Below are 57671 nucleotides of genomic sequence, written 5' to 3' on the forward strand. Positions count from 1 at the left end.
GCCGCGCGCGTGAGCCGGCCTGTCGACCGGGCCCCGGCGGCGGCGCCGTGGCCTTCCCCTGCACCCCCCGCAGGTCTGCCTCCACTCAACGCCCCCGGCGGGCGTCTGTCCCCCGGCTCGGCCCGGAATCAGCCGTCCGGGCGAGGGCCATCGGCACGACGGGTCAACCGCGGATCGTACGAAACTACGTTCGTGAATCAATGCGTGGGGTGAACAACCGGCGACCGCTGGGTGGGTGGCGGCGTCGCCGCGTCGTAGGGTGAGGGTATGGGGATGCTCTGTGCGGTCAGCTTCAACCGGTACGGGCGCCTCTACTACCTCGACCCGGGCGAGTTCCGCCCGCAGGTGGGCGACCGGGTGCTGGTGCCCACCGACGACGGGCCCGAGGTGGCGGAGTGCGTGTGGGCCGCGCAGTGGGTCGGCGAGGACACCGACGGCTTCCCCAAGCTGGTCGGCCTCGCCCAGGAGGAGGACCTGCGCCGCGACGAGCTGCTGCGGCGGCGCAAGGCCGAGGCGAAGGTGGCCGCGAAGCGGCTGATCCGGGAGCACGGCCTGCCGATGAAGGTGGTGGCCGTCGACCACGTCCTCGGGGGCGCCGAGGGCGGCGGCGAGCGGACCATGGTCTACTTCACCGCGCCGCACCGGGTCGACTTCCGCTCCCTCGTCCGCGACCTGGGCGCGACCCTGCACTGCCGGGTCGAGCTGCGGCAGCTCTCCGCGCGGGACTCCGCCCGCGTGCAGGGCGGCATCGGCTCCTGCGGCCGGGATCTGTGCTGCGCCACGTTCCTCACCGACTTCGAGCCGGTGACCATCCGGATGGCCAAGGACCAGGACCTGCCGCTGAACCCGCTGCGCATCTCCGGCGCGTGCGGCCGGCTGATGTGCTGCCTCAAGTACGAGCATCCGCTATACACCCGATTCGCGGAATCTGCCCCACCTGTCGGCTCTCGAGTGACGACACCTGAAGGCGATGGTCGGGTGGTCGCACACAACGTCCCCAGAGATTCCGTGACCGTGCGGCTGGACGCCGACGGCTCCCGCTGCTCGTGCTCACGAGCTTCCGTCTGCGGCCCCCGTCAGGCACACGACGAGCACTACAACGCCTGACGTCGGCGCCCGGTGTCCTCGGCGGCAGGCGCTCCTGACCAGCCGTCAGCGGATCGTGATCGGGGGTTCCGCCAGGCGGGGGGTCAGCGGGGCGCTCGGGACCAGCCAGGAGGACTCCGGGGACTGGTCGGGGTTCAGCTTCCAGTCGCGGGCCACGCGGTCGACCGCGACCGGGTAGACGGTGAGAGTGCCGTCGGGGTCGATGCGCATCCGCAGGAACGCCTTGGAGTCCTCGATGCCCTGCCCGGCGAACAGCTCGTTGAGGTTGACCCCGAACGCCCCCGCCACCAGCAGGTACGCCGCCACCAGCTCGCTGGCCAGGAAACCGATCACCGGCCCGTAGAGCACGGCGGCGGCGACCGCCGGCCACGGCCAGGTCCAGTCGTGCAGGGGCAGCGACAGCCAGGCCCAGGTGCCTGCGGCGGCCAGCCCGACGTGGGCCAGGCCGTGCCCCACGCCGAGGATCCAGTGCCGCGCGTGCCGCTTTCCGGTCGCGCTGGGCGGCTTCGCGAAGAGGGCCGCCCCGAGCATCGTCACCAGCAGCATCGCCACCAGCGGGACGCTGAACAGCCGCTGCTCGGCGCCGCCCGCCCGGTCCGCGGTGACCCCGGCCATGGCCAGCATCAGCAGGGTGTGCACGATGCCCAGCAACGTGCCGAAGCCCGGGTTGCGCCACGGCAGCCGGGCGAAGACGCCCCAGCCGTAGCGGCGGGAGCGGGCCTTGTCCGGGAAGCGGGCCGCCAGGTCGTACGGGCGGCTGGGGCTCGCCCGGCGGGCCAGGGTGTCCCGCGGCGGTACCTCGATCCGCTCCGGCAGGTGGTGGGTCGGATACAGGTACGCCCCGCCGCTGCCGCAGGTGATGAGCTGCCGGTCCGGGCCGGCGTACCGGGCATAGTGGTGCAGGTCGCCGGAGATCAGCAGGCGTACCCGCGCCCCCGTGGGCGCGACGATCGTACGGATGAAGTAGTCGATCGAGTCGTACGCCGTGGGCTGGTCGACGGCCTTGACCCACGTCGGTGCCGCCACGGCCAGGATCACCCGGCTCTGCGGACCCAGCTTCCGGGCCACCCCGTCGAAGTAGGTGAGCTGCGGGTCGTCCAGGTACGAGCCGGACTGGTCGTCGAGGCCGAGCAGCCACCAGTCCGCGGGCAGTTCCACGGCGAAGTACGACCGGAACTGGCCGGTGGCCCAGCCGCCGAAGTGCCGGTCCCGGGTCCGGACGAACAGCCGCAGGAACGCGGTGAGACCGTCGTACCAGTCGTGGTTGCCCGGCACGGCGAACAGGGTGGGCCGCTCGGGCGGCGTGCCGGGCAGCGCCGCCTGGTACGGCCCCTTGCACCGGTCCTCGTACGCCCCGTACGACGCCGACGGGTAGACCTGGTCCCCGCCCATCACCAGCGTCTGGGCTCGGGGCAGCCGGTGCCCGTCGACCTCCAGTTCCCGCTGGGCGAGCAGGTACGCGATCGAGTACGTGGCATCGAAGCCGTCGCCCAGGTCGGCCACGTAGTCCAGCCACAGCCCGCCGTCCGGCCCGACCTGGCGCTCGATGCGGGCCTCCAGCGAGTTCTGCAGCTCCCGCTTGTCCAGGTACGCCCCGAACAGCAGCGCCAGCAGCGTACGCAGGCCGGTGCTGATCAGCAGGAGGGGCGCGAGCCACGGGACCGGCTTGCGCGGGGTGAAGCCCAGCTCCAGCGGGTCCGTGCTGCGCGGCCGGCGGGCGGGGCCGATGCCGTCTTCCGGTGCTTCGCCCTGCGGGCCGTCGACGGGGGCGCGGTCGTCGGTCACCCGCCGCAGCGTAGTCCCGTCCGGGCCGCCGCGCTGTCGGGTACGGGCGCGGGACAGGCGGGATGCCCGGGTTCCGCCGGTCTACCGGGTATCCGGTTGGGTGTGGGGGCGGGATGTGCCGTACACTTGGCGATCGTTGCCGCCTTAGCTCAGTCGGCAGAGCGACGCACTCGTAATGCGTAGGTCGACGGTTCGATTCCGTCAGGCGGCTCCGAGTGAGGCCCCGACCAGCATGCCTGCTGGCCGGGGCCTCATGTTCATCTATGCGGTGTGGAACCGCCTCCCGAAAACCCCCGGTAACGCCTGTGGGCGATCAGGTTCGGCCTGCCTGCGCCGTGGGTGCCTGGAGCTGCCTATGCGGGGCTACGCGGTCCGGCAGGGGTCCGTGCTCGGCGGCGCTTGGGTCCGGATGTGGCATCAGCTCAAGTCGTTGTCTTCGAGCCGGGTCAACGGCTCCTGGACCGGCCCGGCAAGCCGCGCCGCTATGACCGACGAGCCGTTTGAGCATCCGTCGCCACCGTCGGTCGCCATCCGGCCCTCACCCAAGCCCGCCAACTGGCCAGTAGCCTGCGCGCCGGGATGCTGCTGCTGGCCGACCGCAATTACGCCGCCGCCGACCTGATCACCGCGTTCGCGGCGACCGGGGCCCACCTACTGATCCGCTGCAAGAACGGCCGGACACTCCCACCGATCCACCGCTGCCACGACGGCTCCTGGCTGTCAGTCATCGGCAGCCAGCGCATCCGCGTGATGGCCCGGATCAGCATCACCACCACAAACGGCAGCTACACCGGCGACTACCGACTGATCACCACCCTTCTCGACGCCCACCGCTACCCGGCCGCCGACGGTCAGGTCGATGGGGGCATGGTGTCGGGTTCTTGTTTGATGGGTTTGCTGGGTTTGCTGGGTGCGAAATTCTGTCCCTTGCCGTAGTGAGGGCCGTAGTCGGCGATGACGATGCGATGGGGGTTGATTTTCAGGTCGAACAGGTTGCTCAGACCGAACAATACCTTGATCTCTTGTCGGCGGATTCCGTTTTTGTTGTCGGGGATCCTGAGGATGAATTGCAGGAACACCGCGTTGGTGCGATATCTGTCGATTTCCGTGGTGCCGGGTTTGAGTGCGGTGTTGGCGAAAACAATGGAGTTTGCGAAGCCTTCGGCGCTCATGACGATGGTGCCCTTGCGTTGTCGTGGAAGCACAAGTCGCCGACGGCGAGACCGACGATCAGGGTTCGCGAAAGGGCGGGAGATATCGAGGGTCACCGAATAGGCTGGGTACAGCCGGTGGTTTTGCGCCCAGACTGCTTCTTGTCGCGTATCTTCGAGCACGCCGCCGGGGTGCACGCCGAGCGGTTCCACGACGAACCCGGCGAGCAGTTCCACGAGGGACTGCTCGGCGTGTCCCCCGGCGAGCAGTTCCACGAGGGACTGCTGCACGAAGGCGTCGTCCAGGCCCAATCCCCACTTGCCTTCGAGTCTGTCGCGTCCGCGTTCGTGATCCATCAGGTGGTCTGCGGTCATGCGGATGACTTTGACTCGTGGGTTTTCCAATGATTCGCCGAGGACCAGTCGGCGCGTCTCCGCTGCGACCCTCTGCTCGAGCAGGGGCCACAGACGCTCCATCACCTTGCCTGGTAGGGGGGGTAGCCGGGGGTCTTCCGGGTCGTTGGCGATTTTCTTCAGGATCTGTCTGCCCCCGGTCATGCTGGCGGTGATGAGGTCGGCGTTGGCACGGACGACGGGGTGTAGCTGGCCGTTCTCGTCGGCGAAGGGCGCATAGACCCGTCCGCTCGGGTCGTCAGGGTCGCGCAGGGGAAAGGCATCGTCCATTGCCGGGTCTGGTTCGATGTTGTGTGTGATCTCTCGCATCAGCACGACGTCTTGTTCGGCTGATACCTCGTCGGGGTCGGCCCAGATGACCTCGGTCCGTCCCTGATCGAGGCGATGCCGCTCCAGTGGTGTGGTGCGTGGTTCCGGGTCCGGTTGGTCGGGGTTGGGCCGCGACCTGATGGTGGCCGTCAGTTGGGGAGGCGACGGGGTCTGCGCTGCCGGCTGTCCCTGACCGACCTGCGCCTGCCACGCCGGGGTGTCGACCGGCGCGGATATCGCAGGGGAAGCCCCGGCGCCCTGTCGACCGTCATTGACCGCGGCGGCGTTGTAGTGGTTGAGGATGGTCGGGTTGTGCGGGTCGGCCGCGACGTGGTACAGGTCGACCGGCCGGCCGGCGGCCGGACCGTACTCGTCGCTCATCTTCGGTGGCGTCCCCCGCCCGGATTCCCGCCAGATGGTGACCCGGCGGCCGGTCGCGTGGGCCAGCAGAGGGCCGAGAAACTCCCCGACCGGGCCGCCCCACTGCTGTTTCCAGTTGTCCACCGCCGCTCGGACCACCGCGAGCTCGTCGGGTTCGAGCTGACGGTCGGACTGGCTCAACACGACGACCAAGAAGTCACGGGCCGTGCCCGGTTCCAGGACGTCCACCGGGAAGCCCTGGCCGTGCTGCGTGAGGAAGTCCAGTTGCCGCTGCGGCGCGTCCGTCGGCGCGCCGAGGCCCAGCGGCCCGCCGGACAGCATCGCCTCGGCACGCACCGCCTGGTACCGGTGCGCGATCACGGCCGCAGGCAGCATGCTCGCTTCGGTGACGTAAGGGCTGTCAAGATAACGCAACCAATCCAGCACCTGCTGGTGGTCGTTCAGGGCCGCCACCTGCCGCACACGCTCTTCCCGGAAGTTGATCCGCTGCCTGGTCACATCCGCGGGCAACCGCCCGGCGTTACTGTCCAGGTACCCCCGGACGTGGGCCTGCAACAGCGCGCTCACCCGCGCGAGCGGGGACTCACGGGGCACCACCTCCGACCCGACCAGCCTCACCACGCTGGTACGCACCCGGCCGGGATCGGACAGGAACTGGTACAAGTCCACGGGCAGGTGCGGGTGCAGCACGTCACGGACCCAGATCGGATCGGTGGCGATGAAGGCGTACAGCATGCAGTACCCGTCAGCCGGCACCGGCAACATCGGATCCGGGCCGGCCACCGACGCGACGGCCGGCCGCTGGACAGACACCAACGACGACCTGTCCACCGCCACATCCCAGAACGCGTTGGCTGGTCTCTGCGTAGCGCCAGCCTGCCCGGCCGCCGCCTGCGGCCAACCCTCCAGCGGCTGCGGCGGCGGCTGCGGCGCGGGGGCGGCCATCGGAGTCCGCACTGCCGGTTGCCCCCGGTCGACCTGCGCGCTCGCCACCCCTGGCCGCTGTTGGCCCTGCGACGGAATCCCGACCGCCGGACGGGCCCACGACCCGGCGACCGGTGGGATCGCGTCGTCCGTGTTGGGTCCGGGGACATCTACCGCGTCGTCCCGCGCCGCCCGGTATGCCACGCCCACGGATCCGGTTGATGCGGGTGCCACCGCCGCGGCCTTGTCGCTGGACCCACCGGTCAGCAGCGGCGGGCCCCCCGCCGTCCCCCCGCCCGCATGCCCGGTCCGGGGCTCGTAGGTCCGCAGCCTCTTCAGGTCGTGCTCGGTGGGGGCCGGGTCCAGCCACCGCCAGAACGGGCCACCCTCCCGGTCGTCCAGGCTCTCGACCTTGATCCACGCAGCCGGCTCACCCTCAGGCGACCCGTCCGTGCGGCGGCGACCGAACCAGACCGTCGCCTCCCGGTCCGCAGCGACCACACCGACACCCGGCAGCTTGCCGCCCAGCGTGATCGTCAGCCGCCCTTGCCCGTTGAGCGGAGCCTTTTTGGTGTACCCGCCGGTCGGCTGCGGCGGGTCCCCCGCCGTCCACTCGCCCGCACGCTCGGTCGCGCTCTTGTAGTCTCTCAGCCTGTTCAGGTCGTTCTCGGTGGGGGCCGGGTCCAGCCACCGCCAGAACGGGCTGCCGTCCCGGTCGTTCAGGCTCTCGACCTTGATCCACGCGGCCGGCTCACCCTCATGCGACCCGTCCGTGCGACCGAACCAGACCGTCGCCATCTGGTCCGCAGCGGCCACACCGACATCCGGCTTCTTGCCGCGCAGCCTGATCGTCAGCCGCCCTCGCCCGTTGAGCCGAAGCTCTTTGGTGTACCCGCCGGTCATCTGCGGCGGGTCCCCCGCCGTCCACCCGCCCGCAAGCTTGGTCGGGCTCTTGTAGTTCTTCAGCCTGTTCAGGTCGTCCTCGGTGGGGGCCGGGTTCAGCCACTGCCAGAACGGGCCTCCCTTCCGGCCCTCCACGCTCTCGACCTTGATCCACGCGGCCGGCTCACCCTCAGGCGACCCGTCCGTGCGACCGAACCAGACCGTCGCCATCTGGCTCGCAGCGGCCACACCAGGAAACGGCTGCTTGCCGCCCACCTTGATCGTCAGCTGCCCTCGCCTGTCGAGCGGAACCTTTATGGTATCCCCGCCGGTCAGCTGCGGCGGGTCCCCCGCCGTCCACCCGGCCGCACGCTTGGTCGGGCTCTTGTAGTTCTTCAGCCTGTTCAGGTCGTCCTCGGTGGGGGCCGGGTTCAGCCACTGCCAGAACGGGCCTCCCTTCCGGTCGTTCAGGCTCTCGACCTTGATCCACGCGGCCGGCTCACCCTCATGCGACCCGTCCGTGCGACCGAACCAGACCGTCGCCATCTGGCCCGCAGCGGCCACACCAGCAACCGGCTTCTTGCCGCCCACCTTGATCGTCAGCCGCCCATCCCCGTTGAGCGGAACCTTTTTGGTGTACCCGCCGGTCAGCTGCGGCGGGTCCCCCGCCGTCCACCCGCCCGCCACATCAGCTGGAAGTCCCGCCCGATCGCCTGCATCCTGGACCATCGACTCGGAGCCGACCTCACCGGAGTCGGGCCCGCCGTGCGCTGCCGCCGGTCCCCGGCCAGCAGACCGGCGCAGGCGCCCCTGACCGGCGCCGGCACCAGCAGGACCAGCACCCTGATCGTGCCTGACGGTCTCGCTGCCGGACACCGCGAAATTGATCCCGAACGCCTCCAAGACCAGATGCGGCAAAACCTGCGTCAGGCCGGGCACAGACCTCCCCCTGGAATCCAACGCCTGCCGCAGCACCTCCAAGGAAGGACTGGACAACTGCAGACGCTGCCGGATATCCGTACGCTGAACGATCCGGTCAAGCTCGATGGCCAGATAGTGGCGGACATCATCAACCTCCACCGTCGGCAGACCGAGCGTCTCCGCCACCTGGCCCCCCGCCCTGTCCAGCACCTGCTGGAAGAAGCCATCCCACGCCGGGGATTTTACGATCTCGGGCGGGGCCAGGGCCGTCGTCGCCGGCGGTGGCACCGGCGTCCGCGGTTCGGCGTCCACCTCCATCACAACAACCCGCCCGGCGCCGGTCGGTGGCTCACCACCGCCGGGATTCAACGGCGCGTCAGAAACCCCCGACTCGTAACCGGGGAATCCTGGTGGCACGGCGTAACCATCGCCGTCCGACAGCTGCCCGCCTGCGTCAGAGCCGGCGTCCGCCGGGGGGTGCCACTCCATCGCCGCCGGCCGGCCCGGCAACGAATCAGAGACCGGGTCCGACGACCCCGAGACCGACTCGGGCAACCGAGCCGGCCGGGGCGCGACCGTGGGAGCGACGTACGAAGCGGCCGTCGCGCGGATCTGGTCGAGTTCCCACTTGGTGAACCCCGGCTCGTGGAGATGGTCGTCACCGACGGTCCTGGACGTCCTGAGCAGGTCGCCGGGCGAACCGTCGTGCGGGACCCCGGCGAAGTGCTTCAACTCGTGCCCGTAGGCGCGGGACGGAAGACCCGCAAGCCAGTGCAACTGGGTGATCTTTCCCGCCGAGCCGCCCTCGCTGACCCAGACATCATCACTGTCCCGCAGGTCACTGCCGTAGGGGCTGAGCCGAACCTCCGTCTCCGCGGCCGGGTCGAACACCACCGCCACCGCCTGTGGCCCACCCTCCGGCCGCACCCGCTCGTTGGTCTGCACCACCCACTGCTCAACCGCACCCAACGTGCCCAGAATCGACTTCCGATCCACGTTCGGGTCAGGATTCAACCGGAGACGGAACACCACCGTCCCCGACTCACCGTGCACCCAATGGTCGGCGTGGACCCGTACCCCTGCGATTTTCCCCGCCGTCTCCACCCGGAACGGATGCTGCTCCCCCGGCGTCGGCACAAACCGCAGCGGCTCCGTGCCCTGCCACGTGAACCGATCGGAGTGCACCCGCGTCATCTCACCCCACGAGGGCAAACCCTTTACGCTGCGATACGACACACGCCAACCACCGTCAACCTGCTCCACTGACGGCGCCACCCCAGCCGCCCACCCCGACGACGACACGGCCTCCACGCCCACAGCAGCCGAGAACGATCCCTCCCCAGGACCCCACCGGAACGCCGCCGGCCCCCCAGGCAACCCGTCCCCGGTACGCGGACGCTTCGCGAGTGGCCCCGCCGGCCATTCCGGCCCGGCTGGACGTTTGCCACTGCCGGTCGTCTCCCACTGCGTCTTGAACCCGTCGAACCACTCGTTCGGCAGGTTCGTGTAGATGAGCCGGTAGGCGTTTCCGGATCGGTCGGCCAACGGCGCCTTGACGGCGGCGAAGATGCTCGTGACGATGTTCGACTCCTCCAGCCGGAGAAATCGGCCGACCCGCAGGGCGACTTCCGTCCCAGGGGAGAGATCCACCTCCTGCCCGTCCAGCGTCCGGCCCGAGTTGTCATCGCCGAGCGTGAGCGGCAACGGGTATGGCGTGCGCATGTCCTCTTGCATGACGAGATCGATGGATACTTCGTCGAGAAGCGCCCCTGGCTCGGCTGATTCCCACAGCGCCATCGAACGCAGCCGCTCGATGTCGTAGGCGGTGGGGGCCGGCGAGGACAACTCCAGGTACAGGGGAGCTCCGGTGCCGTTCCTTCCGGCCGGTACTTCCAGGACCGCCAGGGGGCGACTATCCATGCCGTACCCGAGCCGGAAACGCGCCTCCTTCAGTTCGGCGGCGATGACCGGCGGAAGTCCGTCGGCCACCTCGACCGGTGGGATCGTGACTCGCTGGCCGCCGAAGGTGATGTCAAATATTCCGCTTTCGCTCACCGGCGCCGTGATGTGGTAGAGAGTGCCGAACGTCCACCGGTCGACGGTCTCCCACACCGGGCCGGCTGCCGTGCTCCACAGTTCGGCCAGCTCGCTGTCGGTCAACCTGCGGGCGATCTCCTTGTAGACGAACCTCTCGGTGCCGTCCGGCGCGGTGTACGGGATTCTGACGATACCGACACCTTCGCCGTCAACCTCTCCGAAATCGACAGCGACCCTGTCGCCCGGGACGGCGACTCGATCGACAACTCCGAGGAGCATGTCGTCGCCGTCACGCCGGGCGCGAAGACGTAGAAGAGATGGCCAACCCGGGGTGTCCTCGGCGCGGCCGGGGACGGTGAATGGGTCCTGCAGGTTCCAACGGTTCTCGTCTTCCCACGTGCTCTCCTCGCGCAGGGCGTCGGCGTATCGGCGGTGTTCTTCGAGTACGTCGATGTGCCTGCGGGGGGAGCTGGGGCGTTGGCGGATGGCCGCGAGGTTCCGGTGGAATGTGTCCTGCAGGAGCGGCCAGTGGCGGATCGCCGTGTTCTGTTCCGCCGTGTCGACTTCAGCTTTCAGCAGGTCGAGCGCCTCGTCGAACACGACATCCAGTCGGCGCAGTTCGGTATAGGCTGCCGGTGACGGGAAACCCTCGGCGATGCGGGCATCGTGTGGGTCACGGGGCTGGCCGAGGTGGTAGGCGCCGTCCAACCAGACGACTGGTTGCGGAATCTCACCGTCACCGGACGGCGGACCGATGATGTACGGGGCACCGAACGGGTGGTGGATCGCCATCGGCAGACCCAACCCCCAGGCCACGATGTGGGGAACCACGTGCACGACGTCGGGGTAGCCGGGCTGGCGGTGTACGAGTTTGTTGAGCAGGTGCTGGTGCAGGGCCTCCCGTCGCTGCTCGGACATGTTCTCCGGATACGGAAGCAACTTCCTGAACTCCGACGCGTCACCCCGGCCGAGGTCGGCGGCCAGGTGGCGGGCCACCAGCACGCCCAGTTCAGCCACGGTGGTGACGCCCGCCTGCGCCAACCGCTCCCCATGGATCTTCAACACCGTCCCGTAGAAGACGTCGAGCGGCCCCGCGTCGCCCTCCGCGCGATCGAGGTGAAAAACCGCATCAGCCCACTGCTCGAATGCCGCCAACTCCCTGCCGGTTTCCCGGGCCGACAGCTGCCTGATCGTCGATTGCACTTTCCGCCATAGGGCCTCCGCCGCCCTACGCCTCACAACTTCCAGATCCGCCGCAGTGAGTCTGGTAGAGAATTCCCGGTAGATGAATTTCTCGGTTCCGTCGGTCGCGGTGTACGGGACTCTGGCAACAGCGAAGCCCTCTTGGCCGTCCATCCCGAAATCGACAGCGATCCGGTCGCGCACGACGGAGATCGTTTGCAGGTTGTGGAGACGCAGGCGCTTGCGACTTAAATCGACCGAAAGTGTTGTTTGCGCGGCATCGGAGATGACGTTGAAGTACTGGGTGAACCTACCTCCCTGGGGCCTTGGGTCCTCGTCTTTCCAAAGGCTGGGCCTGAGGATGTAATTGAGGTACGTGCGGATTTGCGTCAGGATGTCGACCTGTTGTAGGGGCGATTCGGGGCGTCGAAGGATGACCGCGAGCCTACGCTCGACTGTTTCCCGCAGGGCGGGCCAGTGTCTGGTGGCCGGATGAGGGTTCCGTTCCGCCTTCTCAACTTGATCCAGCAGCAGATCGTGTGCCTGGCCCAACAGTCGATCCAGTCGCTGCTCCTCGTCGTTCGGTATTGACGTCCGCTCGGGACCCCTGGCGATGCTGGCGGCGAGGTCCGCATCGTTTGGATCAGGAGGCTGGCCGAGGTAGTAGGCGCCCTTGTAAAAGACGACTGGAAGCTTGGTGGCATCGGACTGCGGGTTGACGTCTACCGGGTCGCCGAACGGTTGGTAGATGCGAATCGGTCGGGATATCATCCGGGCCAGGATGTGGACAACCACATGCGCGACTTCGTGACCGTTGCTGCGGCTGTTCGCGATCTTGGCGATCCAGTTCTGGTGCAGCTCCTTTCGTCGCTGCGCGGACATGACCTGCGGATACGGAAGCAACTTCCTGAACTCCGACGCGTCACCCAGGCGGAGGTCGGCGGCCAGGCTGCTGGCCATCCACTCGCGCAGTTCGGCGGGGGCGATCTTCAAATCCGCCAACCGGTGCCCGAAGGTGCGGGAAATTGAGTCGTAGAAGTTGCCCCCCCACCCTTTGTGAGATCGATTCCGAACACCTCGCGCGTCCACCGCACGAAATTCTGCTCGTCGGGGTTGCCCGCGGCCGACAACTGTTCGATCGCCGAGGCCGCTACCTGCGGCCAGTTCTTCGCTGCATCCTTGGACCCCCTGGCCGACAAGGGTCGGCCGGTCCACAAAGTGCGCCCCGGTTCTTGCCGCCGGAGCCCTTGGGGGTGCCCGCCGGCGGGGGACAGGGAGGAGCGGGATGAGTTCGACGGCTGACCCGCACGCGGCCGCGGCAAGGAACGCCGCGCCTCCGGCATCGTCGCAGGCGACCTCGCCAGCGCCTCGGTGATATGGCGTTTCAGGTTGTCGAAGCGCTCCTTGTCCACACCCGTGTCAAAGAGCCGGTAGACGTGTCCGTCCCCGCCGACCAACGGCGCACGGACCACGACAGGAATGGTGCCGGCGACATCCTCCCCGACCTGCCCCTGCTCCGGCCACTTCCCTACCGACAGGGTGACCGACGTCCCCGGGGAGAGATTCACCTCTTGGCGAGCGTAGATTTCGGTGCCGTCGGCCGCGGTGTACGGGATTTCAGCAATACCGGTGCCCACCCCGTTGACCTCTCCGAAATGGACGGCGACCATATCGCCCGGCACAGCCATCCGACCGACATCAGCTTCGAACTGTTGTTGGTTGGCCCGCACCTGCAAGCCCCATTTCCCCGCGTCCCTCCCGCCCCCCCCGAGGACGACGACCGGCACGTGGAGGGTGAACTGGTTCTCCAGGTTGCGCCGGTTCCCGGACTCCCATTTGCCGACCCCGAGGAGTACGCGAACGTAGCGGAGGTGTTCAACGAGTTCCCTGGCCTTGTTATGGTAGGGAGAGTCGGGGCGTTCACGGATGACCGCGAGTTGGCGGTGGAAGGTTTCCCGCAGGATGGGCCAGTGCGTGGAGTTGGTCGGATTGGGATTGTTCTCCGCCCCCGCGATCCTCGCCCGCAGCAGAACGCGTGCGTCGTGGAACAGTCGATCGAGTCGCTGCTTCTCGTAATCGGATACCGCTGCCCAAAGGAAGCCCTCAGCGATTCGGTCAGCGCGTCCGGTATCGGTTGGGTCAGGTAGCTGTCCCAGGTGGTAAACGCCCCTGTAGAAGACGACCGGATACGGGGTGAAACCATCACTGGGCTTCGGGCCGATGTCGTACGGAGCACCGAACGGACGGTGGATCCGCATCGACAGGGACAACCTCGAAGCGATGATGCGGGGAACAACATGCGCAACGTCGTAATCGCCGTTACTGCTGTTCGCGATCTTATTGAACCATTGCCGGTGCAGGTCCTCCCGTCGCTGCTCGGACATGACCTCCGGATACGGAAGAAACTCCCTGAACTCCGACTCGCCACCGCGACGAAGGTCAGCGGCCAACTGCCGAGCCACCCACGCACGAAGTCCAGCAGTCCTGCGCTCGACCCCCGCGTCCTTCAACTGCTCCCCGAAGCGACGCACCACCGCTTTGTAGAAGTCGTTCGGCTTCGGAGAGTAATTCGCGAGATCGACCCCGAGTACCTCGCGCGTCCACTCCACGAACTCCGCCGCAACATTGTGGGCTCCAGCCGCCTCACCACGGGTTCCCACGGCCGACAACTGCGCGATCGCCGAAGCCACGGTCTGCTTCCAGTCGTGCGGGACACCGCCGGACCCACCGACCGCCGGCACCCCACTCGACCCCGGGTCCGGCCCGATTGGTCCGGGGTTCTCCGGCAGGGTCCCGGAATGAATCGCCGAATCTAGCTCTGCCAGCAACCGCAAGCTCTCGTCCGGGTCAACATCCGCCAGCCAATCGACGCCAGACTCCGATACCGGCGAATCCACCCCCGCCAGCGGATCCGCAGGGTCGACCGGGTCGGCACCCCCCGGCGTCGTACCGTCCATGTCGGACGTTGGTGAATTAACCCCTGCCAGCAGGTCCGACTCGACCTGTTCGGCTTCCGCGAGCCGATCGACGTCAGACATCGCTGCCGCCGAATCCACCCCCGCCAGCGGATCCCAAAGGTCGATCGGGCCGGATTCCGTCCGCCAATCGACGCCAGCCACCCCTTCCAGCGGATCCCAGGGGTTGTTCAGGTCGACACCCGTCAGCCAATCGAAGCCAGACTCCGACGCCGGCGAGTCCACCCCCGCCAGCGGATCCGCAGGGTCGACCGGGTCGGCAGCCCCCGGCGTCCCCCCGTCCATGTCGGACGCCAGTGAATCCCCTCCTGCCAGCAGGTCCGACCCGACCGGCTCGACACCCCACGGCTCCCAGTCCACGGGGATCGGGGGTGTGTTCAGATCCAGCGCGTTCAGATCCTGGAATTCCGGATCAAAAGACGGCGGGCCGATGCCAGGCACATCGTCCATCTCCGCCGGGTCGGATGGCTGCCAGGGGGAGCCGGCCGGTTCGGGGGAGGTGGTGTCTGCCTGCATGGCTTGGGACGGGCCGCGGGGTGGGGTGGTGGAGGCGAGCAGGATGGCGTTGGGGTCGATGCTGGTCGTGGTGGTGGGCTGCGGGTGTGCGGTGGTGCGCTCGGGAAGGAGGCTGGTGATGGTGGTGGGTCGTCCGGTGTTGTCGAACGCGGCGAGTCGGGTGCTCGATGCGAACAGGTGCCGCAGCCACGGGTCGGTGGTCGGGTCGGGTGGTTCGGGTCGGTCCTCGGCGCCGGGCACCAGGCCGTCGCGCACCTTGATGGTCGGTGGTCCGGATGGTTGTGGTTGGCTGTGGAGGGCGAACACGTGTTGTGGTTCGTTGGGTGGCGCGGCTTTGACCACGACCATCGAGCCCGGTGCCGCCCTGAGCGCGGCGAGTACGTCCTGTGGTGTGACTCCGTCGGGCCGGCCGTCGGGGTGGGTGACGCGTTCGGGTGTCGCGTCGAGGATGTCCAGGAGTTGCGGCCAGCTCGTGGTGGGGGCGAGTCGGCCGTCGGGTCCGAGGATCCGGTCGTCGGATACTGCCCGGTTGCCGGGCCGTCCGTAGGCGGTGGTGTAGGCGTCGAGGGTGGCCTGGACGCACCACCACCACGGGTCGCGGCTGTCGGGGGCCACCGGTGTCTGATCGATCCAGTCGGCGACCCGCCGCGCGGACTCGGCCGCCGCGGCCGGCCCGGTCGCCGCGACCGCCGGCTCCGGTGCCGTGCTGGCCGGCTCGCCGCGTCCGGCCGGGTCACTATCGACCGAGTCGCCCAACGAGGACACGTCACTGAACGGATCCCTGTCCCCGCTGTCGGGCTTGGTCGGGTCGCGACTGATCGGCTCGTCCAGTGAGGAGAGGTCACTGACCGTAAAGGTGTCGTCGGACCTGCCATCGCGGCTGAACAAGTCGCCACCGGAGACGGACAGGTCACTGACCGTAAATGTGTCGCTGGTGTGGTCGTGGTTCGGCGTGCCGTCGGTGCGGGGGGCAACACCACCCGGCACCGTAGTACGGGCGCCGGCCGCATCCGGCGTGCCCGGCGCGCTGGGCGTGGCCGGCACCCCGGACGTGCCCGGCACGCTGGGGGTGGCGGGCGTGGCGTTGCCGGTGGCCTGGGCGAGTACCTGGTGGTATCCGTTGACCCAGTCCCGTCGGAAGGAACCGGCGAGGGTGTCGTGGCTGGCCGGTTCGACGCCGTACTTGCGGGCCAGGGCGGTGAACTGGGTTTCTGCCTGGCTGGTCGCTGCTGCGGTGTGCTGCTCGGGAGTCACCGGAACCGGCGGCAGGTCGGTACGCCGGTGTGCCGGGGTGTCCATGCCGGAAGGGGTGGTGTGCGGTGCGGTGGTGTCGGGGATGGCCGCGGCCGTGACACGGGCGGGCAGGTCGGTGACCGCCTGCCGGACCACGTCCGCCACGGCGTTGACCTGCGCGGCGTCGGGCCTGACCAGCACAGCCGACGGCACGACGGGCGGCACGGTCAGTGGTGCGGTCAGTGGTGCGGCGGGTAGTGGAGTGGCGCCGAGGATCGCGTCGAGGCTCCGGTCCACGTGGGCCCGCACGCTAGCCCGCACGTCCCGCTCGACCGCGGCCCGCACGGCGTCCGACGGTGGCGCCGCCGCCCCGGAACCCCCGGCACGCCAGCGCCCCCTGGCGGGACGACGCCCCTGGCAGGACGACGCCGCCTGGCAGGGGGACGGTCGCCGGTGCGCCCGTGGTGAAGTACTGGTCGATGTGGTGTTGGACGGCCAGGTGCGCGATCGAGCGCAACGCCTGCCGGTCGAACTCCGCCGGCAGCGCGGCGACGACCTGCTCGGGGCGTACCGCCGCCGGGATCTGCCCGCCCGCCGGGACCTGCCCCGCGAGGGTTTCGGTGACCTGGGCGACCGCCCGGTCCCGGACACCGAACAGGAACTGGCCGGTCAGGGCGGTGGCGGGCAGACCGACCTGAGACAGGAAAACGGGCACGGCCGGATCACCCTGCCGGGCGTCGGCCCACTCGGTGAACACCCGCTCGACCGGCACCGGAAGCCCGGCCAGGAACTGCCGCGCCTGCCCCGTCCCGGCCAACAACCCACCGTAGTGGTCCGCCAGTTCCTGCTGGAACCCATGCCACCGCTCCACCACCGGCCCACCCGCTGCCGCGACCCACGCCGGCACCGGCGCAGCCGGCATCGACAGGTTCGACACCGACCACGACGGCACCGACAGATCCAGCTTCGGCGCGGGCAGGTCCAGCGCCGGCGCGGGCAGGTTCGAAGCCGGCAGCAGCGGCACGGGCGGGGGCGGCGGGGCCTGCGCGCCGGTTACCGCAGGCTTCGGGTCGTCGACCCCAGCCTGATACCCGGTGGACGTGTCCCCACCCACCGGTGTCGGCCCCACCGGCATCACCGGCCTACCGTCCGGCGTGAACGCGAGGTGAGGCACCTGCACCCGGGGCTGCATCACGGCGCGACTCACGACCAGCCCGAGCCCGCTCGCGGCCGCCCCGCCCGCCCCCGAAATCGCCCCGGACAGAAGATCCGCACCAAGATTACCGGGGTCCCAGTACCCCTCGACCATCAAACTGGCACCGATACCGAACAGCCCCTCCCCGAGGGTCTCCGTCACCGGCCGCGACAGCACATCGGTCAACAGATGCTTGGTGGCATCCGACACGCCCAGCTTGCCGACCGCGCCCGCGACAACACCAGCGACCCTGCCCAACGCCGGCCCGCCCACCGTGGTCAGGAACGCCACCGCCCCCGCGAACGCCGCCTGCTTACCGACCGCCGACCAGTTCACCCCCGGCTGCAGACCATCGGTCATCATCGACACCTCGGCCAGCAACGCAGAACCCGGCATGAACAACATCTGCATCGCCGTGCCACTCGCCGCCGACCGCACCAACGCCGAACGCAGAATCGCCTGAATGATCGTCCGCGTCTGCGCGACGTGCGCCGCCGCCCCCACCGGATTCCAGAACCACATCGCCGCGGCGACAGCGAACTCGGCAATCATGAAGTTGAACATGGCCAACGCCGTACGCTTGCCGACCTCCGTCTCCACGAAGAACTTCTTCTCCGCATCAACCACGGCGAGCATCAGGTCAGCCGTCTCGGCCATCTTCCCCACAAACGGAGCAGTCTGCGCCACGAACCGGTCGAAGGCCTCACCCTCCCCCGCCTGCCGGACCGCCCTGATCGCCTGCTCCAGCAACGGACCCAGCACCGTACGCACCCGACCCGCCAGCGTTCCCAGCGTGCCGATGTCATCCCGCAACAACGGCAACTCCGCCCGGGACACCCTCATCCCGGTGAACCGTTCCAAAGCCTGCAACGCGCTCTCGTTGAGCTCAAGGGTCGGACCGGCGGCGGCCAACGCGCAACGCTCCTTCCCCGCCCCGGATCAGCCGCGATGACCGCCGCTCATATCCGGAACCACATCAGCGCCGGCCCCCTCCGTGGCGACCCCCGACGGTGACGGAGGCCCTGCTCACCGCCCACAGGCCGACCGGCGAGATCGCCCACAAGGGCGTCAAAAGCCCCGGTCCAGGCCACCCGGCGGCGGCACATCGAGCGCACGAACGCCCGACACAACGCCCTCAACCCGCTACAACGCTGCCACGAACGCAAAGAAGACGTGGCCAACGCTCACGTCAACCTCGCCGACCATGAAGGCCACCCATCTGCGCGACCGCTCAGCCAGTTGACCAAAAATGCCGAACACGATGTTCCCCCAGCAACTCCACCCGCTGCGCCAGGGCATCCTCGTTGAAGGGCACCTCTTCACTCATGACGCCGCCCGCATCTCGGCCCGCAGTCCCTCGTCGCCCGACATGCTCACCCTTACCTCCTCTGCCATCTCACGGCCGGGCCGTAGCAGCGGGTTCATTTCGGCAATACATTGTTCAACGGCCCCGGCACCGGCGGCGTCCGGTCCGCCCCATCGTCGCCTGCCAGATCGGCACCGCCCTCGCCGCCCGCACCGAAAGTGCCTCGCTCGTCGGCGAGCCGGCCCGGCAGCGCCGCGACCGTCGCGGCCCGACGCCCCAGCTCGACGTCCGTCACGGTCCGCAGGCCGGCGCGGTACCGGTCCAGCACCGCGGTCACGTCGAGGGCGGTCGGGGTCGTCATCCCGTCACCCCCAGCACCCGCACCAAGGCCCGTGCCGTGCCACAACTCGTCGCACATGCTGTGAGCCGGGAGTTCTCGGCTCGGGCCGATGATTGCTGGTATGAGCGTGCGGAAGCTGTACCTGGGAATGATCAGCCTGTTCAGCGGACTCGGCCGCCTTTGAGCGGGGATCGTTGAACCAGGCCGTGGTAAACTGCTTGACCGCGTCGAGGTCGAACTCGTCGCATACCACTGTGTTGTAGGCGTTGACGGCCTTCAGGGCCTGCGTCTGCTCCGGTAACGCCCCGCCGACGACGCGCACCCTGACTGCGGATCCGGCACGAAGGCGTGGACCAGCGCCAACCTGCGCCAGCCCTGGCGACATCGTTGCGCCGCGCTTGGTTGCTACCCCCGTTTACCCCCCGAAAACCCCTGCCAACGGTTGACCAGTGACGACAACACCGTTGCGTTTAGCGCCGTGAGCGGGAGGCAAGCCCCTTTTCGAAGATTGTGATGTCGGCGTGGAAGGTGTAGGTCTGCGTGGTTGCGGGGTGCTGTCCGGCGTTCGGGCTGTACTTGCTGGTCGGGTTCTTGCGGGAGCGGGCCTTGATTCGAGGGCGGCGCCAGGCGGGTAGGAGGTCGGCCAGCGCGGCGTGGCCTATCGTGCCGAGGAGGTCGGTTGAGCTGCCGGGAAGGATTCCGCTGGCGGTGGTGATCGTGTCGGCGGCGGCGTCGATGAGGACGGTGAAGCTGATCCGGTCCATGTCCAGGCCGGGCTGGGTGCAGGTGGCGTCTGCTGCCGCGCGGATGAGGGCCTGGTAGGCGGTGAGCAGGGCGTACACCTCCTGCTCGATCCCGGGGATGCTGCGGGAGCGCAGGACGCGGCCGTCGAGCATGGTCGCTTTGATCGAGAAATACGTGGTTTCGGCCTGCCAGCGTTCGTGGTAGAGGTCCACGAGTTCGTGGGCGGGGTAGCGGGTGTGGTCTGTCAGGCTGGTGATCAGCCGCCACTGCTCGCGCCGCAGGCTGCCGTCGGCCAGTGTGACGGTGACCTGCGCTTCGATGACCCGCACCAGGATGAGAGCGGGTAGGCTGCCGTAGCCGATGCGGGCCAGGTAGGAGCCGTCGGGTAGGCGACGCTGGATGGTCGGGCAGCGGCGGGCGGATGAGCGGACCAGGAACTGCGCGCCGCCGGCTTCGACGTCGCGCAGGAATTCCGCGGCGTCGAAGCCGGCGTCGGCCAGCAGCAGCATCGTGCGGTCCAGGACGCCCAGAAGCCGCCGCGCGTACGCCAGTTCGCCTTCTGTTTCGGGGCCGAAGGCCGCGGCGAGCAGGGCGCGGGTCCCACACTCGATCACCACGAGCAGCCGTAGCAGCGGGTAGCCGAACTCCAGCTTGTCTCCTACGCGTGTGGGGTAGCGCCAGGTGACCCGTTCCTCGTCGGGCACGTGCAGGTGGGTGCCGTCGATGGCCACGGTACGCAGGCCCCGGTAGAACACGCCGGGCTGGCCGAGCAGACCGACGGCACCGGCCAGGGTCTCGAACAGGCGCCGTAGCGGCGCTACTCCGACCCGGCGGCGAGCGCGTGACAGTGAGGAGATACTCGGCCGCGTCAGGCACAAGCCGGCCAGGGCCGCGGTCAGCTTCCCCCACGTCGCTCGGTAGGAACAGCGTTCGAGCAGGGCGAGTGCGAGGACGAAGTACACCACGACCCGAGACGGCAGCAGCCGCAGCCGCTTCTCGCGTGTCCCGGTTTCTTCCAGCACCGCGTCGACCAGGTCGAAGTCGATGATCTGGGTCAACTCGCCCAGATGTCCGGGCGCGTGCACACCCCCGGCTACCTCGATCGACCGGGTGATGACAGACTTCTCCTGCAACGGGACTCCTGAGGCATGATCTTCTTGCTCGACACAAGTTGATCTATCAGAAGTCCCGTTCGCGTCTTCAAAGTCCCCCTTGACTCATCCGCCGATCGCCAAACGCAACGGCGTTGCCAGTGACGACAATTGATGATCACCTTGCCTGGCCGTTTGCGCAGATCAGCGCCAAGTGCCGACAGTCGATGACGACGCCAAGACCACAGGGTTCGAGGACGTAGGTCGACGGTTCGATTCCGTCAGGCGGCTCCGAGTGAGGCCCCGACCAGCATGCCTGCTGGCCGGGGCCTCATGTTCATCTATGCGGTGTGGAACCGCCTCCCGAAAACCCCCGGTAACGCCTGTGGGCGATCAGGTTCGGCCTGCCTGCGCCGTGGGTGCTTGGAGCTTGTGCCGTGCGCGGGCGGTGGCCTGGGTCACTCGGCCGGACATCCGGGACGGCTGCATCGGCGACGGCGCCACCTACCCCAGCGGCGTCGAGCACCCTGCACCGACCCTCCTCGGCTATCCGGCGGATGACCTCCGCACCCACCAGCCGGCCACCGCCGGCGCCACGGGCCGCATCACGAGCGATGCAGGTTTTTACCGGCACATCCCGCAGGTCGACCGCCACCAGGTTCGCCCCGGCCTGCTTGGCGAGCCGCCGCCACTGCTCCACCGAAGCGTCCGGCAGGTTCGTGTCGTCAACGATCACACTGAGGCCTGCGCGCAGCAGCGCGAGCACCTGCGCATTCTGCGCGGTGGTCACCGCGTCCTCCTGCCACCGCACACCGATCCTGCGACCATGGCCCATGGCCCGCAGGTCGTCGCGGTTCACGCGGAAGCGACGCTGAGGATCCTCGGCAACCCATTTTTCGGCGTAGGTGGTCTTACCGGAGCCGGGCAGGCCGCGGGTGATGACAAGGGCGGGCATCATTTCTCCTTCGCGGATATGCGCGGCGAACAGCTCCTCCCCGGTCAGCGGCAAACCTAGGGCGCAACCTGGAAGATCTCTGTAACCGGAACCATCAAGCTCTCCACCGTACTCACGTTCGACGAGGGCCTCATGGTTCACGAGACCGTCGAGCAGCAGACCGTCGCGCGACGCGATGCGGGACTTGTCGAGAGCGCCAGTGCAGATGTGGGCCGCTGTCAAGTTGTTCGCGGTACGCGCGGTGCCGTACTACTCCTGCCAGTCGTCCATGTTGCGGCGGGCGGCCCGGTAGCGCCTGTGGGTGATCAGGTTCGGCGGGCTACGCGGTCCGGCAGGGGGCCATGCTCGGCTCAAGCCGCCGTCTCCGAGCCGGGTCAACTCGGCTGAAAACGGTTCGCGCCGAGGCAGGACCCGGGCGGCCCCGCCTCGGCGCTTCTACCACAGGTCAGCTCACCGAAAGCTTGAAGTACGGCGATCCAGGAATGCTGCCATACGTGTTGAACGTGCTCCTCTTCCAGTCGTTGATGTACGCGTAGCCGAGGAAGACCTTGGCGCCGTTGTATCCGTAGACATCAACCCGCTCGCTGCGGTACTTGCCGAAGTGGACCGAAGTGCACTTGCCCGGGGGCATAACGAACGTGGCGAAGCCGCCCCGATTCACAAATACGAGTTGCGAGCCGTAGTTGCCCTTGCTGCACACCGTCGTCGTGCCGGTGGACGCGAAGGCCGGAGTCGCGGACGCGAGCGTCCCCACCGTGGCAGCAGCGGCGAGAAGGCCGACAATCTTTGCTCGCCGCCACCCGCCACGCCGATCCTGAACATTCTTGGCCATGCTGCTCCGCTCCTGTCTGTCCGGTTGCCAGTTGCCTGGCGCATGTTGCGTACACCTCCCTCACGTGCACAGCTGGAGGATGGTTCACGGCTTCTCTGGTGGAGAAGTGATAGATAAAATCGGGAGTTGTTACGGTGAGTGACGACAATGAGTGCACTGCGAGGCTGAGGCTCGCCGGCTCACTGAGCCATTCCGAGTAGCGGTTCATGACGTTCCGTGCTCGGTGGTCAGGCCGTCCCGACGAGGGTGCCATCGATGTTGATACGGGAGTACCCGGCCGCCGCTGGAACGACCCCCATCGTCGAATTCGATACCGGTGGGCGGTCGAAGTGGCTCTCGCACGGGGAGGCCCGGACCGCGGAGCGGTCCGGGCCTCCCGGGTGGACGCAGGGTCAGCTCAGGCGACCGCTGTCGCCCAGGGTGCCCGCGGCGTACTCGGCACCGGGGGTGCCGAGCCGGCGGCCCTCGTCGATCGTGCCGCGCCAGGCGCCCGTCTCGACGCCCCGGCCCTCGATGTACTCCTTGAACCGCTCCAGGTCGCCCTCGGCCCGTTTCTCGACGATGTGCAGCTTGTCGCCGACCTGCTCGATGGCACCCTCCGGCTCGTACTCGAGGAAGAGCTTCACCATCGTGCGGTCGACGCCCACGGGCTGGAAGTGGACGGCGCCGGCGTTGGTCGCACCCTCGGTCGCCGCCCAGGCCACCTTGCGGTCGGGCACCTGCTCAAGGATCTTGGCGTCCCACTCGCGCTTCACTCCGGCGATCTCGGCGATCCAGTGCATCCGCCGGTCGTCGAGCTGGCGCACCTCCTTGACGCCGCCCATGAACTTCGGGAACTCCTCGAACTGCGTCCACTGGTTGTACGCGGTGCTGACCGGAACGTTCACCTCGACGGACTTCTCGACCCTGGTAGTCATGATCACTCCTTCGGGTGGGTCTTGGTGCTCTCGTCTCGGAGAGCTTTCGCGTCCACCAGGAGTCCTACCCCGGGTCGGTGGCCCCAAACAGGTCCAATGGGGACGCCGCTCACACTGACGCGGCGGTCAGAAGTCGCAGTACATGACGTGCAGCCCGACCCGTCCCCTCGCCGGGTGGGCGAACGCCCCGGGCACGGTGCCGACGATCTCGAACCCGTGCCGCCGGTACAGCTCCACCGCCGCGTGGTTCGTCTCGACCACCGCGTTGAACTGCATCCCGGCGTAGCCGCGCCCGCGCGCCCAGTCCAGCGCGTCCCGGCACAGGGCCGTGCCGACCCCGCGCCCGCGCGCCTCCGCCGCGACCATGAAGCTCGCCGTGGCGACGTGCGAGCCGGGACCCGGCCGGTTGGTGCCCATCTTGGCCGTGCCGAGGACCCGGTCGCCCTCGACCGCCACGACGGTCCGCCCGGGCGGGCGCTCCACCCACATCCCGTACGCCTGCTCGGCGGTCATCGCCGGGTCGTACGGGAAGGTCTCCTCGGCCCGGACCACCTCGCTGACGATCGGCCAGACCTGGGCCCAGTCGGCCTCGGTGAACTCGCGGATCAGCACGGGGGCCGACGCTAACAGGGGCGGCCGGGCCGCGCCGAGCCGTTTCCGGCCGTGGAAGACGACGAGAGGCCCGGGCCGACGCGCCGACCCGGGCCTCCGCTCGGTGTTCCCCTCGCCGCTCAGCCGTCCTCGCGGTCCGGGTTCTCCAGCCGGAAGAAGTTGCTCTGCCGCCCGTCGGAGCGCTGCGGGTATCAGCCGCAGCTCTGGGCCGTCGCCGGTATCAGTACCCTGAGCCGCCGGCCCAAACGTCCCCTCCCGGCCGGACCTGCGCCGAGCCCGCCCTCAGGTGTAGATGGACTCGACGTACTGCGGACCGTAGTGGCGCTCCAGCTCCGCCAGGCTCTCCGGCGGCGCCTCGACCGTCTTGACGAGCCGGGCCCGGGACGGCAGGACGTCCGGGTGCCAGGTTTCCGGCTGCCACAGCCGCGACCGCAGGAACGCCTTGGCGCAGTGGTAGAAGACCTGCTCGACCTCGACGACGATCGCGAGCACCGGGCGGTGGCCCTTGACCACCATGTCGTCGAAGAACGGCGCGTCCCGCACCAGGCGGGCCCGGCCGTTGATCCGCAGGGTGTCCGTCCGGCCCGGGATCAGGTAGATCAGGCCGACGTGCGGGTTGTCGAGGATGTTGCGGTAGCCGTCCGCCCGCCGGTTGCCGGGGCGCTCGGGGATCGCGATGGTCCGGTCGTCCAGGACGAGGGTGAAGCCTGGCGGGTCGCCCTTCGGGGAGACGTCGCAGGTGCCGTCCGCGCCGGCCGTGGCGACGAGGCAGAACGGCGCGGCGGCCAGCCACTGCCGGTCCAGCTCGTGCAGGGTCGTCCGTTCCTTGTGCGCCGCGCGGGGCGTCGGCGTCCCCAGCAGCTCGCGCAGCTCCTCGTGCGAGGTGATCTCCACCGTCACGTCATCCTCCCCCGACCGTTGACCTCGGTGGCGGCGTGCGGCCCGGTGCCGTAGGCCCCCGTCCGCCCAGCCTAGGCAAGCGCGTCGAGCGCGAGGTTTGTGTACCGGTGCGCCGGGTACCGCCTCGACCGGCGCGTCGGAGAACCGACCAACGGAGGTCGCGATGGAGAGCCGACTCAAGGTGCTCGGTCACCCCGTGCATCCCATGCTGATTCCATTCCCCGTCGGCCTGCTGGTCACCGCGGTGATCTTCGACGTCATCGATGCCCTCGGCGGCCCGAAGTTCCTCGGCGAGGTGGCGTACTGGAACATCCTGGTCGGCCTGATCGGTGGACTGCTGGCCGCGGGGGCCGGGGCGTTCGACCTGCTGGCCATCCCCACCGGGACCCGCGCCAAGCGGGTGGCGCTCAGCCACGCCGCCGCGAACCTCGCGGTGATCCTGCTCTTCGCCGCCGTGTGGGTGGTCCGGCTCAACTCCGAGTACCGGACGGCCGGTGGCGCGCTGATCGCCATCGAGGTGGTCGCGCTGGCCATCCTCGGCGCCAGCGCCTGGCTCGGCGGGGAACTGGTCGACCGGCTCGGCGTCGGCGTCAACCGGGAGGCCAACCTCGACGCGCCCAGCTCACTGCGGCCCCCGGCGGCCCGCTGACGGATGGGAGACGTGCGAATGAGCGAACAGTCCAGCGGTGGCGGCGGCCTCGGCCGGGCCTGGCGCGGGCGGCAGCAGGGCTGGGACCCGATGGGCGAGCTGCACTCGCTGCGGTCCGAGCTGAGCCGGCTCGTCGGCGGTGGGCGGTCCGCCCTGCCCGAGGTGGAGCTGGTGGAGACCGCCGAGGGCTGGGAGGCGATCGTACGGCTGCCCGGCGTCGCCCCGGAGGAGGTGGCCGTCGAGCTGGAGGAGCGCGAGCTGTGCGTCCGGGCCCGCTCGGAGGCCGAGGTCAACGCTGACCAGGGCATCCCCGGCGGGTTCACCACCCGCGGCTTCGAGTACCGGATCGACCTGCCGTCGCGGGTGGACCCGGAGCGCGTCGACGCGGTGATGGACCACGGGCTGCTCCGCGTCCAGCTGCCCCGGGCGGCCCGGCCCGCGCCACGCACCATCACCATCGGCCGTGCCGGCCACCGGACGGCGGCCGGCAGCACCAGCCCCGCCGACCCGGCCGCCGACCGGGAACTGCACCGCCCGGACACCGCCGACGAGATCGACCGGCCGTAACGCGTGGGCGTCCCGTCCCCGCTCGGCCCGGTCGGCGAACGCGTACCCGACGTCGCGCGGATCGCCGTACTGCGCGCGAACGCGCTCGGCGACTTCATCTTCGTCCTGCCCGCGTTGGACGCGCTGCGCGCCGCGTACCCGGGGGCGGAGATCGTGCTGCTCGGCGCGCCCTGGCACGCGGAGCTCTGGCGCGACCGGCCCGGCCCGGTGGACCGGGTGCTGGTGGTCCCGCCGGCGCCCGGCATCCGGGGGCCCGACCCGGGCGAGCCGGAGACCCCGATGGCGGCGTTCCTGGCGGCGGCCCGCGAGGAACGCTTCGACCTGGCGCTGCAGGTGCACGGCGGCGGCGGCAACTCCAACCCGGTCGTGGCCGGCCTCGGGGCCCGGGTCACCGCCGGGCTGCGGGCCGAGGACGCGCCGCCGCTGGACCGCTGGATCCGGTACGTCTACTACCAGCACGAGGTGCTGCGCTACCTGGAGGTGGCCGCCCTGGTCGGGGCGCCCGCCACCACGATCGTCCCGACGCTGGCGGTCACGGAGGCCGACCGGGCCGAGGCGGCGCGGGTGCTCGGCGAGCCGACGCGGCCCCGGGTGGCGCTGCACCCGGGTGCCACCGACACCCGCCGGCGTTGGCCGGCGGAGCGCTTCGCCGAGGTCGCCCGCGCCCTGGTCGGCGACGGCTGCGAGGTGCTGGTCACCGGCAGCCCGGCGGAGCGGGAGGTCGTGGACCGGGTGGTCGCGGCGGCCGGGGTGCCGGTCCGGCCGCAGGTCGGCACGCTCAGCCTCGGCGGGCTGGCCGCCTGCTACGCGGGCTGCGCGCTCGTCGTCGCCAATGACACCGGCCCGCTGCACCTGGCCGCCGCCGTCGGCGCGGCCACGGTGGGGATCTACTGGATCGGCAACATGATCAACACGGGGCACCCGCTGCGCGGTCGGCACCGCCCGATCGCCTCCTGGACGGTGCACTGCCCGGTCTGCGGGGTCGACTGCACCCCGGGGATCTACCCGCACCGCCCCGGCGACGGCGAGTGCCCGCACCGCGACTCGTTCGTCGGGGACGTGCCGGTCGTCGAGGTGGTGGAGGCGGCCCGCGAGCTGCTGGCGTGACGCTCAGGCCGGCTGCGGGGCGTCCGACTCGGCCAACACGACCTCCCACGCCTCCACGCCGCGGTCGGTGACCGTGGTCGGCGACTCCAGGTGGTACGCCCCGCTGGGCAGGACGCCCGCGCCGCCGTGGCGCTCCAGCACGGCGAGCTGGGCGGCCACGTCCTCGCCCTGGTGGTTCACCTGCACCCGCCGCCAGAAGTCGAAGCCGCCCGAGTCGACCAGCGCCGCCCGGTCGTACAGCACGCACCCGCCGATCCAGGAGACCTTGTACGCCCGCCACGCCCCCGGCGGCAGGCGCAGCTTCTCGGTGACGTGCAGCAGGTTCGCCGCCGGGTGGATGGCCGACCGGTGCCACTCCCGGGTGCCGGGGCGGACCCGCTCCGGCACGGGCCGGCCCACCCACTCCTCGTAGTGCCCGTGCGTCTCCGGGCGGACGTCGTCGACGTACGACAGGCCGTGCACGGCATTGCCGACGAAGCCGCAGCCCAGCTCGCCGATCGCGGTGACCAGCCGGCGCAGGGTGCCCGGCTCCAGCCAGACGTCGTCGTCGAGGCAGAGCACGTACCGGGCCGCGGACAGGTCGAGCAGGTACGCCCGGTGCTCGGCCAGCCCGCGCCGGGGCAGCCGACGGGTCAGCAGGACCGGGTGGCCCCGGTGGCGCAGCGCGCGCACCATCGTCGCCGCCGCCGGGTGGGCGTACGCGGGAAGGTCGTCGGACTGGTCGCTGACCACCACTCCGAACCCGGGCACGCCCTCCTGCGCGGCCAGCCCGGAGAGCGTGACCGCCAGCTCGGCGGGGCGGTTGCAGGTCGGGATCAGCACGTCGAGTTGCCGTTCCCGGCGGAACCGCGCGGCGGTGCCGAGGTCGAGCGGCCGGTTCACGCCGGCCTGCCCCGCACGGGCGCGGTGGTGCCCCGGCGGGCCGGCGCCCGGTCGGCGTCGCGCGGCCCGCCGTCCGGGCCCTCGGCGGCGCGCCGGCCGTCGACCTGGTTCCGGCCGTCGACTCGGCTCCGGCCGTCGGTCTGGTTCCGGGCGTTGGCCCGACTCCGGCCGTCGGCCCGGTCCCGGCCGTACGCGCCGTCCCGGCCGTTGGCGCGGATCCGCTCGATGATCGCCGAGGTGGAGCGGTCCGGCACGTATCCGAGGGTGCGGACCTGACCGCCGAGGCGGCGCACCAGCGGCGCCTCCGGGACCATCTCCGGCGGGTAGTCGCCGCCCTTGACGTACACGTCCGGGCGGACCGCCTCGATCAGCTCCGCCGGGGAGTCCTCCTCGAAGACGACCACATGGTCGACGCACGCGAGCGCGGCGAGCAGGGTGACGCGGTCCTCGACCGGGTTGACCGGGCGGTCCGGCCCCTTCAGCCGGCGGACGCTGCCGTCGGAGTTCACGGCGACCACCAGCAGGTCGCCGAGCGCCCGCGCCTGCTCCAGGTAGCGCACGTGCCCCGGGTGCAACACGTCGAAGCAGCCGTTGGTGAAGACCACCGAGCGGCCCTCGCCGCGGTGGGTGGCCACGATGAGGGCCAGCTCCTCCGGGGAGACCGGCACCCGGTTCCCGGTGTCGGCGCCGCCGGCGCCGAGCGCCGCCAGCAGGTCCTCGCGCCGGCACACGCAGGTACCGGTGTCCGACACGGTGATGGTGGCCGCGAGCTGGGCGAGTTGGGCGGCGGTCGGCAGCGGCGCGTCGGCGGCCAGGGCCAGCGTCATCGCCGCCAGGTACGCGTCGCCCGCTCCCACGGCGTGGCTGGCCGGTACGGGGGTGCTGTGGCTGCGCCGCGGCTCGCCGTCCGTGCCGCCGACCACCGCGCCGTCGGTGTCCAGGGTCACCGCCACCACGTCCGCGCCCGTGTGCGCGCGCAGCTCGGCGAGGCGCGCCTGGGCCAGCAGGGCCCGGTCCACCCCGTCGCCGGCCCTCGCGTCCACGCCGGCACCGGTGACGCTGAGCCCGTCGCCGGTCACCGTCACCCTCTCCTCGCCGGGCGTCGGCTCGCCGGTCAGGCCCGTGGGGCGCCCGAGGCCGCCGGGCGCGGTCCCCACGCTCAGCTCCGACGGTCCGTCCGCCGGGTCGACCCCCGGATGGTCCAGGTGCAGGTGCGAGTCGGTACGGGAGGCCGCCCGTGCCAGCAGCCGGGTCGCCTCGGCGAAGCTCGGCGTGACCACGGTCGGAGCGAGGCCCCGCCAGTCGGCGAGGTCGTGCGCGTCCAGCGCGACGGTGGCGTACCGCTCGCGGGCGGCGACCAGCCAGGCGCGTACCGGCGCGGGCAGCGCGCCGAGCCCGTAGTCGCAGACCACGAGGGTGGGCGGCTCGCCTCCGGCGGCGGCCCGCAGCTCCTCGGTGGCACACTCCAGCGCCGTCAGCAGCCGGGCCACGCCGTCGTCGTCCAGCACGTCGTCCGGGTCGCCGGAGTCCTCGCGCAGCAGGATCTGGTTGCCGGCGAGCATCCGTCGCTTCACCGGGGTCGCCCGGTGGGGCTGGCTGACCGTACGGTCCCAGACGCCGGCCCGGTCCAGGCAGTCGTGCAGCTCGTCGCCGGCCACGTCGGCGCCGACCGGGGCGACCAGGACCGCCCGGCCCCCGAGTGCGGCGACGTTGACGGCCGTGTTCGCCGCGCCGCCGGCCGCCGAGATGCGCCGGCGGAGGGTGAGGACCGGCGCGGGCGCCTCCCGGCAGAGCCGGTCCGACTCGGCGAACCGCCACTCGTCGAGCATGGCGTCGCCGATCACCAGCACGGGACGTCCCAGCCAGCTTTCCACGACGGTGGCGAGCCGGCGCTCTTCCGCTGCTGCTGCCATGTCCGTCGGGGTCCCCCGGCCGTGCCGTGTCAAACCTGGGACCACCGCCGCCGTTCCCCCTGGCCAGCCCACCTCCCCCGGCCCCGCCGGCCCCATGATCAGCCAGGCTGGGCGGGGGCGGCCGCGGCGGCCGCCCAGGCGGCGTCCTCGGCCTGCTTGCGGGCCAGGCCGTCGCGGCCGTCGTAGCGGAGGAACGACGGCAGCGCGGCGGCCAACGCCGCCGTGCCGAGCACGCACAGGACCCCGCCGGAGACGATCGACCCGCCGACACCGAGCGGCGTACGGGCCACCAGGCCGGAGCGGAGCTGGCCGAGCAGCGGCCCGGTCGAGTACGACAGCATCTCGATGCCGGCGAGCCGGCCGCGCAGGTGGTCGGGGATCGTCTGGTTCCAGATGATCATGCGGAACAGGCCGGAGACCATGTCCGCCGCGCCGGCCAGCGCCAGGAAGAACAGGGCCAGCCACAGCGAGCCGACCAGGCCGAAGCCGACGATCGCCAGGCCCCAGGCGCCGGCCGCGAGCACCACCATCAGGCCGTGCCGGTGCACCCGGGAGGTCCAGCCGGAGCCGAGGGTCGCGACCAGCGAGCCGACCGCCGGAGCGGCGTAGAGCAGCCCGAGCACCGCCGGCCCGCCCAGCCTGGCCGCCATGAACGGGTACAGCGCCTGCGGCATGCCGAAGAACATGGCGTTGATGTCGACCAGGTACGTGCCGAGCAGTTCGGGGCGGCTGCGGGCGTACCGCAGGCCGGTCAGCACCGACCGCAGCGACGGGCGGTCGGCGGCCGGGGGCGGCGGCACCGCCCGCACCAGCGCCAGGCAGGCCAGCGAGAACGCGAACGTGGCCAGGTCGATGGCGTACACCCAGGCCAGGTCCACCGAGGCGATCAGCAGCCCGGCGACCGCGGGGCCGCCGAGCTGCGCCACCTGCATCCGCAGCGAGTTCAGGGCGCTCGCCGCCGGGATCTCGTCGGGCGCGACGACGCGCGGCGTCAGCCCCTCCAGGGCCGGGCGCTGCAACCCGTCCAGCGCGGCCGTCAGCGCGGCCACCAGGTAGAGCAGCCACAGCTGCGGGCTCGACCCGAGCGAGTTGACCAGCAGGGCCGCGCAGAGCAGCGTGAACCCGATCTCGCCGCCGAGCACCAGCAGCCGCCGGTCCAGGTAGTCGGCGAGGGCGCCGCCGACGAAGGCCATGACGAGCAGGGGTACGAGCTCGCAGACGCCGAGCAGGCCGACGAGCAGCGGATCGCGGGTGAGCTCGTACACCTGGTATGGCACGGTCACGTACGTGATGAACGACCCGAACCCGGACACGCCGGCCGCCGAGAAGACCAGCCGGAAGTCCCGGGACGTGCGTAACGGCGTGACGTCCAGCGCCAGCCGGCGGAGCAGTCTCACGAGCGGATGGTGGCGGGACGACAGGGCGCTGTCGAGGGGTTTTCGGTTTTCCCGCGCCGGAGTCACCGGCGTCACCGGGCGACGGCGGGCGGGCATGTTCCGCGCCAGAAGGGAAAGAACGCGGGGTGACCGCCGAAGCCCAGAGTCGACCCGTGCTGACCGCCCGCCAGCTCCGACTGCTCATGTTCGGCCTGATGACCGGCATGCTGCTGGCCGCGCTGGACCAGACCATCGTCGGTACGGCGTTGCCCACCATCGTCGGCCAGTTGGGCGGAATCAACCACTACTCGTGGGTGGTCACCGCGTACCTGCTCGCCTCCACGGCCTCGACCCCGCTGTACGGCAAGATGGCCGACCTGTACGGCCGCCGCCCGGTCTTCCTCTTCTCCATCGGGACGTTCCTGCTCGGCTCGCTGCTGGCCGGGCTGTCGCAGAACATGACCCAGCTCATCCTCACCCGGGGCGTGCAGGGGCTCGGCGCCGGCGGCCTGATGACGCTCGCGTTCACGATCATCTCGGACGTCGTGTCGCCCCGGGAGCGCGGCCGGTACCAGGGGCTGTTCGGGGCGGTCTTCGGCCTCTCCTCGGTGGCCGGGCCCCTGGTCGGCGGCTACTTCGCCGAGACGAACTGGCGGTGGATCTTCTACATCAACGTGCCGCTGGCGATCCTCGCCATCGTCGTCTGCTACCACGTCATGCGGCTGGTCCCGTTCCAGCGCCGGGAGCACACGATCGACTGGATCGGGGCGGGCCTGCTGGTCGCCGGGGTGAGCTGCCTGCTGCTCGCGCTGAGCTGGGGCGGCACCTCGTACGCCTGGCGCTCCGGCGTCATCATCGGGCTGTTCGCGGCGGGGGCGGTGCTGGCCGCGCTCTTCCTGCTCCAGGAGTCCCGGGTCGCCGAGCCGATCCTGCCGCTGCGGCTGTTCCGCGGCGCGACGTTCGCGCTGGCCAACGCCGCCGGCTTCGTGCTCGGCCTGGTGATGTTCGGGTCGATCATCTTCATCCCGCTGTATTTGCAGATCGTCAAGGGCTCCTCGCCGACCCGCAGCGGCCTGCTGATGCTGCCGATGATGGCCGGCATCATCGTCACCTCGATCCTCACCGGCCAGGCGATGAGCCGGATCGGCCGGTACAAGTGGTGCCCGGTGGCGGGCACGGTCGTGCTGGTCGCCGGCATGCTGCTGTTCACCCGCCTGGCCGTGGACACCTCGCTGTGGCTGGCGTTCGGCTACATGGTGGTGATCGGCGTCGGACTGGGCCTGTGCATGCAGTCGCTGATCCTCGCCGTGCAGAACGGGGTGGCCCTCCGGGACCTCGGCGCGGCCACCTCCTCGGCCACGTTCTTCCGGTCGCTGGGCGGGTCGTTCGGGGTGGCGATCCTCGGCGCGGTGCTGTCGTCGCAGCTCACCGGCCAGCTCGCCGACCGGCTGCCGGGCGCGATCGCCCAGCTCCCGCCCGACCAGCGGGCCGCGGTGGCGGCCCGTGGCGGGACGAACATCTCGATCAACGAGCCGTCGACGATCCTGGCCCTGCCCGGCCCGGTGCGCGCCGCCGTCCAGGCCGCGTTCGTCGACTCGCTGCACCTGGTCTTCCTCACCGCCGGGCTGGTCGCCATCGTGGCAGTGCTGGTCACCCTGGCGCTGCCGAACGAGAAGCTGCGCGGGGCCGGGCCGCAGGGCGCCACGGGCGGGGCCGACCCGCTGGGCGGAAAGGCCCCCGCGCCGGGCGGCAAGCCGCTCACGAAGGAGTCGAAGGACGAGGCTGCCGCCGACATGCAGGCCAAGAGTCAGACCATGTTGTGACGGAGCGGATCGATCAGGTAACGGAATCGGGGGAATCGCCGCCTGTACGGGGGGAGCCGGAAGCCCGCCGGCTCCCGGCCGGGCGCCGGCGAACGGGGGAGGTCACCCGGCCGCGCCGGCCCGCCCGCGCGTGGCGTGCGGCGGGCCGGCACCGGGCGCCCGGCCTACTTGAGGATCAGCCGGTTGGTCTGCTCGAAGACGTCCAGGTCGGCCAGCGTCTCGGTGATCGAGGCCGACAGCGGGGCGGGGAGTCGGTCGCGGGGGAAGAAGCCGGCGTCGGTGGTCTCGTCGGTGACCCGGGCCACGTCCCCGTCCCAGTCCTCCACCCGGAAGGCGACGGTGAAGACCTGGTACGTGTGGCCGTACATGTTGGTGTTGATCCGGTCCGGGCCGGTGTAGAGGGCGAACGCCCCGACCCGCAGAGCTCGCAGCCCGGTCTCCTCGCGCACCTCGCGCACGGCGCAGTCGGCGATCGACTCGCCAAGCTCCATCGCGCCGGCCGGCATCGCCCACTGCCCGTTGTCCGAGCGCCGGATCAGCAGCACCCGTCCCGCGTTGTCGCGGACCACGGCGCGGGCGCCGACGAACATCAATGTGCGGTCACCGGCCAGGGCGCGCAGCTGACCCACGTACGAATCGGCCCACGAGATGCTCACCCGGACAATTTACGGGGGTTCCCAACGTGTGACCGGCGACACTAGCTTGTTACCCATGCGTAGCACGATGATGGACGCCCCGATCCAGGTCGCCCGGATCCTCGAACACGGCGCCACCGTGCACCACGACGCCGAGGTGGTCACCTGGACCGGCGGCGAGCCCCGTCGCATGTCGTACGCCGAGGTGGGGCGGGTCGCCGCCCGGCTGGCCCACGCGCTGCGCGACGAGTGCGGGGTCACCGGCGACGAGCGGGTCGGCACCTTCATGTGGAACAACGCAGAACACCTGGTGGCATACTTCGCCGTGCCGAGCATGGGCGCGGTGCTGCACACGCTCAACATCCGGCTCTTCCCCGACCAGGTGGCCTACATCGCCAACCACGCCGAGGACCGGGTGGTGCTGGTCGACACGACGCTCATCCCGCTGCTGGCGAAGTCGATCGGCCAGATGACCAGCGTCCGGCAGCCCTCTGCTACACCTCCGGGACCACGGGCAACCCCAAGGGGGTCGCCTACTCGCACCGGTCCATCTACCTGCACTCGCTCCAGGTCTGCCTGCCGGAGTCGTTCGGCCTCGGCCCGACCACCCGCGAGCTGGTCATCGTGCCGATGTTCCACGCCATGTCGTGGGGGCTGCCGTACGCGGCGTTCGTCTCCGGCGCGTCGGTGATCATGCCGGACCGGTTCCTCCAGGCCGCCCCGATCGCCGAGATGATCGCCGCCGAGCGGCCCACGCTGGCCGGCGCGGTGCCGACCATCTGGACCGACCTGCTCGGCTACCTGGACGGCCGCGACGTGGACACCGCCTCGCTCAGGGAGGTGATCGTCGGCGGCTCGGCCTGCCCACCGGCGCTGATGCACGCGTTCCACGAGCGGCACGGCATCGAGATCGTCCACGCCTGGGGGATGACCGAGATGTCCCCGCTCGGCTCGGTCGCCCGGCCGCCGGCCGGCGCGACCGGCGAGGACGCCTGGCGCTACCGGTACACCCAGGGCCGGATTCCCGCCGGGGTCGCGGCGCGCATCGTCGGCCCGTCGGGTGAACCGCTGCCCGCCGACGGGGCCTCCGTCGGCGAGCTGGAGGTCCGCGGCCCGTGGGTCACCGCCCGGTACGTCGGGGACGACGGCCCGGACCCGCCCGAGGAGCTGCGCGAGTTCCTCGCGAAGTCGGTGGCGCACTGGCAGCTGCCCGAGCGGTGGGCGTTCGTCGACGCGGTCCCGAAGACCAGCGTCGGCAAGTTCGACAAGAAGGTGCTCCGCTCCCGGTACGCCGAAGGCGGCCTGCCTGTCCGGGAGCTGACAGCGCCGTAACGACGTCAGGCCGTTCGTCGCCTGATTGGGCAGGGGGATACTCCTGAACCTCCCTCCCCAGGGGCGGCCCCGGCGTTCGCACCGCGCCGGGGCCGCCCACTCCTGCGGGATCGTCCCGCAAGACCATTGTTGCGAAACTTGTTCGGCTCTGTCCCGCCGTCGGGGAAAACAGCTGGTGAACAGGTCTCACTCGGTGGCGCTGACCAGCACCTTCCCGACCGTCGAGGTCTCCACCGCCTCGTGTGCGGCCCCTGCCGAGGCCAGCGAGTAGTGGTGCAGCGGCAGGCCCGCTTCCTCGCCGACCCGGATCCCGCCCTGGGCCGCCGCCGCCGCGACGTCCAGCACCCCCTGCGCCTTGGCGGCCGTCGGAGCCGTGTAGATCAGCACGAACTGCCAGCGGGCGTTCGGCACCATCAGCGCGCGGACCGGCAGGGTCACCTCGCCCCCGCCGTCGTCGGCGTACGCGCAGACCGCCCCGCCCGGGCGCAGCACCTGCACGTCGACCGCCGCGTTGCGCGCCGGGGAGACCTCGACCACGGTGTGTACCCCGTCGGGCGCGATCTTGCGGACCTCCTCGACGACGTCCTGCTCCCGGTAGTTGATCACGTGGGACGCGCCGGCCGCCGCCGCCAGGTTCGCCTTCTCCGGGCTGCTCACCGTGGTGATCACGCAGGCGTCGGCCCAGCGGGCGAGCTGGATCGCCGCGTTGCCGACCGCGCCCGCCCCGCCCTGCACCAGCACCGTGTGGTCGGCGAGCGCGCCCGCGTGCAGCTTGTCCGGCATGAACTCGCCGGCGGTCAGGCAGCGGTGCGCGGTCAGGAACGGGATGCCGAGGCACGCACCCAGGTCGAAGGAGGCGTCACCGAGCGGCACCGCCTGCCGGACGGGCACCACCGTGTACTCGGCGGCCGTGCCCCAGGGCCGCTGCCAGGCCGCCTCCCAGAGCCACACCCGCTCGCCGACCAGCCCCTGGTCCACGCCCTCGCCGACCGCCTCCACGACCCCGGCGCCGTCCTGGCCGGGGATCTGCCAGCCGGCCGACAGCGGCCACTGCCGGCGGGCCTTCCAGTCGGTCGGGTTCACCCCGGAGACGGCCACCCGCACCAGGACCTCGCCGGGCCCGGGCTCGGGCACCGGCCGGTCCACGAGCTGGAGCACCGAGGGGTCGCCGTTGGTCTCGTACACGATCGCCTTCATCGCCGCCTCCTCAGCCTCGACGCCCGGGCCGCGCGCCCGCGTCCCCGCTACCCGGACGGTACGGGATCATTCCGACCCCGGTAGGCACGGTTGCGGCGGATCAGCCGAGCCCGGCGACGACCTCCGGGGTCGGCCGGCCGCCGTCGGAGGCGCCGGGGAGGGCCCTGGCGTTGCCGGTCGTGGCTGTCGGGTGCCGGCCGGGCGAGTGTCCGAAATCCGTCGCCAACCACGGAGAGTGATGATCTAGTGATAGATTCAACTAGATCGATTGAGCCCGCGATGGGCCGAAAGGACGAAAAATGGGCAAACCCAGTCGGGTGACAAGAAGGGCAATGTTCTCCGTCGTCGCCGCGGTGGTGGCCGTCGGGCTCGTGCCCGCGCAACCGGCAGGCGCGGCGGCTACGTCATTCCACTACGCCATCAAGGGCGGCACACCTGAGTGGAGCAAGCTTGCCACGCACGACGCGATGGTGGACGCCGTACAGATCCCGCGTGCGACCATCGCGAAAATGAGCACCGAGCAGCTCACCACGGCGGTACTGGACTATCCGCTGCTGCCCGACGCGCTGGCATTCAACAACGTCCAGCACGGTCTCGAGGTCGTGGCCTCCCGATTCACCGGGCTCCGCGAGCTGCTGCGCCGCCCGGACGCGCCCGCGGTGCTGCTCGACCGCTACCAGAAGCTGGACGTTCGCATCCCGTCGACGGACACCGAACTGCAGGCCGGTAACCGGACGCTCGACGCCTGGAAGCTGGAGAGCGTGCTCGCGCAGCCCCAGGTTCTCGGCGCCATGACGGCGGGTCAACTCGAATCGCTGATGCGCGTCGGGCAGGAGAAGTTCGCCGTCAAGCAGAGCCACGCCGCGGTGTACGGCGAAGCGGGGCTGGAGCCCACCGCCGTCGTGCTCGGCCGGGCGCTCGCCGAGCGGGAGGGCTGGGACTGGAAGCAGTCCCAGCTGCTGCGGGAGGGCATCCAGCTCGCCCCCGGCGCGACGACCGCCACCCTGAACGCCGTGCGCCAGCACATGACCCAACCGCTCGTCCGCCACGAGGTGACCGACGGGTTCGGCACGCAGGACTACGCCAGCACGGTCTACACCCCGAGGGGCAGCGCGGTCTCGGTCACCACGATGACCACCGAACTGACCAGCGCCCAGATCACGGCCAACAACAACTACGTGTACAACAACTACCCGTCGGCGACGCTCGAGCGGGGCTCCACGCGCAAGTACAACTGCCACTCGTACGCCTGGTACAGCACGTCCACGGCGAACGACCGCTGGATGAACACCCCCGGCGACGACAGGTACTGGCAGGACGGCAGCTACACGAGGTGGCAGGTGCCGTACATCTGGTTCGCCAACATGAAGCTGTCCTACGCCAGCGACGACCACTCGGGTATCTGGGTGGGCACCAGCAACTACGTCCGGTCCAAGTGGGGTCAGCTCGGCCAGGTGTACCACTACTGGAACTACTCGCCGTACAACAGCTCGACCACCAACTCCTACTTCCTGACCTGACCGGGGCGCGGTGGTGACCACCGCTGCGCACCCGCGCCGAGCCGGAACGATGAGCAGGCCCGTGACCCGGGCCTGCTCATCGCCCGTGCGGGCTCAGCGGGCGGCGGGCGGGCTGCCGTCGGCGTCCGGCCCGGGCGCCAGCAGGCCGATCGGGCTCTGCGGCGGGATGACGGCGCGGCACCGCGCGGCGAGCGGCTCGAGCAGCTCGCGCAGCCGCGCCGTACGCTCCGCGCCCAGCCCCCGCCACGGGCCGAGGGCGGCCCGGTCCGTGGCCTCCTCGGCCGCCCGGAACGCCTCGGTGCCGTGGCCGGTCGGCGCCCGCTCGGCGGTCAGCCAGCCCTTCTCGACCAGCCGCTCCTCGGCGGCGGCCCACTCCTCGTCCGTCCAGCCCCGGGCCATCCGGTGGAACTCGCGCGACTGGTCGACCCGGCACCGCCAGGCCAGCACCTCGACCGGATCCAGCCCCGTGGTGACCAGCGCCGCGACGTGCCCGTCGCCCCGGTGCTCGCGCAGCGTGGTGGCGGCCTGCCAGAGCCGGGCCAGCGGGTACGCGGCGGCCGGCAGGGCCGCGTTCGCGGCACCCAGCACCCGGCCGGCGGTCTGCACCGCGCCGGCCGCCTCCTCCAGCAGGTCGGCGGCCTCCGCGAGGTGTCCCTCCGGCAGCTCGTACGTCAGCTCGGCCAGCGCCTGCACCGCCCCCGTGAGCCGGGCGCGCAGCGCCTCCTGAGGGGTGGCCAGCCGCCACACCGACGGCAGCGCCCGGGCCACCATCGACGGGGCGAAGCCGAAGAACGCCGCGACCACCGGGGCCGCCTCGACGGCGCCGAGCGGGGCGGCCCGGCCGGCGAAGTAGCCCCGCCAGTAGCCGCGCAGACCAACCGCCTCGTACGCGGCGCGGGCGCGTGGGTGGAAGTAGGTGACCGCGTGGACCGGCTCGAAGTGCCTCCACATCAGCCGGGCGAGCCCGGGGTCGTCCTGCGCCGCCACGTGCACCTCCCCGTCGGTCGGGTCACCATGGGGCGGGGGCACCAGCCCACGGTGACCCCGAACCTACTGGTGGTGCGCAGGGGGAGGAAGACTCCTGTGAACCAGCGCACCGCGGTACTACCGCGCCGCCAGCACGTCGACGACGAACCGCAGCGGGCCCTGAGGGCCGTCGAGGTTGGCGAACGCCAGCTCGGCGGGGATGTCGAGCTGCACCCGGCTACCCACGGTCACCCCGACCAGGCCCTGGTCCCAGCCCTTGATGACCTGACCCGTCCCGATCCCGAAGGTGGCCGGCTCGCCCTGGTTCCAGGAGGAGTCGAACTCCTTGCCGTCCTTGTAGTACACGCCCACGTAGTTGGTGGTGATCTGCTGGCCGGACTTCACCGCCGGGCCCTTGCCCTTGATGAGCGTCGTCACGGTGAGCTTCTTCAGCTCGCCCTTGCCCGCCGCGACCGCGGGCCTGGTGCCGAGCGCCGGGTCCGCCCCCTCGGGAAGCTTCGGGGCGGGCGGGGCGGTCGGGTCGGCGGCCGGAGCGCTGGCGCTGGCCGACGGCGCGGAGGCCGTCTGGTCCTTGTCGTCCTTGCCGTTGTTCACCACGACGAAGACCCCGATCAGCACACCGACGACGGCGACGCCGGCGACCGCGCCCAGGATCGACTGCCGGCGGCGCCTCGCCTCGGCGGCCTTCTTCGCCGCCAGCTGGGCGGCCAGCCGCCGCTCCGCCTTGCCGCCCGGTCCCTGGCCCGCCGACCGGTTCTGCACACGCTCGCTCACGTCGACTCCCTGTCAAGAGGTGGGGCCCGGCGGCCGCTGCCGAGGCCAGCGCACACGGTACCCGCAGCGCCGCTCCGGGTGTCCCCCTCGACCGCCTTCCATTTGTGCCCCGATGCGCCGTGTTTCCGGTCCGCCGGTCCCGATACGAGTAGTTTCTCGACCATGGCGATCCTCACCGAAGTAGACCTGGCCCTCCTGGCCGAGCCCCAGCTCGCCCACGTCGCGACCGTCGAGCCCGACGGGACCCCGCACGTCACGCCCGTCTGGATCGACGCCGACGGGGAGCACATCGTGTTCAACACCGCCAAGGGGCGGCGCAAGTACGAGAACATCCGGCGCAACCCGGCCGTCGGGATCTCGATCGTCGACAAGGCGAACGACTTCCGCGCCCTGTGGGTCAAGGGCACCGCCGAGCTGGTCGAAGAGGGCGCCGACGAGCACATCGACAAGCTGGCGAGGAAGTACCTCGGGCAGGACACCTACCCGTTCCGCAAGCCCGGCGAGGAGCGGGTGATCGTCCGGATCACCCCCACGCAGAAGCTCAACCAGGGCTGAGGTGACAGGCCCCTTCCCGGCGTACGGCGGTGGGAGGGGGCCAGTTACTCGGCCCGGGCGCCGACCCAGCCACGGCGCTCAGGCCGTCTTGCGGGCCGCCTTCTTCGGGGCGGCCTTCTTCGCGGCCTTCTTCTCCGGCGCCGCCTTCTCCGCGGCCTTCTTCGGGGCGGCCTTCTTCGCGCCCGCGCCCGCGGCCTTCTTGGCCGCCGCCTTCTTCGGGGCGGCCTTCTTCGCCGGCGCCTTGGCCGCCTTCTGCGCCGACCGCGCCGAGGTGATCGGGGTCGGCTCGCCGCCGCCGCGCTCCGGCTCCTCGCCCCGGGCAGCCCGGGCCCGCTCGACGGACGCCTTCAGCGCCGCCATCAGGTCCACCGCCGCGGCCGGGGCCTCCTCGACCTCCTCCGGCTGGACGACCTCCCGGCCCTCCACCTTCGCGTCGATGACCTCCTGCAACGCGGCCCGGTAGTCGTCGGTGAACGCGTCCGGGGCGAACTCGCCGGCCATCGAGTCGATCAGCGAGCTGGCCATCGCCAGCTCCGGGGGGCGGATCTTCAGGTCCTCGTCCAGGAAGCCGAAGTCCGGGGTACGCACCTCGTCCGGCCAGAGCATCGTGTTGAGCAGCAGCACGCCCTCGCGTACGCGCAGGGTGGCCAGCTGCTCCCGCTGGCGCAGCGCCACCTTGACGATCGCCACCCGCTCCGAGTCGGCGAGCGCGTCGCGCAGCAGCACGTACGGCTTGGTCGCCGCGCCCTCCGGCTCCAGGAAGTACGCCTTGTTGTAGAGGATCGGGTCGACCTGCTCGGCCGGGACGAACTCCAGCACGTCGATCGCGTGCGAGGTGGTCAGCGGCAGCTCGGCGAAGTCCTCGTCGGTGAGGATGACCATCTCGCCGCCGCCGATGTCGTACCCCTTGGCGATGTCGTCGTAGCTGACCTCCTCGCCGCAGACCTGGCAGGTGCGCTTGTAGCGGATCCGGCCGCCGTCGTCCCGGTGCACCTGGTGGAAGCGGATGTCCTTCTCCTCCGTGGCGGAGTAGAGCTTCACCGCGATCGAGACCAGCCCGAACGAGACGGCCCCCTTCCAGATCGCCCGCATGCCCCGCTCCTCTCACCGGTACAGCCCAGGATCGCAAAGGATCGAAGCCGACGCGAGCGCTTCCAGCGGCAACTACAGTCAAAACGTGCCCGGCGCGCCGCTGAAGCCGATGCTTGCGATGACCGGCCCGCTGCCCGCCGGCGCCGACTGGGCGTACGAGTTCAAGTGGGACGGCGTCCGCGCGTTGGCCGACATCGTCGGCCGCCGCCAACACCTGTACGCGCGCTCGGGCGTGCAGATCACCGTCGCGTACCCCGAATTGATCACTCTGGCCGAGCAGGTCGGCGACGCGCTGCTCGACGGCGAGGTGGTCTCGCTCAGCGCCACCGGGCAGCCCTCGTTCACCGCGCTGGCCGAGCGGATGCACGTCCGGGACCCGGCGAAGGCGGCCCGGCTGGCGGCCAGCACTCCCGTGACGTACATGATCTTCGACCTGCTCCGGCTCGGCGGCGAGGACCTGACGGGCCGCCCGTACCGGGAGCGGCGCGCGGCCCTGGAGGGGCTCGGCCTCGGCGGGGCGCGGTGGGCCGTGCCCCCGGCCTTCCCGGACGGCCCGGCCACCTACGAGGCGGCCGGCGAGAACGGCCTGGAGGGGGTGATGGCCAAGCGGCTCGGCTCGCTCTACCGGCCCGGCGTGCGCTCCCCCGACTGGGTCAAGGTCAAGCTGGAGGTGACCGGCGACTTCGTCGTCGGCGGCTGGCGGCCCGGCGCGCGCAGGATCGGCGGCCTGCTGGTCGGCGTGCCCCGCCCGGACGGCCGGCTCACCTACCGGGGCCGGGTCGGCGGCGGCATCGGCGCGGCCATCGAGCGCGAGCTGCTGCGCGAGCTGGAGCCGCTGCGCTCGGGCGCGTCCCCGTTCGCCGCGGACGTGCCGCGCGAGGATGCCCGGGGGGCCATCTGGGTAGCACCTACGGTGGTGGTGGAGGTGAAGTACGGCCAGCGCACCCCCGACGGCCGGCTGCGCTTCCCCCGGCTGCTGCGGCTGCGCCCCGACAAGCCGCCCGAGGAGGTCGACGATGCAGGCTGAGCGGCTGCGGGTGACCGTCGAGGGCCGCGCGCTGGAGCTGTCCAACCTCGACAAGGTGCTCTACCCGGAGGCGGGCTTCACCAAGGGCGAGGTCATCGACTACTACACGCGGATCGCCCCGGTGCTGCTGCCGCACCTGGCCGAACGGCCGTTGACCCGGATCCGGTACCCGAACGGGGTGGCGGAGAAGTCGTTCTTCGAGAAGAACGCCCCGGCCGCCACGCCCGACTGGGTGCGTACGGAGACGCTGCCCGCGCCGGGATCGAGCAAGGGCCGGGAGACGGTCGACTACGTCGTCGCCGGGGACCTGCCCACCCTGGTCTGGCTGGCCAACCTCGCCGCCCTGGAGCTGCACACGCCGCAGTGGAAGATCGGCGAGCATCCGGACATGATGGTCGTCGACCTGGACCCGGGCGCCCCGGCGGGGCTGCGGGAGTGCTGCCGGGTGGCCCTGCTGATGCGCGACCGGCTGGCCTCCGACGGGATCGACAGCTACCCGAAGACGTCGGGAAAGAAGGGCATGCAGCTCTGCTGCCCGGTCGCCGGGACACAGTCCTCGGACGACGTGTCCGCGTACGCCCGGCGGATCGCCCAGGAACTGGAGAAGGCGCACCCGAAGCTCGTCGTGTCGAAGATGGCGAAGAACCTGCGCCCCGGAAAAATCTTCATCGACTGGAGTCAGAACAACGCGGCGAAGACGACCGTGGCGCCGTATTCGCTGCGCGCCCAGTCCGTGCCGTCGGTCTCCACCCCGCTGACCTGGGACGAGGTCTCGGCCGGTGCCGCCGGCAAGCGCCCGGCGACGAAGCCGTACACGGCGGGGGAGGCCCTGAAGCGGGTGGAGAAGCATGGCGACCTGCTGGCCCCGCTGCTAGACGGCGGCCCGCAGCTCCCGCTGTAGATGCCGCACCGTGCCGCACCATGCCGCACCATGCCGCACCGTGCCTTGATGCCGCACCATGCCGCACCATGCCGCACCGTGCGCGCGATGCACCGGCCACGCGATCTTGGACAGTTGTCGATCGGTGCGAACGGAAACTGTCCAAGATTGCGCTGCGGGCGACCGTGGCGCAGCGCAGGCGGTCGATAGGGTGGGGCGATTCGGAGTGAGGAGAGCCCTGATGGCCGGACTGCCCACCGTCGCCGCGCAGGTCGCGCCCACCGAGGGCGAGCCGCCGCTGCTGACGTATCTCGACGACGCGACCGGTGAGCGGGTCGAGCTGACCGCGGGCCAGCTCGGCGACTGGGCGGCGCGTACGGCTGGCCTGCTCCGGGACGGCTGCGGGCTCGGGCCGGGCAGCCGGGTCGCGGTGCTGCTGCCGCCGCACTGGCGTACCGCCGCGGTGCTGCTCGGCGCCTGGTCGGTGGGCATGGCGGTGTCGTTCCGGCCCCGGGCCACCGCCGGGCTGCCGGTTCTGGAACCGGGCGGCGACCAGCCGTACGACGCGGTGTTCGTGACCCCGGAACGCCTCGACGACTGGCTGGAGGACGTGCCCGACGGGGTGCACCGGTACCTCGTCGGCGCCGGGGCCGGGCCGCTGGCCGACGTACCCGTGGGCTGGCTCGACTGGTCCAACGAGGTGCTGCGACACACCGACACCCCGCCCGACCACGCCGCCGTCCGCCCGTCGGATGCGGCCACCCCGGACGGCACCAGCATCGGCGAGTACGGGCGGGTGGCGGCGGAGGTCGCGCAGCAGCTCGACCTGCGGGCCGGCGATCGGCTCCTGGTCGACGCGGCCGAGCACGAGCAGCCGCTGAAGTGGCTGCTGGCCCCGCTCTCCGTCGGCGCGTCCGTGGTCGTCTGCGCCAACCTCGACCCGGCCCGACGGGACGCCCGCATCGCCGCCGAACACCCCATCCGCGTCCTCTGACGCCGGCCGACCGGGCCGGAATGCGCTTGACGCCGCCCCGCCCCGGCCTGCCTACTTGCTCTCGCGCCACCGGCCCCACTGACCTGCCTGGCCCCCGTCGACGCCCAGGCCCGGTGAGCCCGGAGACGGAGCGCAAGGACAGGGGGAGGCGTGGTGGAGGGGATCGGGCCGGGTGCGGGCGCGCTTACCTGGGAGAAGCTGGGCGAGGGGGAACTCGGGGCGTTGGGGGAGCTGGCTCAGGCGTGCCTCGGCGCCGACGGCGGGTTGCCGCTGTTCGGGCGTACGCCGTTGGTGCGGGCGCGGCTGTTGCAGGGACGTACCCTCGGGGTCTGGCACGACGGCGGCCTGGTCGCGGCCGTGAGCGTCGGGACCGGCCGGGACCCGGCCACCAGCACCGGCCTGGTGCATCCGGCCTGGCGGGGGCGGGGCCTCGGCGGCAGGCTGCTCGACTGGGCCGGCGAGCAGGCCGGGGACGCGGACCTGCTGCTGACCACCGAGTCCTGGAGCCCGGGCGCGGAGACGCTGTTCGCGGCGCGCGGCTTTGAGCGGACGTTCGCCGAATGGGTGCTGCGGCACGACCTGACCGATCTTCCGGCGGTCGCCCGGCCCGAGGGCGTAAGCACTGAGCCGGTGAGCTGGAAAAATGGGTCGGAGCTGTTCGGGACGTACAGTGCGTCGTTCGCCGACCGGCCCGGCTTCGCCGCGCCCACCGCCGAAGAATGGCTGGGTGAGCTGCGGGACGACGACGAGTACCGGCCGGAGCTGTCGATGATCGCGCGCGGCCCCGACGGCGCGGCGGTCGGCTTCCTCAACGTCATCGACAACTGGATCGACCAGGTGGGCGTCGTGCCGGGCTGGCGGGGCCGGCGGGTCGGGGCGTACCTGGTGGCGAGCGCGCTGCGCTCGCTGGCTGGGGAAAAGGTCGGGGACGCGTGGCTCTGCGTCAACGACAACAACCCGGCCGCCGCGCTGTACCGGCGGCTCGGGTTCCGCGACGCCGGCCGCCGCGCCCGCTACCTGCGCCGCCGACTGTCACGCTAGGGGGCGACGATGGCCGATCCGGCTGGGGCCGCCGTGATCGCGGCCCTGGCGAGTCAGCGGCAGAGCCCGGCGATCGGCTGGCCCCATCCGATCAGGAATCGAGAAGCCATTGGGTGTCGTCGGCCCTAGCCTTGCTTGAGACGGCCGGCATCTCGCCGAGCCTTGAGCGTCGAAAGGCAGTCCGGAAATGCCCGCGAAGAACTCCCAGACCGAGTCCGACGGCTTCAGCGCCGAGGAGCGCGCCGCGATGAAGGAGCGCGCCGCCGAGCTGCGCGCCGAGGGCAAGCAGGGCGCCAAGAAGGCCGACGGGCTGCAGGCGGTCCTCGACAGCATCGCGAAGATGGCGCCAGAGGATCGTGCGCTCGCCGAGCGCGTGCATGTGGCGGTGACCGCCACCGCTCCGGAGCTGTTGCCGAAGACCTGGTACGGGATGCCCGCCTACACGAACCCGGACGGCAAGGTCCTTGTCGCCTTCAAGAACTCGGGCAAGTTCAACACCCGCTACTCGACGCTGGAGTTCCAGGACGCGGCCAAACTTGACGACGGAGACGTGTGGCCGGTGTCGTACGCGATCCAGAAGTGGAGCCCCGCCGTGGAGCAGAAGGTCATCGAGCTGGTAAAGACCGCAGTCTCCTGACCATCGGCGCAGTCGCCTCGCGTGGCGGGCCGGTTCTCCGCCCGGCGTCCCGGCCAGCAGCCGCCGTCCCACGGCCCGAGTGGCTCACCTGCCCGCACGACCACGCCTCTTCAGCGGCGGTTGAGCCGTCGTGAGCAGGGCAGACTGTGGTCGACCGGCAGGGCGCACCGGCCGCCGCCGGGTAGCAGCCGGTCGCAGAAGACCCAGTGGCGTACGTGCTGCTCGTCCTCGGCCGACACGGTCACCCCACCCGGCTCGACGCGGGCGCTGAGTCGGGCCAGCACCCGGGCGGCGGTGCGGGCGAAGACCCGTGCCCGGAGCAGGTCGGGTGCGGTGATGGGCAGGTGGATGATCCAGCGGTCGGTCATCGGTACTGGCGGTTGGCCGCCTGGGCGCTCTGCCAGGTGCGCAGGGCGTTCTTGATGCGTACGTTCTCCTCCTGCACCGCGACGAGGGCCTTCTGCGCGACGGCGAGTTCGTCGGCTACCTCGTGCAGGAATGATCGGATCTCGGCGGGGTCGAGGCCGGGTCGTCCAACGGCCCGGGCAGCCCTGGCAGTGGCCTGGTCCCAGAACCGGACGCCCATGATCGGTACGGCAGCAGGGCCGCGCCGGGGAGCGCGGAGAGTGAGGTCTCGTCGGCGATGCGAGACCGGTACGAGAGGCGCCAACCGACCGCAGCGGCACCGCATCACCGACAGCGACGCTACCGAACCCCTCTAACCTCTGTCAACGCTCGCTTACCTATCGAATCTAGCTGGAGTGTTGCCTGCTGCTTCCCTTGCAGTTATTGCCGCTCCTTCACCTGGTGCTCGATACTGGGAGAGCCAACCGACTGCAAGGGGCCCTCGCGTGCCGATTCCGCCGACTATGACCGAGTTGATCCAGGATCTGCTGAGGCGGATCGAGGTGGGCGAGTTCCAGCCCGGGTCACAGATCCCGTCCACCAAACAGCTCTCTGATCACTACAACGTCTCGCCTGCGACGATCCACCGCGCCGTGGCGACCCTGCGGGAGCAGGGTGTGCTGGTCGGCCGCCCGGGGCGCGGCGTCTTCGTTGCGGAGGCCGCACAGCGCCGACCGGGTTGAGTCGCTGACGCCGGTGCACGCCCGTGACGCGGTGGGCTGGCAGCCGGCCGAGCCGCGTGGCCGGCGTCCGCGCCGTGTGGGGGGAGCGGACGTCGGCCCGCCTCACGTGCGGCGTCCCCATGTCGGCGATATGGCGGTATCGGAGCGCCGTGGATACCGCCATATCGCCGACGTGGCGGTCACCGGCGGCGACCGGCCTCAGTCGACGGTCGGCAGCTTCGGCCCCAGTACGTCGTCGGCGTCCACGATCGTGTACGCGTACCCCTGCTCCGCCAGGAACCGCTGCCGGTGCGCCGCGTACTCCGTGTCGATCGTGTCCCGGGACACCACCGTGTAGAAGTGCGCCTGCCGCCGATCGGCCTTCGGCCGGAGCACCCGCCCCAACCGCTGCGCCTCCTCCTGCCGCGACCCGAACGTCCCCGACACCTGGATCGCCACCGCCGCCTCGGGCAGGTCGATGGAGAAGTTGCCGACCTTGGAGATCACGAGGGTACGGATCTCGCCCGACCGGAACGCGTCGAACAGCCGCTCCCGCTCCTTGTTCGTCGTCGAGCCCTGCACGATCGGCGCGTCCAGGTACTCGCCGAGCTGGTGCAACTGGTCGATGTACCCGCCGATGACGAGCACCTGGTCGTCGGGGTGCCGGTCGACCAGCGCGCGGACCACGGGCAGCTTGGTGCGGGCGGTCGCCGCCATCCGGTACCGCTCCTCCGACTCCGCCGTCGCGTACGACATCCGCTCCGCGTCGGTCAGCGTCACCCGTACCTCGGTGCATTCTGCCGGGGCGATCCAGCCCTGCGCCTCGATGTCCTTCCACGGCGCGTCGTACCGCTTGGGGCCGATCAGGCTGAACACGTCGCCCTCCCGGCCGTCCTCGCGTACCAGGGTCGCCGTGAGCCCCAGCCGGCGGCGGGCCTGGAGGTCCGCGGTGAACCGGAAGATGGGCGCGGGCAGCAGGTGGACCTCGTCGTAGACGACCAGGCCCCAGTCGCGCGCCGAGAACAGGTCCAGGTGGGTGAAGGCGCCGCCGCGCCGCGAGGTGAGCACCTGGTACGTCGCGATGGTGACCGGCCGGATCTCCTTGCGCTCGCCCGAGTACTCGCCGATCTCGTCCTCGGTCAGCGACGTGCGCGCGACCAGTTCGCGCTTCCACTGCCGCCCGGCGACCGTGTTGGTGACCAGGATCAGGGTGGTCGCCTTCGCCTCGGCCATCGCCGCCGCGCCGACCAGCGTCTTACCGGCGCCGCAGGGCAGCACGATCACGCCGGACCCGCCGGCCCAGAACGATTCGACGGCCTCCCGCTGGTACGACCGCAGCGTCCACGCCGCGCGGCCCTCCTTGCCCTGCTCGGCCAGCTCGATGGGGTGGGCCTCGCCGTCGACGTACCCGGCCAGGTCCTCCGCCGGCCAGCCGAGCTTCAGCAGCGCCTGCTTGAGTCTGCCCCGCTCGGACGGGTGCACCGCGATCGTGTCGTCGTCGATTTTCGCACCGAGCATCCCGGCGAGCTTCTTGCTCTTGGCGACCTCGATCAGGACGACCCGGTCCAGGGCGCGCAGGACCAGGCCGTGCACCGGGTCGTTGGCGAGCCGGAGCCGGCCGTACCGGTCCATCGTCTCGGCCACGTCGACCAGCAGCGCGTGCGGCACGGGGTAGCGCGAGTACTTGATCAGGGCGTCGACCACGCCCTCGGCGTCGTGCCCGGCGGCGCGGGCGTTCCACAGACCCAGCGGCGTCAGCCGGTACGTGTGCACGTGCTCGGGGGAGCGCTCCAGCTCGGCGAACGGTGCGATCGCCATGCGGCACGCCTGCGCGTCGGGATGGTCGATCTCCAGCAGCAGGGTCTTGTCCGACTGCACGATCAGTGGTCCACCGCTCACGCCAGCGTCCTCTCCTGAGCCTGGTCGTCGGGATCCTGAGTAGCCCCGGGCCGACCATCCAGTCTTGCACGGAGCCGGATAGGGGCAGAAGATTCGGACACTGGGTGCAACCATTCCAGTATCCCCAGCGTCTATCAGGGGGACGACCGCCCCGGGAGGCCGCATGAAGCGCTTCAATCTCACCGTCCGGGTCGTCGGCCTGGCTGTGGTCACGCTGGTCGGCGCCGGTGCGTGCACGCCCGATCCACAGACCGACCCGGGTGGCCGCGGAGGGGGGCTGGCCCGGGCCGGCTCGGTGGAGCAGGCAACGGGGGCGGGCGGCTCGTCCGGCTCCGATCGGCGTGTCCAAGCGGTCGACAGGGCGGTGCCGCCGCGGACGATCACCAGGCCGGTCCCGGAGCCCGGGCCGACCCGGACGATGCCACAGCGGCCGCAGACGAAGCCGTCCCAGGCCACGAGCTGTGCGCAGGGCGAATACCAGCGCGAGGTGGAGACGTACCTCGCCAAGCTCAACTTCGGGCCGGTCCTGGAGGACGGCCGCCAGTCCGACCTGGACTGCGCCACGATCAAGAAGTTCCAGCAGCGGTACGACATCCGCCCAGCCGAGGGGCGCGCCGGTCCCCTCACGTACGACGTGTCGAAGCGGCTGGCCACCACCGACGTGAGCCGTTGCAACGCGGGGACGGGCTCGGCCACCACCTTCTGCATCGACCTCACCCGGCAGACCACCTGGGCGATGCGCTCCGGCAAGGTCGTCTGGGGGCCGACGGTGACCCGTACGGGGATGCCGGGCTACCGCACTCCCGCCGGCACGTTCAAGATCAATTACCGGAACATCAAGGAGTGGTCCAACCCGTACGAGGTCTGGCTGCCGTACTGGCAGCACTTCACCCAGGGCATGGGCTACCACCAGACCACGACCTACCTGCACAACAAGTCGATCGGCTCGCACGGCTGCATCAACCTGCTGCCGTCCGACGCCCGCCGCGCCTGGGAGCTCGGCAAGATCGGCAGCCGAGTGATCGTCTTCGGCCGCCGCCCCGGCACCTGACGCTGCCCGGCGACGGGGCCGGTCTCGACGCCGAGGCCGGCCCCGGCGCCCCGGGGATTGTTCCCTCACCCCTCCAGGAGGTGGGCGATGAGCGTCGACCACGACCTGACCACCGAGGACGATCCGGGCCACCCCGCCGAGGTCACGGCGGCGGCCCTGCTCGGGTACGCCGCCGCCGCCGTCCTCCTCGTCGCCTGGTTCCTCTACGGCTGGCTCGTCCAGCGGCAGGGCTTCGTCGCCTCGGTCGGCGAGTCGGCGGGCGCCGCCTCCGCGCTCCTGCTGGCCATCGCCGTGATCGGAACGTTCCGCCGCGACCGCCGCTGACCCGCGCCCCGTCGACCGGGGGCGCGGGTCAGGTTTCCCGGACCGCGGCAGTGATGCGGTGCAGGGCGAACGTGTGCAGCATCTCCGTCCGCTCGTCCTCCGCCCGCAGGTAGCCCGCGCCGATCGACACCGGCCGGACCAGCCGCGACGCGGTCGCCCCGTGCGCGTCGACGTAACCCACCCAGACCAGCGCCTTGTCGCGTACCGCCTGCTGGAGTACCGCCAACGCGTCCGTGTGCGTCTGTGCGGCCACCGGGCCGGTGCGCGCCGCGCCGCCGCGTACCACCGCCGGTGCCCGCCGCGCCGCCCGGGCCGCCGCGTCGCCGCGGCGGATCTGCTCCACCACCCCGAGCAGGCGGGGCATGGCCAGCTTCGGGGACGCCACCGGGTCGAGCGTGCGGGACAGCGGCGCCCGGCCGGGGGCGCGCCGGGTCTTCGGGCGGGCCAGCACCGCCGCGCCGGAGGCGTCCTCCGGCACCGGGGCGTACCCGGCGTCGCGCAGCGCGGTCAGCATCCGGTTCACGTGGTACGGGGTGACCAGCACCGTCGGGGCCAGCCGGCGGAACGCCAGCGCCTCCAGCCGCCGGTCCGACAGCACCTCGGCCAGCAGCGCCTCGTCGTCGCTGCGCACGTACCCGCCGGCCGAGCCCAGCCGCAGCCCGCCGTGCCTGCGGGCCACGTCGTCCACGAGGTAGGTGAGCCCCTGCGGCACCGGGGTGCGGGACCGGCGGCGGAACAGGGCGTGCAGGTCGTCGGCCGAGTATCCGGCATCCAGGGCCCGACGCACGCTCGCCGTGGTGACCCGGTGCACGCTGGCCCCGCCCGCCGACTCGTGCTCGGCCACCATGTCCAGTTCCGCAGCGAGGGCCGGGTCGGGCGGGCCGGGCACCACCACGGTCAGGTCGGCCTGCACGAGGAAGTGGTCGACGGGGGCGGGCAGCAGGGCGTCCAGGGCCCGCACGGCGGTTGGCGCGCCGTCGCCGTCGGCGCCCGGGCGCAGCCCCAGCGGGTCCTCCGCGCCCCGCTCGTCGGCCTCGGTCACGTCGGCGAGCAGCAGCCGCCCGTACGAGGTGAGCGCCCCCAGCCCGGTCACCCCGAGCTGGGCCGCCTCGGCCAGCACCTCCCGGTGCGCCTTCTCCCGGTCGCGGCTGCGCCGGGGTGCCCGCCAGTCGAGCAGCTCGAGCACCTCGTCGGGGGTGGGGGCGGTGGCCGGCTCCAGGTCGGCCAGCACCCCGAGGACGGCACGTCGGGCGGTCGGCGCGCCGGCCCGCTCCGCCTCGGCCGAGAGCACGCTGACCGGCCGGTCCCGGTCGTCCCGCTGCCCGACCAGGCCCGCCTGGCGGGTCATCAGCAGCCACGCCCGGGCCAGTTGCTCCCAGCGCTGCGCCAGCGACATCGCGCGCCACACCTCGTACCCGCCCGTGGGCAGGATCTGCTGGTCGGCGCCGTACCGGGTGGTGGTCGCCCCGGGCAGTTCCAGCTCGCCGGCCAGCCCCGCCGCGTACGCGACCTCCAGCAGCAGGGCCGCCGTCGGGTCGTCCAGCCCCAGCGTCTTGGCCAGCCGGCGCAGGTCGCGCACGCCGATCCCGCCCGAGCGCAGCACGGGCGCCGGCTCGGCGGACAGCAGCTCCAGCAGCGCCTCGGTCTGCCGTACCACCTCCATGGTCTGCCCAGCCCCGGCCGAGTCGACGGCCTTCGCCTCGCGCGGCGCGGCGGCCACCGGCGGCGGGCTGGCGCGCAGCGGGCCGAGCGGGCCGGCGTCGCGGCGCAGCAGCAGGCCGACCTCCCGGGGCAGCTCCACCGTCCCGGCGGACACCTGCACGAGCAGCCGGCTGTCGACCAGCCAGCGCACGGGCGAGCCGGTCGGCGCACCGCCGTTGACCGGGTCCGGGGGCACGGCGTCCTCCGCCCCGAGCGGCGGGGCGGCCAGGGCCCCCGGGGGCACGCTGCCCACCGGCGGCCCGGCCGCGAGCCGGTCGAGGATCGCCCGGGCCGACGGGGGAGCCGCCAGCAGCGTGCGCCGCAGCTTCGCCGGGTCCGCGCAGAGGGCGGCCGTGTGCGGGTCCAGATCCGCCGCCGGCCGGCCCAACCCCGCCGGGTACGGGGACACCTCGTCGACGCCGTCGGCCACGCGCAGGGCGTGCTCGGGGCCGTACAACAGGAACAGCGCGCGCAGCCGGTTCACGGCGCCGCGGATGGTGGCCGGGGCGGGTGGGCGCGGCCCGGCGGTCGCCATGGCGAGGACCGCCTCGGTGGAGGTCACGCCGTCGGCCGGGTCCCGGGTCAGCCGGGCCGCGTCGAGGATCTGGAGGGTGAACTGGTCGAGCCCGTCCAGCGCCCGCGCCACGGAGACCCGGGACGCGGCCCGGACCGCGAGCGCGGAGACGTCCGCCGGCACCGGTACGACGAGGTCGGGCCGCAGCTGGAGCAGGGCGGCCAGGGACTCGTCGGGCAGCGTCCGCAGATGGTCGGCGAGTGAGGTGGTCATCGTCGTTCCACGCTAGCCCGGTTGGGGGTGGTCGCGCCCGTCGGACGCCCGGCCGGGCCGACCGCGAAGCCGGGTACGGTTCCGGCATGCCCCCACTGACGGTCGGTTTCGATCTCGACATGACCCTGGTCGACTCGCGTCCCGGCATCGCCGCGGCGTACCGGGCGCTGACCGCGCGCACCGGGGTGCCCGTGGACGCCGACGCGGCGGTGTCCCGGCTCGGGCCGCCGCTGCGCGTGGAGATCGCCCGCTGGTTCCCGCCCGAGCAGGTGGAGTCGGCCGTCGAGGCGTACCGGGAGCTCTACCCGGCGTACGCGATCACCCCCACCCTGCCGATGCCGGGCGCGGTCGCGGCCATCGAGGCCGTGCACGCCCGCGGCGGCCGGGTCATGGTGGTCACCTCGAAGACCGGCCGGCTGGCCCGGCTGCACCTGGACCACCTCGGGCTGGCGGTCGACGAGCTGGCCGGCGACCTGTTCGCCGAGGAGAAGGCGACGGCGCTGCGCGCCCACGACGCGACCCTGTACGTGGGCGACCACGTGGCCGACATGGTGGCCGCCGGGGCGGCCGGAATTCCCGGCGTCGGGGTGGCGACCGGCCCATGCTCGACCGACGAACTGCGGTCGGCGGGCGCCCGAGTGGTGCTGGATGATCTCACCGGGTTCCCGGCGGCGCTGGACCGCGTGATCCGGCTAGCCTTTACGCAGTAGACGTCTCCGACGAAGCAGGGGTTTTCACGTGCCTACGGGTCGAGTGAAGTGGTACGACGCGGCCAAGGGATACGGGTTCGTCACCAGCGATGAGGGTGGCGACGTGTTCCTGCCGAAGGGCGCGCTGCCGACAGGTGTCACCGACCTCAAGGGCGGTCAGCGGATCGACTTCAGCGTGGTGGACAGCCGCCGGGGCGCCCAGGCGATGGGGGTCAAGTTGCTGGAGGCCCCGCCGTCCGTGGCGGAGCTGCGCCGCCGGCCGGCGGAGGAGCTGCACGGCCTCGTCGAGGACATGATCAAGGTGCTGGAGGCGAAGGTCCAGCCGGACCTGCGGCGGGGCCGCTTCCCCGACCGCAAGGCGGCGCAGAAGATCGCTCAGCTCGTCCACGCGGTGGCGCGCGAGCTGGAGGTCTGAGGGCCGGGGGTCCGAGGTACGAGCCCGGCGTCGGCCGCCCGGCCCAGCAGCGCCTCCACGGCGGCGAACCCCGCGTCCCCCAGGTCCGCGGTGAACTCGTTGACGTAGAGCGCGATGTGCCGGTCCACGACGTCGGGCTCCATCTCCTGGGCGTGCGCGAGCACGTACTCGCGGCTGGCCTCCGGGTCGGCCCACGCCTGGCGTACCGACTCGCGGACCCAGGCGGCGGCCTCGACCGGGTCGACCGTGCCCTTGCGGGCCAGGATCGCGCCGAGCGGGATCGGCAGCCCCGTGTCGCCCTCCCACCACTCGCCGAGGTCGACCAGGGCGGTCAGCCCGTGCCGGGGATAGGTGAAGCGCGCCTCGTGGATGACCAGCCCGGCGTCGTACCGGCCCGCCGCCACGGCCGGCATGATCTCGTGAAACGGGACCACCTCGATCCGCGCCGGCGGCCGACCCGCCGACCAGAGCCGGAACAGCAGGTACGCCGTGGTCCGGTCCCCGGGCACCGCCACCGTCGCCCCGGCCAGATCCGTGCGGTCTCCCCGGGTCAGCACCAGCGGGCCGCAGCCCCGCCCGAGCGCGCCTCCGCACGGCAGCAGGTGGTAGTCGTCGAGCAGCCACGGCAGCGCCGCGTAGCTCACCTTCACCAGGTCGAACGCGCCGCGCTCGGCGGCCGTGTTGGTGACGTCCACGTCGGCGTACGTCACCTCGACGGGCGGGGCGCCGGGCACCCGGCCGTGCACGAGGGCGTGGAAGACGAACGTGTCGTTGGGGCAGGGCGAGATCGCCAGGGAGAGCGCCACGCCCCCACCGTATCCCCGCCCCCACGGGCTCGGACCTCTGGCGGCCCCGTCCGTCCTGCCGGCGGGCAGGTAGTGCTGTTCGCGGCCTTTGGAGCTGCCCGCGCAGACGGGGCACCGAAGACGACCTCCACCGGGCCGCATTACTGACCTGCGGAGCAGGTCATTACTGAGCTGCGGAGCAGGTGGTGTGCCGTCGTGCGGGGCGGGGCGGGTGGTGTGCCGTCGTGCGGGGCGGGTGGTGTGCCAGCGGGGAGCCGGCCGGCGCCTGCCGGCGTTCGCCAGTAGGCCAGCGGGTTGGCCGCTGGGCCTGGGGCCCTGGGCGCATGAACGGGGCAGCTCCATAGGGCCCGGAGGAGGCACTCGCCACCGGATGAAACGCGGTTGTCCACAGGGTTGTCCACAGGTTCGGGCGGGGTGTTGAAAGGACCGCCCAAAGCCGCGAATCATCGATGCGTGACGGAGTCAACGAGCCCGGCACCAGGGCCAGGGCCAGGGCCAGCGCCAGGGCCAGCGCCAGTACAGGTTGAGGTCGGGGACGTGCTTCGGGCCCTGCGCCGCCGGGCGGATCTGAGCCAGCGGGAGTTGGCCGCGAGGGCGCGGATCCCGAAGAGCACCGTGGCACGGATCGAGTCGGGGCGGGGCGGGGATCCGCGGTTCCGGACCGTGGAGCGGCTGGTCGAGGCTGCCGGCGGTCGGCTGGTGATCGGGCACGAGCCGCCGGCCGGCGTCGCGCCGGTGCCAGGGGTGCCGCATGACGGGATGCGGGACGAGGCGGGGCGGCGATACCCGGCCCACCTGGACGTCTGGAAGGTCGAGCAGCCGAGGGACTGGCCGGGCGCCTGGTGGGCCGAGTGGTGGAACCTGCCGCCGGAGCGGTGGCCACGTCCGCTGCCGCCGGGGACGTACGAGCTGAAGCGGTCGTATCGCGACCGGCGGCGGTGGGCGAACCGGATCCGCCGCGAGGTGACGGTGCGCCGGGTCACCGCCGGTCTGCCCGCCACGTCGTGGCGGTTCCTCGCGGAGTTGCCCGACGGGCAGCTGCTCGGGGAGCTGCGGGCCCACGAGCGCAGCCCGCACCTGCTGTACGGCGACCTGGTCGACGCGCGGGAGCGGGAGGTGGTGCTGGACGGCGTCCTGGTCGCCGGGACCTGCCGCCGGCTCGGCATCGGGCGGCGGCTGGTGGCGGCCCTGGAGGTCGAGATGGCCCGGACGGGGATCCGCGCCGCGCACGCCGTCGCCGAGGACGACGGCATCCACCTGCTGCTCGCGTGCGGCTACCGGTTGCAGGCCAACCGGCCGTGGGTGGTCCGGCTGGAGCGCCCGGACGAGCGCCGCCCCGCCCGCCCCCGCCGGTGAGCGGCCGGGGCCCTCAGGCCAGGGCCGCGGCGGCGGCCGCGAGGGCCGCGAACGCCTCGCGCATGCGCCACGCGCCGCGGTCCCGGGGGCCGATCGGGTTGGAGACGGTACGCAGCTCGGCGAACGGCAGGCCGGCCTGGGCGGCGGCGACCGCCACGCCGTACCCCTCCATGCCCTCGGCCACCGCGTCGGGGTAGCGGTCGGCGAGCGCCTGGGTGCTCGCGGCCGTGCCGGTGACCGTGCTGACGGTGAGCACCGCGCCGACCGTCGCGGCGGGCAGGGCGGCCCGCAGCGCGGCGAGCAGCTGCGGGTCGGCGGGTACGGCGGTGCCGCCGCCGAGCAGCTCGGGCGGCATGCCCAGCTCGTCGACGGGGATGAAGCCGTCCGGGGACTCGGCGCCCAGGTCGGCCGCGACGCTGCGGGTCGCCAGGACCGTACCGCCGACCGCTACGCGCCCGGCAAAGCCCCCGGCGATCCCGGCGCTGACCACCGCCCCGTACGGGCGGCCGGCCGCCTCGGCGAGCGTCAGCAGCCGGGCGGTGGCGGCGGCCGCGACCGCCGGACCCACCCCGACCGGCGCGACCGTCACCTCGCGGGACGGCAACGCGGAGTTGGCCAGGCCGGCGCGGACCGCGTCGGCCTCGGCGGGTACCGCCGTGACCACGAGCAGCCCGGTCACGACAGCGGGCCCCGGGAGTCCCGACGGGTCTCGTCGTCGGCGCCGCCGGAGCCGGCGACGGCGGAGGAGGAGGGCCGGTAGATGTGGTAACCGGGCGGGGCCAGCCCGGCGTCGTCGGCCGGGTCGTCGGCGGGCTGCCGGGCCGGCGCGGGCGAGGTGGGGGCGACGCGGGCGGCGTCCTCGGGTCCCGGCTGCTCGACCGGGGGCGGGTCGTCGGCGAGTTCGTCGTCGCCGAGCGGCCGGCCGGCGAGGCGTTCGCCGCGCAGCTTCCCGGCGACGTACACGCCACGGGCGGCGGCGAGCACCGCGACCCCGGCGGCGACGGCGATGCCGACCCGGCCGGCGAACGGCACCAGGCCGAGACCGCCGCCGGCCACGAACGCGAGCATCAGCACCGTCTCGGAGTGGGCGAACGAGCTGGCCCGCAGCCGTTCCGGGATGCGTTCCTGGATGGAGGCGTCGACCGCGAGCTTCGCCACGCCGCTGACCAGCGCGGCGACCACGCACAGCAGGGCGACCATGGGCAGCGAGAAGCGGATCGTGGCGAGCACCGCCGCGCCGGCCACGATGATCATGCTGGTGGACTGGATCGCGGTGGGCCGGTGGATGCGCAACCGGGTGCCGATCGCGGTGGCCAGGAAGGTGCCCGTCGCCAGCGCCCCGCCGACGAGCCCGAGCGCCACCTCCGCGCCGAGGTCCCGGCCGAGGAAGACGGTGGTGAGGTCGCCCTTCTTCAGCGCGAACGCGAGGAAGAGCAGCAGGAAGCCGTACACCGCGCGGAGCAGGGCGGCGCCGACGAGGGTGGCGATCACCAGCCGACCGGCGGGGCGTCCCCGGCCCAGCGGGCGGTCCCCGGCGCGCCGGCCGAGCGCGCGCAGCGGGCGCGGGACCCGCTCGGGCGGGTCGGAGTCCGCCCGGGGCGGCAACCGCAGGGCGATCACCATGCCGACCAGGAAGATGACCGAGGCCACCCGGAGCGGCCACTGCGGGCCGAACCAGAACGCCGCCAGCCCGATCGGGGCGACGAGCCCGCCGGCGATCGTGCCGTAGACGCTGGCCCGGGCGCCGACCTGGGAGAGCCCGAGGCCCGCCGGCAGCAGCCGGGGGACGGCCGCCGACCGGGCCACCCCGTACGCCCGGGACAACGCCAGCACGCCGAAGGCGGCCGGGTAGAGGCCG

Annotated in this window: 44 protein-coding genes, 1 tRNA gene and 2 pseudogenes (1 of these 47 cut by a window edge); 21 read left to right on the forward strand and 26 right to left on the reverse strand. The window is 71.6% G+C overall.

Annotation, left to right across the window (positions count from 1 at the left end):
* Window positions 1-267 precede the first annotated feature (267 nt).
* Window positions 268-1107 carry a PSP1 domain-containing protein gene (locus JD77_RS14450; RefSeq protein ID WP_145774858.1) on the forward strand — a complete coding sequence of 280 codons (840 nt, stop codon included), beginning with the start codon at window positions 268-270 and terminating at the stop codon, window positions 1105-1107.
* Window positions 1108-1152: 45 nt separating this feature from the next.
* Here the strand turns inward: JD77_RS14450 and JD77_RS14455 are convergent, their stop codons facing one another.
* Window positions 1153-2892, reverse strand: a complete 1740-nt coding sequence (locus JD77_RS14455; protein ID WP_246140664.1) for a metallophosphoesterase family protein — start codon at window positions 2890-2892, stop codon at window positions 1153-1155.
* Between the two features lie 138 nt (window positions 2893-3030).
* Between JD77_RS14455 and JD77_RS14460 the strand changes: the two genes are divergently transcribed.
* Together JD77_RS14460 and JD77_RS14465 are read left to right on the forward strand one after the other, a co-directional pair.
* Window positions 3031-3103, forward strand: a tRNA-Thr gene (locus JD77_RS14460).
* Window positions 3104-3471: 368 nt separating this feature from the next.
* Entirely contained in the window at window positions 3472-3828 is a 357-nt protein-coding gene (locus JD77_RS14465; RefSeq protein WP_246140665.1) for a hypothetical protein, read from the forward strand.
* Here JD77_RS14465 and JD77_RS14470 read toward each other — a convergent pair.
* From JD77_RS14470 to JD77_RS14515, 10 genes are all read right to left on the reverse strand, one after another.
* On the reverse strand, window positions 3744-12095 hold the full coding sequence (locus JD77_RS14470; RefSeq protein ID WP_145774859.1) for a hypothetical protein: 8352 nt from the start codon (window positions 12093-12095) through the stop codon (window positions 3744-3746). The genes JD77_RS14465 and JD77_RS14470 overlap by 85 nt on opposite strands.
* Window positions 12083-15646, reverse strand: coding sequence for a hypothetical protein (locus JD77_RS14475; protein WP_145774860.1), 3564 nt, complete (start codon window positions 15644-15646; stop codon window positions 12083-12085). Before JD77_RS14475 ends, JD77_RS14470 begins: the two co-directional genes overlap by 13 nt.
* Before the next feature lie 481 nt (window positions 15647-16127).
* Window positions 16128-17924, reverse strand: coding sequence for a hypothetical protein (locus JD77_RS14480; RefSeq protein WP_145774861.1), 1797 nt, complete (start codon window positions 17922-17924; stop codon window positions 16128-16130).
* A gap of 509 nt (window positions 17925-18433) precedes the next feature.
* The gene (locus JD77_RS14485; protein ID WP_145774862.1) at window positions 18434-18679 is read right to left on the reverse strand and encodes a hypothetical protein; all 246 of its coding nucleotides are present in this window, start codon (window positions 18677-18679) and stop codon (window positions 18434-18436) included.
* A gap of 449 nt (window positions 18680-19128) precedes the next feature.
* The gene (locus tag JD77_RS14490) at window positions 19129-20535 is read right to left on the reverse strand and encodes an IS4 family transposase (RefSeq protein WP_145774863.1); all 1407 of its coding nucleotides are present in this window, start codon (window positions 20533-20535) and stop codon (window positions 19129-19131) included.
* A gap of 295 nt (window positions 20536-20830) precedes the next feature.
* Window positions 20831-21670, reverse strand: a complete 840-nt coding sequence (locus tag JD77_RS14495; protein ID WP_145774864.1) for an AAA family ATPase — start codon at window positions 21668-21670, stop codon at window positions 20831-20833.
* Window positions 21671-21893: 223 nt separating this feature from the next.
* Window positions 21894-22280, reverse strand: coding sequence for a hypothetical protein (locus JD77_RS14500; RefSeq protein ID WP_145774865.1), 387 nt, complete (start codon window positions 22278-22280; stop codon window positions 21894-21896).
* A 392-nt stretch (window positions 22281-22672) separates the two neighbouring features.
* On the reverse strand, window positions 22673-23197 hold the full coding sequence (locus JD77_RS14505; RefSeq protein ID WP_145774866.1) for an SRPBCC family protein: 525 nt from the start codon (window positions 23195-23197) through the stop codon (window positions 22673-22675).
* A 126-nt stretch (window positions 23198-23323) separates the two neighbouring features.
* On the reverse strand, window positions 23324-23809 hold the full coding sequence (locus JD77_RS14510) for a GNAT family N-acetyltransferase (RefSeq protein WP_145774867.1): 486 nt from the start codon (window positions 23807-23809) through the stop codon (window positions 23324-23326).
* A 282-nt stretch (window positions 23810-24091) separates the two neighbouring features.
* Window positions 24092-24709 carry a pyridoxamine 5'-phosphate oxidase family protein gene (locus tag JD77_RS14515; protein WP_145774868.1) on the reverse strand — a complete coding sequence of 206 codons (618 nt, stop codon included), beginning with the start codon at window positions 24707-24709 and terminating at the stop codon, window positions 24092-24094.
* A gap of 163 nt (window positions 24710-24872) precedes the next feature.
* On the opposite strand from JD77_RS14515, the gene JD77_RS14520 reads away from it, so the two are divergent.
* From JD77_RS14520 to JD77_RS14530, 3 genes are read left to right on the forward strand one after another with little or no spacing between them, the layout of a single operon-like run.
* A complete protein-coding gene (locus JD77_RS14520) occupies window positions 24873-25358 on the forward strand; it encodes a DUF2231 domain-containing protein (RefSeq protein WP_145774869.1) in 486 nt (161 codons plus the stop codon).
* 18 nt (window positions 25359-25376) lie between these two features.
* A complete protein-coding gene (locus tag JD77_RS14525) occupies window positions 25377-25925 on the forward strand; it encodes an Hsp20/alpha crystallin family protein (RefSeq protein ID WP_145774870.1) in 549 nt (182 codons plus the stop codon).
* Between the two features lie 3 nt (window positions 25926-25928).
* Window positions 25929-27032 carry a glycosyltransferase family 9 protein gene (locus JD77_RS14530; protein WP_145774871.1) on the forward strand — a complete coding sequence of 368 codons (1104 nt, stop codon included), beginning with the start codon at window positions 25929-25931 and terminating at the stop codon, window positions 27030-27032.
* Window positions 27033-27035: 3 nt separating this feature from the next.
* Here JD77_RS14530 and JD77_RS14535 read toward each other — a convergent pair whose 3' ends face one another.
* The 3 genes from JD77_RS14535 to JD77_RS14545 form a co-directional block, all read right to left on the reverse strand.
* Window positions 27036-27914 carry a glycosyltransferase family 2 protein gene (locus JD77_RS14535; protein WP_145774872.1) on the reverse strand — a complete coding sequence of 293 codons (879 nt, stop codon included), beginning with the start codon at window positions 27912-27914 and terminating at the stop codon, window positions 27036-27038.
* Window positions 27911-29827, reverse strand: a complete 1917-nt coding sequence (rfaE2, locus tag JD77_RS14540; protein ID WP_246140666.1) for a D-glycero-beta-D-manno-heptose 1-phosphate adenylyltransferase — start codon at window positions 29825-29827, stop codon at window positions 27911-27913. Before rfaE2 ends, JD77_RS14535 begins: the two co-directional genes overlap by 4 nt.
* Window positions 29828-29925: 98 nt before the next feature.
* The gene (locus JD77_RS14545) at window positions 29926-31224 is read right to left on the reverse strand and encodes an MFS transporter (protein ID WP_342799650.1); all 1299 of its coding nucleotides are present in this window, start codon (window positions 31222-31224) and stop codon (window positions 29926-29928) included.
* Between the two features lie 152 nt (window positions 31225-31376).
* Here JD77_RS14545 and JD77_RS14550 point away from each other — a divergent pair, with 152 nt between their 5' ends.
* Window positions 31377-33026, forward strand: coding sequence for an MDR family MFS transporter (locus JD77_RS14550; protein WP_246140667.1), 1650 nt, complete (start codon window positions 31377-31379; stop codon window positions 33024-33026).
* Between the two features lie 164 nt (window positions 33027-33190).
* Here the strand turns inward: JD77_RS14550 and JD77_RS14555 are convergent, their stop codons facing one another.
* The gene (locus tag JD77_RS14555; RefSeq protein WP_145774875.1) at window positions 33191-33682 is read right to left on the reverse strand and encodes an NUDIX domain-containing protein; all 492 of its coding nucleotides are present in this window, start codon (window positions 33680-33682) and stop codon (window positions 33191-33193) included.
* 70 nt (window positions 33683-33752) lie between these two features.
* Here JD77_RS14555 and JD77_RS14560 point away from each other — a divergent pair.
* Window positions 33753-34993 (forward strand): annotated as a pseudogene (locus JD77_RS14560) (AMP-binding protein).
* A 186-nt stretch (window positions 34994-35179) separates the two neighbouring features.
* On the opposite strand, the gene JD77_RS14565 reads toward JD77_RS14560, so the two are convergent.
* A complete protein-coding gene (locus tag JD77_RS14565) occupies window positions 35180-36190 on the reverse strand; it encodes an NADPH:quinone reductase (RefSeq protein WP_145774876.1) in 1011 nt (336 codons plus the stop codon).
* Between the two features lie 299 nt (window positions 36191-36489).
* On the opposite strand from JD77_RS14565, the gene JD77_RS14570 reads away from it, so the two are divergent.
* Entirely contained in the window at window positions 36490-37710 is a 1221-nt protein-coding gene (locus JD77_RS14570) for a hypothetical protein (RefSeq protein WP_145774877.1), read from the forward strand.
* A gap of 93 nt (window positions 37711-37803) precedes the next feature.
* Here the strand turns inward: JD77_RS14570 and JD77_RS14575 are convergent, their stop codons facing one another.
* Entirely contained in the window at window positions 37804-38661 is an 858-nt protein-coding gene (locus JD77_RS14575; RefSeq protein ID WP_170286638.1) for an SCO6745 family protein, read from the reverse strand.
* 153 nt (window positions 38662-38814) lie between these two features.
* Entirely contained in the window at window positions 38815-39471 is a 657-nt protein-coding gene (locus tag JD77_RS14580; protein WP_145774879.1) for an FKBP-type peptidyl-prolyl cis-trans isomerase, read from the reverse strand.
* Between the two features lie 162 nt (window positions 39472-39633).
* On the opposite strand from JD77_RS14580, the gene JD77_RS14585 reads away from it, so the two are divergent.
* Window positions 39634-40026, forward strand: a complete 393-nt coding sequence (locus JD77_RS14585) for a PPOX class F420-dependent oxidoreductase (RefSeq protein WP_145774880.1) — start codon at window positions 39634-39636, stop codon at window positions 40024-40026.
* 78 nt (window positions 40027-40104) lie between these two features.
* Here JD77_RS14585 and ku read toward each other — a convergent pair whose 3' ends face one another.
* On the reverse strand, window positions 40105-41118 hold the full coding sequence (ku, locus tag JD77_RS14590; RefSeq protein ID WP_145774881.1) for a non-homologous end joining protein Ku: 1014 nt from the start codon (window positions 41116-41118) through the stop codon (window positions 40105-40107).
* 85 nt (window positions 41119-41203) lie between these two features.
* Between ku and ligD (JD77_RS14595) the strand changes: the two genes are divergently transcribed.
* The 5 genes from ligD (JD77_RS14595) (at window position 41204) to JD77_RS14615 (ending at window position 45697) form a co-directional block, all read left to right on the forward strand.
* On the forward strand, window positions 41204-42145 hold the full coding sequence (gene ligD / locus JD77_RS14595; protein WP_145774882.1) for a non-homologous end-joining DNA ligase: 942 nt from the start codon (window positions 41204-41206) through the stop codon (window positions 42143-42145).
* Complete coding sequence (ligD, locus tag JD77_RS14600) at window positions 42135-43046, forward strand: non-homologous end-joining DNA ligase (RefSeq protein ID WP_145774883.1); 912 nt, start codon at window positions 42135-42137, stop codon at window positions 43044-43046. The genes ligD (JD77_RS14595) and ligD (JD77_RS14600) overlap by 11 nt, the downstream gene beginning before the upstream one ends.
* A gap of 220 nt (window positions 43047-43266) precedes the next feature.
* Window positions 43267-44019 (forward strand): TIGR03089 family protein, encoded by a 753-nt coding sequence (locus JD77_RS14605; protein ID WP_145774884.1) that lies wholly within the window; start codon window positions 43267-43269, stop codon window positions 44017-44019.
* Window positions 44020-44169: 150 nt separating this feature from the next.
* Window positions 44170-45060, forward strand: coding sequence for a GNAT family N-acetyltransferase (locus JD77_RS14610; RefSeq protein ID WP_246140668.1), 891 nt, complete (start codon window positions 44170-44172; stop codon window positions 45058-45060).
* 187 nt (window positions 45061-45247) lie between these two features.
* Window positions 45248-45697 carry an iron chaperone gene (locus tag JD77_RS14615; protein WP_145774885.1) on the forward strand — a complete coding sequence of 150 codons (450 nt, stop codon included), beginning with the start codon at window positions 45248-45250 and terminating at the stop codon, window positions 45695-45697.
* A gap of 110 nt (window positions 45698-45807) precedes the next feature.
* Here JD77_RS14615 and JD77_RS14620 read toward each other — a convergent pair whose 3' ends face one another.
* Both JD77_RS14620 and JD77_RS14625 read right to left on the reverse strand, forming a co-directional pair.
* Window positions 45808-46065 (reverse strand): hypothetical protein, encoded by a 258-nt coding sequence (locus JD77_RS14620; protein WP_145774886.1) that lies wholly within the window; start codon window positions 46063-46065, stop codon window positions 45808-45810.
* A pseudogene (locus tag JD77_RS14625) lies at window positions 46062-46383 on the reverse strand (hypothetical protein). The gene JD77_RS14620 and the pseudogene JD77_RS14625 overlap by 4 nt, the downstream one beginning before the upstream one ends.
* 165 nt (window positions 46384-46548) lie before the next feature.
* Here JD77_RS14625 and JD77_RS14630 point away from each other — a divergent pair.
* Window positions 46549-46785 carry a GntR family transcriptional regulator gene (locus JD77_RS14630; RefSeq protein WP_211372562.1) on the forward strand — a complete coding sequence of 79 codons (237 nt, stop codon included), beginning with the start codon at window positions 46549-46551 and terminating at the stop codon, window positions 46783-46785.
* Window positions 46786-46983: 198 nt separating this feature from the next.
* Here JD77_RS14630 and JD77_RS14635 read toward each other — a convergent pair whose 3' ends face one another.
* Entirely contained in the window at window positions 46984-48663 is a 1680-nt protein-coding gene (locus JD77_RS14635) for a DNA repair helicase XPB (protein WP_145774889.1), read from the reverse strand.
* A 163-nt stretch (window positions 48664-48826) separates the two neighbouring features.
* Here JD77_RS14635 and JD77_RS14640 point away from each other — a divergent pair, with 163 nt between their 5' ends.
* Together JD77_RS14640 and JD77_RS14645 are read left to right on the forward strand one after the other, a co-directional pair.
* Window positions 48827-49714 carry a L,D-transpeptidase family protein gene (locus JD77_RS14640; RefSeq protein WP_145774890.1) on the forward strand — a complete coding sequence of 296 codons (888 nt, stop codon included), beginning with the start codon at window positions 48827-48829 and terminating at the stop codon, window positions 49712-49714.
* An 87-nt stretch (window positions 49715-49801) separates the two neighbouring features.
* Window positions 49802-50038 (forward strand): hypothetical protein, encoded by a 237-nt coding sequence (locus JD77_RS14645; protein WP_145774891.1) that lies wholly within the window; start codon window positions 49802-49804, stop codon window positions 50036-50038.
* 28 nt (window positions 50039-50066) lie between these two features.
* Here JD77_RS14645 and JD77_RS14650 read toward each other — a convergent pair whose 3' ends face one another.
* Entirely contained in the window at window positions 50067-52526 is a 2460-nt protein-coding gene (locus JD77_RS14650; protein ID WP_145774892.1) for a helicase-associated domain-containing protein, read from the reverse strand.
* An 86-nt stretch (window positions 52527-52612) separates the two neighbouring features.
* Here JD77_RS14650 and JD77_RS14655 point away from each other — a divergent pair, with 86 nt between their 5' ends.
* Window positions 52613-53236, forward strand: coding sequence for an HAD family hydrolase (locus JD77_RS14655; RefSeq protein ID WP_145774893.1), 624 nt, complete (start codon window positions 52613-52615; stop codon window positions 53234-53236).
* Window positions 53237-53264: 28 nt separating this feature from the next.
* Window positions 53265-53651: a cold-shock protein gene (locus JD77_RS14660; RefSeq protein ID WP_145774894.1), complete on the forward strand. Its 387-nt coding sequence runs from the start codon at window positions 53265-53267 to the stop codon at window positions 53649-53651.
* On the opposite strand, the gene JD77_RS14665 is transcribed toward JD77_RS14660, so the two are convergent.
* Window positions 53612-54457, reverse strand: coding sequence for a 1,4-dihydroxy-6-naphtoate synthase (locus JD77_RS14665; RefSeq protein WP_145774895.1), 846 nt, complete (start codon window positions 54455-54457; stop codon window positions 53612-53614). The genes JD77_RS14660 and JD77_RS14665 overlap by 40 nt on opposite strands.
* 537 nt (window positions 54458-54994) lie before the next feature.
* Between JD77_RS14665 and JD77_RS14670 the strand changes: the two genes are divergently transcribed.
* A complete protein-coding gene (locus JD77_RS14670; RefSeq protein ID WP_145774896.1) occupies window positions 54995-55813 on the forward strand; it encodes a GNAT family N-acetyltransferase in 819 nt (272 codons plus the stop codon).
* Between the two features lie 13 nt (window positions 55814-55826).
* Here the strand turns inward: JD77_RS14670 and JD77_RS14675 are convergent, their stop codons facing one another.
* Both JD77_RS14675 and JD77_RS14680 read right to left on the reverse strand, forming a co-directional pair.
* Entirely contained in the window at window positions 55827-56492 is a 666-nt protein-coding gene (locus JD77_RS14675) for a futalosine hydrolase (RefSeq protein ID WP_145774897.1), read from the reverse strand.
* Window positions 56489-57671: the 3' portion of an MFS transporter gene (locus JD77_RS14680; RefSeq protein ID WP_145774898.1), read on the reverse strand. 422 nt of this gene lie beyond the right edge of the window; only the last 1183 of its 1605 coding nucleotides appear in the window; its start codon lies off the right edge, out of view; the stop codon is at window positions 56489-56491. The genes JD77_RS14675 and JD77_RS14680 overlap by 4 nt, the downstream gene beginning before the upstream one ends.

The organism is Micromonospora olivasterospora, assembly GCF_007830265.1.
GTDB lineage: Bacteria > Actinomycetota > Actinomycetes > Mycobacteriales > Micromonosporaceae > Micromonospora > Micromonospora olivasterospora.

What these genes read in the sequence shown, in the direction of transcription:
- JD77_RS14655 (WP_145774893.1), top strand. Translation starts at nt 52,613, where the DNA reads ATGCCCCCACTGACGGTCGGTTTCGATCTCGACATGACCCTGGTCGAC.
- JD77_RS14570 (WP_145774877.1), top strand. Translation starts at nt 36,490, where the DNA reads ATGGGCAAACCCAGTCGGGTGACAAGAAGGGCAATGTTCTCCGTCGTC.
- JD77_RS14525 (WP_145774870.1), top strand. Translation starts at nt 25,377, where the DNA reads ATGAGCGAACAGTCCAGCGGTGGCGGCGGCCTCGGCCGGGCCTGGCGC.
- JD77_RS14465 (WP_246140665.1), top strand. Translation starts at nt 3,472, where the DNA reads ATGCTGCTGCTGGCCGACCGCAATTACGCCGCCGCCGACCTGATCACC.
- JD77_RS14520 (WP_145774869.1), top strand. Translation starts at nt 24,873, where the DNA reads ATGGAGAGCCGACTCAAGGTGCTCGGTCACCCCGTGCATCCCATGCTG.
- ku (WP_145774881.1), bottom strand. Translation starts at nt 41,118, where the DNA reads ATGCGGGCGATCTGGAAGGGGGCCGTCTCGTTCGGGCTGGTCTCGATC.
- JD77_RS14575 (WP_170286638.1), bottom strand. Translation starts at nt 38,661, where the DNA reads ATGTGGAGGCACTTCGAGCCGGTCCACGCGGTCACCTACTTCCACCCA.
- JD77_RS14565 (WP_145774876.1), bottom strand. Translation starts at nt 36,190, where the DNA reads ATGAAGGCGATCGTGTACGAGACCAACGGCGACCCCTCGGTGCTCCAG.
- JD77_RS14650 (WP_145774892.1), bottom strand. Translation starts at nt 52,526, where the DNA reads ATGACCACCTCACTCGCCGACCATCTGCGGACGCTGCCCGACGAGTCC.
- JD77_RS14615 (WP_145774885.1), top strand. Translation starts at nt 45,248, where the DNA reads ATGCCCGCGAAGAACTCCCAGACCGAGTCCGACGGCTTCAGCGCCGAG.
- JD77_RS14585 (WP_145774880.1), top strand. Translation starts at nt 39,634, where the DNA reads ATGGCGATCCTCACCGAAGTAGACCTGGCCCTCCTGGCCGAGCCCCAG.
- rfaE2 (WP_246140666.1), bottom strand. Translation starts at nt 29,827, where the DNA reads ATGGCAGCAGCAGCGGAAGAGCGCCGGCTCGCCACCGTCGTGGAAAGC.
- JD77_RS14485 (WP_145774862.1), bottom strand. Translation starts at nt 18,679, where the DNA reads ATGACGACCCCGACCGCCCTCGACGTGACCGCGGTGCTGGACCGGTAC.
- JD77_RS14640 (WP_145774890.1), top strand. Translation starts at nt 48,827, where the DNA reads ATGAAGCGCTTCAATCTCACCGTCCGGGTCGTCGGCCTGGCTGTGGTC.
- JD77_RS14620 (WP_145774886.1), bottom strand. Translation starts at nt 46,065, where the DNA reads ATGACCGACCGCTGGATCATCCACCTGCCCATCACCGCACCCGACCTG.
- ligD (WP_145774883.1), top strand. Translation starts at nt 42,135, where the DNA reads ATGCAGGCTGAGCGGCTGCGGGTGACCGTCGAGGGCCGCGCGCTGGAG.
- JD77_RS14605 (WP_145774884.1), top strand. Translation starts at nt 43,267, where the DNA reads ATGGCCGGACTGCCCACCGTCGCCGCGCAGGTCGCGCCCACCGAGGGC.
- JD77_RS14500 (WP_145774865.1), bottom strand. Translation starts at nt 22,280, where the DNA reads ATGGCCAAGAATGTTCAGGATCGGCGTGGCGGGTGGCGGCGAGCAAAG.
- JD77_RS14450 (WP_145774858.1), top strand. Translation starts at nt 268, where the DNA reads ATGGGGATGCTCTGTGCGGTCAGCTTCAACCGGTACGGGCGCCTCTAC.
- JD77_RS14645 (WP_145774891.1), top strand. Translation starts at nt 49,802, where the DNA reads ATGAGCGTCGACCACGACCTGACCACCGAGGACGATCCGGGCCACCCC.
- JD77_RS14505 (WP_145774866.1), bottom strand. Translation starts at nt 23,197, where the DNA reads ATGACTACCAGGGTCGAGAAGTCCGTCGAGGTGAACGTTCCGGTCAGC.